This is a genomic window from Streptomyces sp. NPDC007917 (assembly GCF_042959105.1).
Classification (GTDB): domain Bacteria; phylum Actinomycetota; class Actinomycetes; order Streptomycetales; family Streptomycetaceae; genus Streptomyces.
This window is the reverse complement of the sequence record NZ_JBIBKK010000013.1, coordinates 111,688-167,970: the sequence shown is the minus strand read 5'-3', so window position 1 is coordinate 167,970 and position 56,283 is coordinate 111,688. Positions and strand designations below refer to the sequence as shown.

The following is a 56,283-nucleotide window of genomic DNA, read 5'->3' as shown; positions in this document are numbered from 1 at the left end:
CCCCTCCCCCACAACGCAGGCCGACACGCCCGCCGCGCGAGAAGCCGCCGGCGCGGGCGGTGCCCCCGCGCGGCGGTGGGGCGCGGTCCGGGGCGCATGCGCGTGGACGGTGTGGGCCGCGGGGCCCGCGCTGCGCGGGCCCTGGCTGGTCGCGCTGCTCGTGACGGGCTTGATCGCGGCCGGGGCCGCGCGGGCCGCGGGGGTCTCCGGAGTGCGGCCGCTGTTGCTGGCGCTCGCGCCCGTACTGCCGTCCGCCGGGGTGGCGGTCTCGTATGGGCGGCACGCCGACCCGATGCATGAGCTGGCCGCGTCCACGCCGTCCGGCGGGCTGCGGCTGCTGCTGACCCGTACGGCGGCCGTGCTCGCCGCGTCCGTGCCGCTGCTGACCCTCGCCGGGCAACTGCTGCCCGCGGCCGCCGGGGCGCCCGCCGCGTCCGCCTGGCTGTTGCCGGGGCTCGCGCTCACGCTCGCCGCGCTCGCCCTCGCCTCGTACGTCGGCTGCCGGATCGCCACCGGGGCGGTCGGCGCGGGCTGGCTGCTGGCGGTGGGCGCCCCGGCGCTCCTCGCGGCCCCGGGCCAGGGCGAGCACGGCTCGCTCGCCGACGCCCTGACCGACTCCCTCACCGCCGTCCTGTCCGGCCCCGCCGCCCAGAGCTGCTGGGCCGCGGCGGCGGCCGTCTGCGCGGGGCTGCTGGCCCTGCGCCGTACCTCCTTCGACCACCTGGAGCGCATTTGAACAGCGCCGTCTCCGTCTCTGTCCCTGTCGCTGTCCATGGATTGACGGTCCGGCACCGCAGGACCACCGCCCTGAACGCCGTCGACCTCGCCTTCGGCACCGGCGTCCACGGTCTGCTCGGCCCCAACGGCGCGGGCAAGACCTCCCTGATCCGCGTGCTCGCGACGGTCGCGCCGCCGACCGCCGGGCGGGTGGAACTGCTCGGCGGCGATGTCTCGGCGCCCGCGCACCGCACCGCCGTGCGCCGCCGGCTCGGCTATCTGCCGCAGGAGTTCGGCTACTACCCGGGCTTCACGGTGCGCGAGTTCGTCGCCTACATGGCCTGGCTGAAGGAGACACCGCGCGCCGCCGCCCCCGCCGCGGTCGAGCGCGCCGTCGCGCGGGTGGGCCTCGCCGACCGCATCGACGCGAAGGTCCGTACGCTCTCGGGGGGCATGGTGCGGCGCGTCGGCATCGCGCAGGCGATCGTCAACGACCCGGACCTGCTGCTCCTCGACGAGCCGACGGCCGGTCTCGACCCGGAGCAGCGGGTGGACTTCCGGGCGCTGCTGCGGGAGCTGGGCCGCGACGCGACAGTGATCGTCTCCACCCATCTGGTCGAGGACGTCGCCGCGGCGTGCACGGAGGTCACGCTCATCGGCGCGGGCCGGGTCGCCTACCGCGGCACGCCGCGCGCCCTGGCCGCACTCGGCGCGGAGGCGGGGGCGGAGGACTTCGGCGACAATCCGATCGAGCGTGGCTACGCCGTGGCGCTGCGCCGCCAGCGGTCCGGTGCGGGCGCCACCGCCGGATGGGGGACGACCCGATGAGCCGGGCCCCGGCACACGCCCCGCGTACCGCGCGCGCCGCGCACCCCCTGCGCGCCGAGCTCCGCCGCGGCATCGGGCTGCCCGCCGGCGCCGCCGTGCTGGCCGCCCTGTTGCTCGCCATGTACAACAAGTCCGACGCCTGGCTGGTCGGCTGGCCGGACACCACCAACATGCTGCGCACGGCGGGGCTGCTGGTCGGCGCCCCGCTCGCGGCCGCGGCCGCGTGCTGGCAGGGCGGGCGGGAGCGCCGACGGGGTACGGAGGAGCTTCTGGCCACGGCCGCGCGCCCCCACCTCCGGCGGACCCTGCTGGCCGCAGCGCCCGCCATCCTGTGGCCGGTGGCCGGATATCTGCTCACGGCCGCCGTGTGCCTGTCGGTGACCTGGCAGTACGCAAGCTACGGCAGCCCGTACGTTTCGCTGATCGCGGCCGACGCGACGGCGATCGCCGCGATCGCCGCGCTGGGGTTCCTCGCCGGCCGGCTCGTCCCGTGGCGGCTGGCCCCGCCCGTCGTGGCGCTGATCGTCTACGGCGCCGAGCTCTATATCGACATTCAGGACTCGCCCGTGGCCTGGCTCAGCCCTGGTAAGGAGCACATCAACTCCTGGGACCGGCCGGTGTGGTGGTTCGGCCCCGCCTCGATGGTGTGGATGGCCGGGCTGGCGGCGGCCGGACTGCTGGCCTACGCCACCCGCCGCCGCGCCCGCGCGCTGGCGCTCGCGCCGCTCGCCGCCGCGGCCACCGCGGCCGTCCTGCTCGTGCAGACGGGCGAGGGCGTATGGCGCCCGGACCCGGCGAGCACAGCGCTGGTCTGCGACGACGGCGCGCCCCGCGTCTGCGTGACGCGGGCGCACAGCAGGATGCTGCCGGACGCGTCCGCGGCGCTGGCCGGGCTGACGGCGAAGCTGCGCACCGTACCGAACGCGCCCACCCGCATCGTCGAGGCCTTGGACGACAGCGAGGTGCGGCGCACCGACGCCGCGCTGTCCAGCTTGGAGTACTACTTCCGGCGCAACCGGATCGTCGATCCGGAGATGTTCGCGGCCAACGCCGCCCTCGGCGCCACGGCGCCGTCCTGCCCGGGCGTCTCGGACGAGGACCGCTACAACGACCTCAGCGAGGCCGTGGCCGAGTGGCTGGCGCCCATGCCCCGGCCCGAGCCGCCCATCGGCCAGGACGCGCCGGGCTTCACCCGCGATCTGGAGCGGCTGAAGGCCATGCCCGACCGCGAGCGCACGCGCTGGCTCGGCAGCTACTTCGCCGCCGTGCGCTCCTGCCGGCTGGAGCAGGTGACTGCCCCGTGAGCCCCGTGAACTCGAACCTGCTGCTGTACGCGCGCTCGCGCGCCCTGCCCATGACCATCGCCGTCCTGATCGCCGCCGCGCCCGCCACCGCCTGGCTCGCGGATTGGACCGTGGCCCACTCCGACCTCGGCCCGCGGGCCCGGCTGCCCGTCGTCGTCCTCGCGCCGATGCTGGTCTCGGCCGCGATCGGGGCGAGCCTGTACACCCACAGCGAAGAGCTGGACCGGACCGCCGTACGCCCCTGGTGGCCGCGGCGCGCCTGTCAGCTGCTGCTGCTCACGGCGGTGGCGGCGGCGCTGCTCGGGCTGGCCGTCCCGGGCGAGGCGCGGGGGTACGGGGCGTACGCCATGACCCGCAACGTCCTGGGCGCCGTAGGGGTCTCCGCCCTGGCCGCCGCGCTCATCGGCGCCCGGCTGAGCTGGCTGCCGATGCTGGTGCACACCGGCGCGGTCTACTTCACCGCGCCGGCCGAGGAGGGTGGTCCCGGCGCGGTCTGGGCCTGGTCTGTCCAGCCGGGGCCGCAGCCGGCGGCGTGGTGGACGGCCGTGGCGCTGTTCGCCGCGGGCACCTGCCTCTACGCGCTGCGCGGCGCCCGCCCGGAGGGCACCGGCTCACGCCGCTGAGCGACCCGCCGCACGTACGGCCGGCACAGGACGCCGATCGCCAGGGCGAGCAGGTGGCCCCAGTCGGTGAGCGGATCGGCGAACTCCACGAGGTCCAGGACGAGCACCAGCGTGATCCCGCCGAGCAGCGTCCAGCGCAGCCGGGGCCCCAGCAGCCCGGCGAGCGCGCCGGTGCACGCGAGCAGCCCGTAGCTGATGCCGTAGTCGAGCCGCCGCAGCGAGCTGTCCGGCAGGTGCCCGACGGCGACCGCGGCGGCCACGGGCAGCTCGGTCATCAGCGTCGCCAGCACGTGCCCGAGCAGGAACACCCCGGCGGTCCGCAGGCCGCCCAGCCGCCGCTCCAGCGCGCCGACCACGACGAGGAAGGCGAGGAGGTACGGCGTCAGCACCCCGCCCGCGACCCACCCCGCGCTGGCGACCAGCACCAGCACCGGCCGATCGGCGAGGTTCACGACGTCGGTGCTGGAGTGGGTCAGGACGTCGTGCACGAGGTCCGGGTCCGCGAGCCGGGCGAACAGCCCGGTGACGACCAGGACCAGGGCGTAACCGACCGTGAACGGTGCCCGCCCCGGACCGGACACCACCCGCGCCGCCCGCACGGCACGCCCGGCCCACCCGAGCCGGGCGCCGGCGGCGGGGCGACTGGCGGGTAGGGCTCGTACGGCCCGGCCCTCACGCACGGCGGTGCTCGCAGGCCCGCCGCCGTCCGCCACGGCGGCGCCGGGCGCCACCCGCACGGCACGAGCCACGGAGTCGGCCCCGCCGGCGTCTTCGACCGATCCGGCGGGACCGGCGGCCGGACCGGCGGCCAGGCCGGTGCACCCGGGTGGGGCCTTCGCCGGGGAGACGTGGGCGCGGGGGCGGGGGGACAGCTGTGGCGTGGCGGCGTCCGGGGCCGAGGGGCCCGAGTGGGAGGCCGTCGCCGCGCGGCGCGCGGCGGCGCGGCAACGCTTCGCCGGGCGCGCGGCCCGGCGTGGTTCACCGGCCGCCGTACCGGCCGCTCGCGTCTCCGTCACGCCGGGGCTCCTTCCTCGTGCCGCCCCCGCCGCTCCCCTGGCCTTTTCATCACAACAACGGACGGGCCGCACGTCATCTCGCCTGCCCCGCGGTTGTGAACGCCGCCACAGGGCCCGGCCCCAGTGGGTAGATTCGGGCACGGGCGGGCGGCGGAAAGCCCCGCCCCGAAGACCGAGCCCCCGGAAGGACCTCGCCCCGTGCACCCGCCGTACGACAGCGCAGCCGACCTCGACCGCCCCGTGACCCTCGACCGTCGCGAAGGGCCGTACGGCGAGGTGGTGCTACGGCGGCGCGGCGGAGGCGGGCGCGGGGGCGCGACCGACCCGGCAGGCGACCCGACCGCAGGCGGCCCGGCCGCCGAAGACCCGGCCGCCACATCACCCGTCTTCGAGATCATCGCCAACGGGTGCTTTCTGATGGACACCTCCGACGGCCGCTCCGAGCGCCTTCTGATCCGCGCCGCGCTGAGCGCGCTGCCCGCCGGCCGGCAGGCGCCCGCGCTGCTGATCGGCGGCCTGGGCGTCGGGTTCTCGCTGGCCGAGGCAGCGGCCGAGCCGCGGTGGGGCCGGATCGTGGTGGTGGAGCGCGAGGAGGCGGTCGTCGACTGGCACCGCCGCGGCCCGCTGCGGCGGATCTCCGCAGCGGCGCTCGCCGATCCGCGTACCGAGGTCATCAGGGCCGATCTGGTCGCCCACCTCCACTCGGGCGCGGCATCCGGGCAGCCCTACGACGCGCTCTGCCTGGACATCGACAACGGCCCCGACTGGACGGTCACCGAGGACAACGACAGCCTCTACTCCCCCTCCGGCCTCGCCGCCTGCCGGGCCCGTCTCACCCCGGGCGGGGTGCTCGCCGTGTGGTCCGCCCAGCCCTCGTCCGCCTTCGAGGAGGCTCTCCGGAATGCCGGTTTCACGGGGGTGCGAACCGAAGAGATCAGTGTTGCCCGAGGTGTCCCGGACGTGGTTCACCTCGCGATTCGAGGCGCGTAGCCGAGCCGCGTAGGCTGCCTTTACGCTGCTTGCCAGCGCGCGCGGCCGGGCAATTGACCAGCCGGGAGCCGCGGTTTCACGGAACAAAGCAGGGGCGGGCGCATGGAGCAGACTCACAGCAGCCACAACGGGGCCGCCACGACCACCCCGGGAGCACAGCGCCGGGTCCTGGTCGTCGAGGACGATCCGACCATAGTGGACGCCATCGCGGCCCGGCTGCGTGCCGAGGGGTTCCAGGTGCAGACGGCCGGGGACGGGCCGGCGGCCGTCGACACGGCCGAGGCGTGGCAGCCGGACCTGTTGGTGCTCGACGTGATGCTGCCGGGGTTCGACGGCCTGGAGGTCTGCCGCCGGGTGCAGGCCAGGCGCCCGGTGCCGGTGCTGATGCTGACCGCGCGCGACGACGAGACCGACATGCTGGTGGGGCTGGGCGTCGGCGCCGACGACTACATGACCAAGCCGTTCTCCATGCGCGAACTGGCCGCCCGGGTGCATGTGCTGCTCAGACGCGTCGAGCGGGCGGCGCTGGCCGCGCACACCCCGCGCAGCGGCATTCTGCGCCTGGGTGAGCTGGAGATCGACCACGCGCAGCGCCGGGTGCGGGTGCGCGGCGCGGATGTGCACCTCACCCCGACCGAGTTCGATCTGCTGGTCTGTCTGGCCAACACGCCGCGCGCGGTGCTCTCCCGGGAGCAGCTGCTGGCGGAGGTCTGGGACTGGGCGGACGCCTCGGGCACCCGGACCGTGGACAGCCACATCAAGGCGTTGCGCCGGAAGATCGGCGCGGAGCGGATCCGTACGGTGCACGGCGTGGGCTACGCCCTGGAGACCCCGGCGGCATGAGGCCTTCGGGCCGCCGGACGGCCGTCTGGAGCCGCGAGGTCTGGCGTCGCGAGGTCTGGCGCCGCGAGGCCTGGCGCCGCACCTGGCACGAGACCTGGCGCGCCGCCTGGGGCCGCCAGTGGGACCGGCTGTGGGAGGCCCTGAAGCCCTTCGATCCGTACCGGTCGGTGAAGGCCGCGCTCGGCGCGCTGGTCATCGGCTCGGTCATCATCACCACGCTGCTGGTCTTCGCGGCGATGCACTCGGACACCGAGCTGCGCGTCATCACCATCTTCTCGATCATCGCCTCCCTGCTGATCACCCAGTTCGTGGCGCACGGCCTGACCGCCCCGCTGGACGAGATGACCGAGGTCACCCGGGCGATGGCGCACGGCGACTACACCCGACGGGTGAGCGCCGCCCAGCGGGGGGACGAGTTCGGCGCCCTGGCCACCTCCTTCAACCGGATGGCCGCCGACCTGGAGGCGGTGGACACCCAGCGCAAGGAGATGGTCGCGAACGTCTCCCATGAGCTGCGCACCCCGATCGCGGCGCTACGCGCGGTCCTGGAGAACGTCGTGGACGGGGTCTCGGAGGCCGACCCGGAGACGATGCGCGTCGCGCTGCGCCAGACCGAGCGGCTGGGCCGGCTGGTCGAGCAGCTGCTCGACCTGTCCCGGCTGGACAAGGGCGTGGTGCCGCTGTACGCGCGGCGCTTCGAGGTCTGGCCGTATCTGGCCGGGATCCTCAAGGAGGCCAGCATGGCCAAGAGCGCGTACGCGGACGGCAGCTCGGGCTCGCACGCCCGCAAGGACGTCCATCTCAACCTGGACGTCTTCCCGTCCGATCTGGCCGCGCACGCCGATGTGGAGCGGCTTCACCAGGTCGTGGCGAATCTGATCGACAACGCCGTGAAGCACTCCCCCGCGCACGGCCGGGTCACCGTACGGGCGCGGCGCGGCGAGGGCCCGGAGAGCCTGGAGCTGGAGGTCCTGGACGAGGGCCCGGGAATCCCGGAGGCCGAGCGCCACCGGGTCTTCGAGCGTTTCAACCGGGGCGGCCCGTCCGCGCAGGGCGGAAAGCCGGGGGCGCCGCTCGGGCCGGGGCAGGGCAGCGACGGCGGTACGGGGCTGGGGCTCGCCATCGCGCGGTGGGCGGTGGATCTGCACGGGGGGCGGATCGGCGTGGCCGAGTCCCCCCGGGGCTGCCGGATCAAGGTCAGCCTGCCGGGGAACCACTCCAAAGAGCAGCGGGACCACTGACTGATCAGCTCCACAGGTCTCCGGCAGGTCTCCAGCAGGTCTCTGGCGGATCTCCGGCCGATCTCTGGCAGATCTCCTAGACGAACCCGGACCCCACAGAGATCAAAATTGACGTAAAGTCGTCAGCGAAGGCGCACAGACGTCGTCGGTCGCGCACATCCGAGCGGGTGTGGGCGCGTTTTTGCGTTCCCATCGCACGCCAGAACCAGCGGTGATTCCCGCCACCTCAGGCCCCGAAACCAGCCGATCAATGTGACTTGCGCGACGATGACCAGTGCGGCCTGCACGTAAGGGGCCGAGAGGCGTAGCCTTTATTCCCGCTGTCCACCACCTTAGGAAGCGGAAGAGGGCGGTTGCCGCCGTGTCGCCACAGTCCCCCAACAGTTCGAGCGTCTCGACCGACCAGCAGGACGGTCAGGGGAGTAACCCTGCCGCCGCGTTCGGCCCCAACGAGTGGCTCGTCGACGAGATCTACCAGCAGTACCTCCAGGACCCGAACTCGGTCGACCGAGCCTGGTGGGACTTCTTCGCCGACTACAAGCCGGGCCAGGACACCGGCTCCGCGGTGGCCGAGTCCGCGACGGCCCCACCGGCCCCGGCCGCTGCGGGGGCGGCCGGTACCGGAGCCGCCGCGCCGGCCCCGGTGAGCAACGGCGCCGCGCCGGCCCCGGCGAAGCCCGCCGCCCCGGCCGCGCCGCCCGCCGCCCAGCAGGCCGCCCCGGCCCCGGCGAAGCCCGCGGCCCCGGCCGCCGCCGCTCCGGCCAAGGCCACGCCCGCCGCGAAGGCGGCGCCGGCCAAGGCCGCCGAGCCGGCCGCCCCGGGCGCCGGTCCCGAGTACGTCACGCTGCGCGGCCCCTCCGCCGCCGTCGCGAAGAACATGAACGCCAGCCTCGAGCTGCCGACGGCCACCTCCGTGCGCGCCGTCCCGGTCAAGCTGCTGTTCGACAACCGCATCGTCATCAACAACCACCTCAAGCGCGCCCGCGGCGGCAAGGTGTCCTTCACGCACCTGATCGGCTACGCCATGGTGCAGGCGCTGAAGGCGATGCCCTCGATGAACTACTCGTTCACCGAGAAGGACGGCAAGCCGACCCTGGTCAAGCCCGAGCACGTCAACCTCGGCCTCGCCATCGACCTGGTCAAGCCCAACGGCGACCGCCAGCTCGTCGTCGCGGCGATCAAGAAGGCCGAGACGCTGAACTTCTTCGAGTTCTGGCAGGCCTACGAGGACATCGTCCGCCGCGCCCGCGCGAACAAGCTGACGATGGAGGACTTCACCGGCGTCACGGCCTCCCTCACCAACCCGGGCGGCATCGGCACCGTGCACTCCGTGCCGCGGCTGATGCCCGGACAGGGTCTGATCATCGGCGTCGGCGCCATGGAGTACCCGGCCGAGTTCCAGGGCACGTCTCAGGACACCCTGAACAAGCTGGGCATCTCCAAGATCATGACGCTGACCAGCACCTATGACCACCGGGTGATCCAGGGCGCCGCCTCCGGCGAGTTCCTGCGGATCATGAGCCAGCTGCTGCTCGGCGAGAACGACTTCTACGACGAGATCTTCAAGGCGCTGCGGATCCCGTACGAGCCGGTCCGCTGGCTGCGCGACATCGACGTCTCCCACGACGACGACGTCACCAAGGCCGCGCGCGTCTTCGACCTGATCCACTCCTACCGGGTCCGCGGCCACGTCATGGCCGACACCGACCCGCTGGAGTACCGCCAGCGCAAGCACCCCGACCTGGACATCATCGAGCACGGCCTCACCCTGTGGGACCTGGAGCGCGAGTTCGCGGTCGGCGGCTTCGCCGGCAAGACGATGATGAACCTGCGCGACATCCTGGGCGTGCTGCGCGACTCGTACTGCCGCACCACCGGCATCGAGTTCATGCACATCCAGGACCCGAAGCAGCGCAAGTGGATCCAGGACCGCGTGGAGCGCCCGCACGCCAAGCCGGAGCGCGAGGAGCAGCTGCGGATCCTGCGCCGGCTCAACGCGGCCGAGGCGTTCGAGACCTTCCTGCAGACGAAGTACGTCGGTCAGAAGCGCTTCTCGCTGGAGGGCGGCGAGTCCGTCATCCCGCTGCTCGACGCGGTGCTGGACGCGGCCGCCGAGTCGCGCCTGGACGAGGTCGTCATCGGCATGGCCCACCGCGGCCGCCTCAACGTCCTCGCCAACATCGTCGGCAAGTCGTACGCGCAGATCTTCCGCGAGTTCGAGGGCAACCTCGACCCGAAGTCGATGCACGGCTCCGGTGACGTGAAGTACCACCTGGGCGCCGACGGCACCTTCACCGGCCTGGACGGCGAGCAGATCAAGGTCTCGCTGACCGCCAACCCCTCCCACCTGGAGGCGGTGGACCCGGTCCTGGAGGGCGTGGTCCGCGCCAAGCAGGACATCATCGGCAAGGCCGGCACCGACTTCACCGTCCTGCCCGTCGCCCTGCACGGCGACGCCGCCTTCGCGGGCCAGGGCGTCGTGGCCGAGACCCTGAACATGTCGCAGCTGCGCGGCTACCGCACCGGCGGCACCGTGCACATCGTCATCAACAACCAGGTCGGCTTCACCGCCGCCCCGGCCGCGTCCCGCTCCTCGATGTACGCCACGGACGTCGCGCGCATGATCGAGGCGCCGATCTTCCACGTCAACGGCGACGACCCGGAGGCCGTGGTGCGCGTCGCGCGCCTCGCCTTCGAGTTCCGCCAGGCGTTCAACAAGGACGTGGTCATCGACCTCATCTGCTACCGCCGCCGCGGTCACAACGAGACCGACAACCCCGGCTTCACCCAGCCGCTGATGTACGACCTGATCGACAAGAAGCGCTCGGTGCGCAAGCTCTACACCGAGTCGCTGATCGGTCGCGGCGACATCACCCTGGAAGAGGCCGAGCAGGCGCTGCAGGACTTCCAGGGCCAGCTGGAGAAGGTCTTCACCGAGGTCCGCGACGCCACCTCGCACCCGGCCCCGACCGAGGTCCCCGAGCCCCAGGCGGAGTTCCCGGTGGCGGTCTCCACGGCCGTCAGCCAGGAGGTCGTCAAGCGGATCGCCGAGTCCCAGGTCAACATCCCCGACCGGATCACCGTCCACCCGCGGCTGTACCCGCAGCTCCAGCGGCGCGCGGCGATGATCGAGGACGACACGATCGACTGGGGCATGGGCGAGACCCTGGCCATCGGCTCGCTGCTGATGGAGGGCACCCCCGTCCGCCTGGCCGGCCAGGACTCCCGCCGCGGCACCTTCGGCCAGCGCCACGCGGTGCTGGTGGACCGGGAGACCGGCGAGGACTACACCCCGCTGCTCTACCTCAGCGAGGAGCAGGCCCGCTACAACGTCTACGACTCGCTGCTCAGCGAGTACGCGGCGATGGGCTTCGAGTACGGCTACTCGCTGGCCCGGCCGGACGCGCTGGTCATGTGGGAGGCCCAGTTCGGTGACTTCGTCAACGGCGCACAGACGATCGTCGACGAGTTCATCAGCTCGGCCGAGCAGAAGTGGGGCCAGACCTCCGGCGTCACGCTGCTGCTCCCGCACGGCTACGAGGGCCAGGGCCCGGACCACTCCTCGGCCCGTATCGAGCGCTTCCTCCAGCTGTGCGCGCAGAACAACATGACGGTCGCCGTGCCGACGCTGCCGTCGAACTACTTCCACCTGCTGCGCTGGCAGGTCCACAACCCGCACCACAAGCCGCTGGTCGTCTTCACCCCGAAGTCGATGCTGCGTCTGAAGGCGGCGGCCTCCAAGACCGAGGAGTTCCTGAACGGCTCCTTCCGCCCGGTCATCGGCGACGAGACGGTCGACCCGGCCGCCGTCCGCAAGGTCGTCTTCTGCTCCGGCAAGGTCTACTACGACCTGGCCGCCGAGCGGGACAAGCGCGGTGTGACGGACACGGCCATCATCCGGCTGGAGCGGCTGTACCCGCTGCCGGGCGCCGAGCTGCAGGCCGAGATCGCCAAGTACTCCGGCGTCCAGAAGTTCGTGTGGGCGCAGGAGGAGCCGGCGAACCAGGGTGCGTGGCCGTTCATCGCGCTCAACCTGATCGACCACCTGGAGCTCTCGGTGGGCGCGGACCTGCCGGCCTCCGAGCGGCTCGTCCGGGTGTCCCGGCCGCACTCCTCCTCGCCGGCGGTGGGGTCGAACAAGCGGCACCAGACGGAGCAGCAGGTGCTGGTCAACGAGGTCTTCGAGATCTGACCTGCCCTGAGGCCGTAGCTGTACGGAAGGCCCGGCTCCCGCGCGACGCGGGGGCCGGGCCTTCCGGCTGTTCAGACGAGCAACGGCTCGAAGTTCCACAAGACGCGGGCGGGTCCCAGGAGGCGGTGCTCCGTCCCGAAGACGTCCGCCAGGTCATCAACGGCCGCCCGCTCGATCGCCCACGCCTCTTCCCGTCCGCCCTTGATCTCCCTCAGGTCGGCGGCGAGCGCCAGCCGCGCCACCAGGGTCAGCGGATGCCGCTGCCCCAGCACCCGCTCGGCCCGCAGCGCGGCCTCCCGGCTCAGCGCACAGGCGTCCGTCCTGTCCCCCACGATCTGGTGGGCGGCGGCGGTGTTGACGGCGATGCCCAGCGTCCAGGGGTGGTCCTCGCCGAGTGCGGCGGTCATCTCGGTCAGGGCCTTCTCCAGCACCGTGCGCGCCGGTTCGTCCTCGCCCTGCTCCAGCAGCACGAGCCCGTTGTTCGCCGCTGCCCCGCTGGCGTACGGGTGCCGATCTCCCAGGGTCACCCGGTAGGCATCCGTGACGAAGTCCCCCACCTCCCTCGCCTGTTCGAGGCGACCCCTCCGCCTCAGCGCACACGAGTAGTGGGAGGCGATCATCAGGGACAGCGGTGCGGTCTCACCCAGCAGCCGTACCGCGCGATCCAGCGTCACGGCGGCAGGGAATCCCCGCCTTCAGGTGGGGAGGGAACTCGACCCTGAGACCGACGGCGCGAAGCGCCGCCGCATCGCAGCAAAAACGCCCATCGGGCAGGTGCATTTGCCTTGGAATTCCAGCGTAGCTATGTCAGCCAACTGTAGTATGGGAAAAGCAGACTTAGGCAGATAAAGGGGGTGGGCCAAATGATCCGCGCGTACAAGTTCCTGATGCGGCCCACCGCCCGGCAGGGCCAGGCGCTCACCGAGATGCTGCGGGATCACTGCTCGCTATACAACGGAGCGCTGGAGGAGCGCCGCACCGCATACAGACACTGCGGCGTGACCGTGAGATACGGGCAGCAGTCCGCGCAGCTCAAGGACATCCGTGCGTTCGACCCGGAGCGACAGGGCCGCTGGTCTTTCTCATCCCAGCAGGCGACGCTGCGCCGCCTCGACAAGGCGATGCAGGCATTCTTCCGCCGCGTCAAGGCCGGTGAGAAACCCGGATACCCACGCTTCAAGGGCGCAGGTCACTTCGACACGGTGGAGTTTCCCAGGGACGGGGACGGCTGCCGCTGGGACAGTACACCGCACGATCCGGTGACCCGCGTACGGTTCCAAGGCGTCGGACACGTACGGGTCCACCAGCACCGGCCGGTAGTGGGCAAGGTCAAAACGATCAGCATCAAGCGCGAAGGCAGCCGCTGGTATGTGGTTCTGACCGCCGAACACAACCAGCCCCAGCGGCTGCCCGCGACCGGATCCGTGGTCGGTATCGACATGGGCATCGCCCACTTCCTCGCCGACTCACATGGCGGGTTTGTTCCCAACCCCCGGCACGGCAGGAAGGCCACCGCGAAACTGGAAGCCGCGCAGCAGGCCCTCAGCCGGTGCAAGCGCGGCTCACAGCGCCGCCGCAAGGCCGTGCACAAGGTCGCCGCCCTCCACCGCACGACGCGACGGCAACGGCTCGACCACGCGCACAAAACGGCGCTCGGTCTGATCCGGCAGCACGACGTCATCGCCCACGAAGACCTCAAGATCCGCAACATGAGCAAAGCTCCTGCGCCGCGCCCGAACGGGGACGGCTCGTACGCTCCGAACGGGGCGGCGGCCAAGGCGCAGCTGAACCGTTCGATCGCTGACGCCGGTTGGGGGGTGTTCCTCGCGATCCTGAGCGCCAAGGCTGAGAGTGCCGGACGGGAAGTGTTAGCGGTGGACCCCCGCAACACCTCCCGGACGTGTCCCGAGTGCGGGCACGCCGCGAAGGAGAACCGGCCCACCCAGGAGAAGTTCCACTGCGTCGCCTGCGGCCACACCGCGCACGCCGACACAGTCGGGGCGCTCAACGTCTTACGGGCCGGGCTGGCCCGTCGCGAAGCCCAACCGGCATAGCGAGAAGCCGCCCCGTTTCAGGGGTGGAGGAGTCACCTCCGCGATCCGCTGTTTCCGCGCCTGCAACGCCTCCGCGCGCACCTCGGCCTGCTGGCGCCGGCGGTCGGCGTCGGCGAGCTGGTCACGCAGGTTCTGCAGCTCCCAGCCGGACCTGTTGGTGGCCTGCAACGCCCGCCGTTGCAGGCCGTGCACATGGGTGATGACCTCGGGCGAGGACGGCCGCCCGGTGGCCTTGGCGGCGTGGGTCAGCAGCGTGTCCACGAACTCGGCCGGGGCGACCACGGTCCCGTTCAGATACCTGGACACGGTGCCCGGGTCGAGGTGCATCCGCAGCGCGAACACCCGCAGGGAGAGCGTCCGCCACCCCGACCGCTCGCTCAGGCCGCGGCTCGTTGTCTCCTGCTCTTCCGGAACAGCAGCAGGCCCCAGACCACCAGGAGCACACCGCCGCCGACCGCGCCGAGGCCGATCGCCAGCATCTCCGTCTCCATCGGCGGATGGGCGATCTTGCTGGTGCCGGTGGGCGACGCGAAGTGCTTGTTGCTCCCCTTGTACGGCTTCGGCGCGGTGTCGATCTTCGGCGGGTTGGCCGCCGCGCGCACCGCGGCCGCGGCGTTGATCTGGCCGGCACCGACGAACGCGTTGTGCCCGCCTGCCGGATGGTCGGCCGTGCGCATCAGGATCGCGCGGGTCTGCGCCGGGGTCAGGTCCGGGTTCTTCGACAGCATCAGCGCGGTGACACCGGCGGCGAGCGCCGTGGCCGGGGAGGTGCCGTTGATCCGGCGGTAGCCGCCGTTCTTGTCGGCGCTGGTGATGTCGACGCCGGGGGCGGCGATGGTGTTGTGGGTGCGCACCGTGGAGAAGTCGGCGCGCTGCCCGCCGGGCTTGGTCGCGGCGACGGAGATCACCTCCGCGTATCCGGCGGGGAAATTGCCGTCGTTCAGCTCATCGCCGCTGTTGCCCGCGGCGGCCAGTACGGTGACGCCCTTTTGCACAGCGCGGGCTATGGCCGACACCTCGGTGCCGTCCAGGTCGCCGAAGAGGCCTCCGCCGAGGGACATCGAGATCACGTCGGCGTTGTTCTCCACCGCGAAATCGATGCCCTTCGCGAGCGGAGTGACGCCGTCCTTCAGGCGCTCGAACTTCACTTCATCACTGTCGTTGATCACCCGAGCGGTGATGATCTTGGCCTTCGGTGCGACCTTGAGAACGTCCGAGACCATGGCGGTGCCGTGCTCGCCGTATCCTTCGTCGCCCGACTTGAGGCCGTCGGAGTCGTAGAAATCGGGGCCGACCTTGGTCACCCGGCCCTTGAGCGCCGGGTGGTCGGGGTTGATGCCGCTGTCCAGCACCGCCACGGTCACCCCCTCGCCCTGGGTGGCCCGGTGCGCCGCGGGCAGGCCGAGGGCGGCCGACTCCCAGCCGGCCGGGGCGTTCTCAGCGGCTGCGGCGGGGACCGCGCCCCAGGAGAGAGCCGCGCCCATCAGGACCGTCAGGACGGCACCGGTGACGGCGGTGTTGCGTATGGATATGGATCGGGTGCTCACCGCGGGTCTCCCATCTGGATGCGGTCGATATGGGCGCGGAAGAGACCGACGAGGTCTTCGGCGTTGGCATGCCAGGACTCGAGATCGGTGTCGTTGCCGCCGTAATCACCCCACTCGCCGGGCAGAACACCCGCGACGTGGCCGTCCACGGAGCCGATACTGGCAGCCAGGACGTACGGCAGGTTCTCGCCGTACGCCGCGGTGACGTAGGCGCCGTTGCGGTCCTTCCACTTGGCGGCCAGGGTGCCGGGCACCGCGTACGGGGCGACCGCGCCCTCGGTTTCCCGCTTGTCCTCGTAGGCCGTGACGACCTTCTCCTTCGGTCCCCCCTCGCCCGAGCCCTCGGGCAGCACCACGAGCGCGACCGTGGCGACCATGTTCCCGGTGGTGTCGACATACGTGGCGCGCAGGACCGCCTTGCAGCCGTTGTCCTTGGCAGCCTTCAGCGTGACGCGCGTGAGGCCCTTGTCGCAGTCGGTCTCCGGTGAGATCCCCACGCGGTTCCACAACGCTTGCTTACGGTCGTAGAGCCCACCGTTGTAGCCACCACGGCCGCCGAGCGTGGCCGGGAAGACCTTGTCCACCGGTTCGTCACGCCACAGCACGTTGCCGTATGCGTAGTTCGGCAGCTCCTGCTGGTAGTTGCTGTACGTGTGCGCGGTGAGCGCGCCGCCGCCGATGATCAGCAGCACTCCGAAGACAGCGAGGAACGAACCCAGCACCTTTCGGCCCCCGCCACCTCCGGAAGCCCCGCTCGGTGGGGGCTGCGGCGGCCAGGGAGCCTGCCCGGGAGGCGGGACAGCGACGCCAGGGGGCGGCACGGCCGCACCCGGTGGCGGCACCGGTGCACCCGGGGGCGGGACGGCTGCGCCCGGGGGCGGTGTGGGCGGCATCGGCGGCTGCTGAGGATACGGATACGGACTCGGGTACGGATTCGCATTTGGATTCGGATTCGGACTGCCCGGGGTGACGGGCGGCGGGTAGGACATCTGGACTCCCAATCCCCCCATAAAGACTTTCTGATGGGAGCGGCCGCCCTCCCCTAGCTGCGGAAATGCTCAGCTCACCAGCCCGGCCGCGACGTTCCCGGCGAGGATACGTCAGCCGGTTGCGGCCGGGGGCGTTGCCCCTGGCCCTCGCCGGACAGAGGACCGTTCAACCGCTTCGCGTGGGCACCCCCGGCAGCTCGCGATGTGAGCGGCTGGATCGCTGGATCCCTGAATCAATTCGACCGGGCTGTGACATGCTGCGCCGCCTTCCGCAAGGCTGCGACCACGGGCTTGTCACGGTCTTCTGCGCGCCAGACGAGCGCTGTCCAGCAGGGGGTCAGGTCGGTCACCTCGGCGTAGGCGACGCCGTGCCGCTGATAGAGCCATCGGGACGGCTCAGGGGGGAACATGACCCCCTCGCCGAAGGCGATGGCGGTCAGGGCGGGCTCCCACTCGGTGGTCTCATGGGCGGTGAAGCGCACCGCGGTTCCGTCGGGGCGGGGGTCGACAGACCAGAAATCCCGCCAGGCCTTGGGAATCCTGGGCGACCAGCCGATAACGGGCCGATCGGACAACTGGTGGAGGCTCAGCGGTCCCTGGCCGGCGAGGGGATCGCGGTCGGGCATGCACACGATGCGGGGCATGGTGGCCAGACGGTGGCTCTGCACTCCCGCCGGTACGGGCGGGAAGACGAAGGCCGCGTCCACGACGCCTTTGAGGAGGGCCTCGGCCCAGTCGCCGAACCCCATGCGGAGCACTTCGATCGCGAGGTCGGGCCACGCGGCTTGCAACTCGTCAAAGATGGCGGGAATCGGCGGGATGGACGTGGTGGCCTCCAAGGAGCCGATCACCACCCGGCCGGCGACGGCACGCTTCTGCTCGTCGGCCGCCTGCCGCAGCCGGTCCGCCGCCTCCACCACGGCCCGAATCTCCGCCACCAGGGCCTGCCCCGCCGGCGTCAGGCCGGCCGTCCGGGTGCCGCGATCGACCAGCGTCAACCCCAAGCGGCGCTCCAACGCCCGGATCTGCTGCGAGAACGCCGGCTGCGTCATGAACGCCCGCTGCGCGGCCCGGCCGAAGTGCAACTCCTCGGCCACCAGGAGGAACAAGCGCAGCTGATGCGTGCTCGGATCCCCCGGTCGACCCGTCCCTCGATCGCCTTGTACCCCTGCCCCCGTCATACGGGAAAGTGTATCAACGAACGCGAAAGTCATATCACAATTCGCTTTGCCGTGAACTGATAATCGAGCAACATGGTTTTCAGGAACGACCGGAAAGCGCGCGCTCCTCATGCGCACTCAAAAGCAGAGCCACACGATGGGGGAATATTGATGGGCAAGGGAATGAAGTTAGCCGCCATGGCCGCCTTGGTAACGGGCCTCGCCGCGGTGACCACACCGGTGCAGGCAAACCCGAAGCCGACCGAGAAGCACTGTGTGATCGTGGTCGGCAAGGCCCCGAAGGGCAAGATGTCGCCGATCGAGGCCAAGGCCTGCGGCGACAGCCGGAGCGCGGCGATGAAAGCCCTGGGCACGAAGGCAGCCGCCCGCACACTCCTGATGGACTGGTTCGAGCACGCCAACAACCAGCCCAACTCGGCCACCAGCGTCTACGGCTCCGCCGGGAACTGCGACAGCGACGGTTACCGACTGCGCGCCGAGGGATTCTGGGCGAACAGGATCTCCGGGTTCGCGTCCTACAGCAATTGCAACGTCGTCACCGGTTACGACCTCGCCAATGTTTCAGGGGACCGAGCGACCTGGGGGTGGAACACCCCCTGGGTGGGAAGCTTCATGAACGACAGGATCGAATCATTCTGGATCCGCGCTTGATACGACGGCCATAAAAACCCAGCCGCGCGGCCTCCCGGATCATTGCGGAGAATGGCGCTGACGCGGTGACCGAACGCCGTCGGCCGGAGCGGGGGGAATCCGGCCGACGGCCGCTTGGCGCGGAGGCCACTCCCTCGGCTCCGTCGGGGGCGCCAAGAGGCCAGAACGCATCAGGCCCGCCCGGGACAACGGCGGCGCCCGCCACCCGGCGCGGGTGGCGGGCGCCGCCGTATCGACAGCTTTCGGCGCGTCAGACATGGGCGGCGGCGGGCCGGGAGTCGAGAGCCTCGGTGGCGCACCCGGCCACTGGCTCAGCCACTGCCCCAGTCACTGGTTCAACCACCGCCCCGGCCGCCCGCCCGGTCGCGGACCGGCGCAGCCCCAGCGCGACCAGAGCGGTGACCACGATCCCCGCCGCCGCGACGAAGACCGCCGTACGCAGCCCGTCCGTGGTGGCCGCGCGCAGCGCCTCGCCACGCTGCCCGTCGAGGCCCGCACCCGCGACCCCGACCAGCACCGTGCCCACCGCGCCGGCCACCAGCCCCGCGATCAGCACCGCACGGATGCCGTACCGGGTCGCCAGGCGCCCGGCCATCTGAGAGCCGACCGCGATCGCGACCATGGGGACCAGGCACGCCAGCCCGGCGGTCAGCGCGTGGTAGCCGTGGACGCCCTGGAAGTAGCCGGTCAGGAAGTACATCAGCGTGCCGAACGACCGAACGTACCCATGTACAAGAAGGGGACCACCGCCCCGACGCTCAGATTGCGGTTGGCGAACAGCCGCAGCGGCAGCAGCGGATCCGCGCTGCGCCGCTCCACCACGACGAACGCCGCCAGCAGCACCGCGCCCGTGGCCGCCGAGCCCAGCACAGCCGGCGAGGTCCAGCCCGACTCGGGGCCCTGCACCAGCGCGAACACGACGGCGGCGACCGCGACCGTCGAGGTCAGCGCCCCGGCGATGTCGAACGAACGGCCAGCGGCGCGCGGGGCGTCCGGGGCGGTCAGTACGTACGTCAGCCCGGCCGCGAGCCCCGCGAGCGGCACGTTCACGAAGAACACCGACGCCCAGCCGAACGCGTCGGTGAGCACACCGCCCAGCAGCAGAAAGCCACCGAAGGCGACCGCGTACGCGCTGATCACTCACTGGAGGTCGGCGGCCGAGAAGCCGAGGCCGGAGCCGATCTCGGGGAGGGCGACGTACACGATGTTGTAGTCGATGGAAATGATCAGCTGGGCGAAGGCCAGCAGAGCGAGGGTGAGGCCGAGCCACCGGGGCGGCGACGGCACGGGGTACTGGTGGAGGGCATGGCAAAGCCTGCTTTCGGGGCGTGGGAACGGGGGTGTGGTGAAGGGGTGGTGGGGCCGTGTCTCCCGGCCATGGCTCAGCTGGCCGTACGGCGCCCGGCGAGCTCGTCCCGCCACACGGGGCTCTCGAAGTAGTGGTTGTCGTACGTCTCGGAGCTCTCGCGAATCTCCCCCACACTCGCCTCACCCCGGTACACGCGCTCCAACAGCCGGTAGTAGTCAAAGCGGTGCAGCCCCGGCGTAAACACCACCAGCAGCTCCGCGGTGCTGTCCGGCGCCGGCGCGAAGGCGTGCGGGACGGTCGGCGGCACGGTTAGGAAGTCGCCCTTGCCGAGGATGTGCACCTCGTCGCCGACCAGGATGCGCATCGCGCCGTCGAGTACGAAGAACACCTCGCTCGCCTTGGTGTGGAAGTGCGCCGGAGCCCCGGGCGACCCCTTCTCGAAGGTCGCCTTGTTCGCGGTGAGCGCCCCGCCGGTCACACCCGCGTCGGCGAGCAACGTGATCAGGCTGGTCGCACCGTCCTGAAGCGTCTCGGCCTGCTCGGCGCGGACCAGGACGGGGGCGGGGGTGCTGTTGACGTTCACGGTGGCTCCTAGCTGTTTGTGGCGGTTGTCCCCTTGACACCAACAAAACTAGGTCGCCGAAAGACCCATAGGATGGTTCATTCGGGCGTCGATTTCATGGGTCAATCTGGCGGGAGTCAGCAGCTCCCCGGCCGTCGCACGGGCCTCACCGTTGGATGCTTCCGTCGCACATCTATTACGAGATGAGCACCAGCAGACCTACCATTCGTACGGGCGCACGACCGTCATCCAAAGAATCGACGAGGCTGATCCAAGCCGCCATGGAGGTCTGCGACTCATGCCAATCACCCCGGACCTGAGCACGGCTGCGTGGCGCAAGTCCAGCTACAGCAACACCCAGGCGGGGTCATGCGTTGAGGTCGTCGACGGCATACCGGGCATAGTCCCGCTCCCCGACAGCAAGAACCCCGAGGGCCCGACCCTGGTCTTCGAATCTGCAACCTGGACCTCGTTCGTGCAGGCCGTCAAGCGCGGGGAGTTCCACGCCGCCTGAGCCCTGGATACGAGACACGGACGCGCCGCGGCTCGGCGTGTCCGTGCCCCGGTCGGGCCACCGCCACTTCAGACGGGCAGCTCCCACCGACGGCCACGTTCCGGGTCCCCGTGCCATACGACCTGCCGGTCAGAGGACACCGTGAGCCCGAACTCGTAAAGCTCCGGCTCCCCGGCCGCCCGCCACCACCGATACGCGCCCGCCACCTCCGCGAACAAGTCACGCGGTCCCCACTGTTGAACGCTTTCGTCGCGTACGTACGCCCACGAGTCGGCCGTGGCGAACCACCACGCGTCGCCCTCCCGGTCGGCATGCACACCGGGCAGCCGGAGGCCCAACGCGAACCGTGCGTGAAAGTTGTCGTCCAGGAACGACAGGTCGAGGTTGGTACGGCTGTCGCGGCTCTCCTCCCAGGACTCGGCGGTGTACACGTCCTTGAGCGGGAACTCCGGCCGCCGCTGACCCCGCAGGTCCATGAACGACATCGGGCGCCCGAAGTGTCCGCTCGCGGAACCGCCGTCCTCCGACACCCGCAAGCAGACCATCCCGTGAGGCTGCAGCGTCGTCTTCCATGGGGTGACGATCAGGCCACCGGGCCGGGTCTGCTCTACCCACGCGAAGGGAACTCGGTGCAGCGACGCCGTGCACAACACCCGGTCGTACGGTGCGCAGCCCGCCCAACCGCGCTCCCCGTCGCCCGCCACCACGCGCGGCAGATACCCGGCTGCGGCCAGCCGTCGAACGGCCTCCCCCGCCAGCCCAGCGTCCACCTCGACCGACACGACGTTCGCCTCCCCGGCCCGCTCGCAGAGCAGCGCGGCGTTGTAGCCGGTACCGGTGCCGATTTCGAGCACTTTCAGGCCGGGGCGCACATCGGCGGCTGCGAGCATGGTGAACACCGCGTTCGGGGCGCTGATCGAGCTGGTGGGCAGGGCCCCTCGCCCGTCCGCGTCTCCGCCGTCGACCTGCCCGTCGTCCACCTGTGTGACCAGGGGGTGCTGCGGGTCGTACACCAACGCGGCCCACCTGTCCGGTTCGTCGGAAGCGCAAACCGGCCGGTAAGCGTCCTCCCGCCAGACCCATACGGTGTCGGGCACGAACGCATGGCGCGGCACCTTGAGGAAGGTCTCGCGCATCCAGGGCGCGGGAAACCCGTTCAGGCCGCCGATGATCTCGGCGGCCTGAACTCGCAGTTCATCGAGGGTCATTTGCGGTGCGTCCCGCCGCCCGGCTTCGAGACATCCGGGTGCTGACTGTCGCTGTCACTCGGCGACGGCTCCTTCGGCTGGGCGTTCGGGGCTGGTGGCTTTCCATGGCTACCCATCGGCTTTCCTTCCTTTCATCGACTCCAGCACACGGCTCAAGGCGCCTCCCCTGCCCCGCAGTCGGCAGCGCGGGCACTCGCACGGCGGCCAGACGGACGACAGGCTGAAGGGATCGCCATAGGCCATTGGCGGGCACGACCACGAGCAGACACTCGTCCGCTTCCCCGTCTCGGGATTGACCTTGTACACCTTGATCGTCATCGCGGACATGAGATGGCGGCTCCGGGCTGGTTCGGTTGAATTGCGTCCGGTCCACCTTTTCGAGGGGTAACCATCGCCGACCAGCCCAGATCCCTATAGGACCGCCCTATAGTCGAATCCATGGTGAACCAGTCGGCACCAGAACCGGCACCGAACCTGTGGACGCACCCCCGGCTGGCCGCCGCAGCCAGCGACGAGAACTGGCAGCAGCTCTTCCGCGTGTGGCGTCAACTGACCGGCACCAGCCAGACCCGACTCGGCGCGCTCGTGGGACTGGCACAATCCGACGTCTCCGAGATCGAACGCGGGCGGCGGCGGGTGACCTCTTCGGAGGTGCGGCAACGCATCATCGACGGGTTGGGCGTTCCAGCCGAGCTTCTTACCGGCGCTCCGCGACCGATTCCGACGCCCATCAGCTCGCTCGGACTGAGTTCCCTCGCTCCGGACCCCGATCTGCTCGACCGGCTGACGAAAGTCGTGGCGTCCCCGGCGAGGGTCGACCACGCGACCTTGGACTGGCTCGACCGGCTGCTCGCCGAGCATCGCCGGGCAGAGGACGACCTCGGTTCGAGGCCACTCGTCGACATCATGCGACGGCAGTTGAGCACCGTTGCCGATCTGTACACAGGCGCATCTGGCATGTTGACGACCCGGGTTGTACGGCTCGCTTCCGAACACGCGCAGTTCCTCGCCTGGATGGCGCAGGACCAGGGCGACTCAGCCGCCGCCCTCGCCTGGTACGACCGCTCCCACGAATGGGCTTTGGAAGCCGACGAGCCCGATATGGCGGCCACGACTCTCAGCATGAAGGCGCATCTGGCCTGGTCAGCGGGGCACGGTCAGCGCTGTGCCCGTCTCGCTCAGGCCGCGCGCAGGGCCTCTCCGGGCGTCTCTCTGGGTGTTCAAGGCATGGCGGCGCAAATGGAGGCCCGTGGCCACGCGTTGGCGGGCGAGGCCGACGCGACCCATCGACTCCTCGACGAGGCAGAACGACTCATCCACCGCGCCGCAGAAAGGCCCGAGGACGAGCCACCGTGGATGTATTTCTACGGCGAGAACTGGTTCACGCTGCAACGAGGCATGGCTGAGATGCATCTGCGCCACTGGGACGGCGCTGTCGACTTGCTCCGTACGGGAATCAGCGTCCTGCCCGTCCAGTACCGCCGCGACCGCGCCTGGTACGGCGCTTGCTTGGCCCATGCGCTCGCCGCAGCCGGTCACGTCGACTTCGCGGTACAGACCGCAGTCGACTGTGCCGCTGACGCGGCCGATGTCGGGCGCCCCCACGCCTGGAACGAGCTGCACACCACCGCAGCGCTGCTCCTGCGGCGCGGCGCACCTCAAGCGCGCACCCTGGTCGATGCCTTGCGCGGCTACTGATCCCCTGAGCGGGCCCAGATCTAGTGCGTTTGCCCAGCTCGCTGGCTAGGCTGGGGCGACGGATAGTGGCTGGTCGGAGGGGGCGAGTTCGTGGATCCGGAGATGGTCGCGCTGGCGAGTGCGGCAGGGACAACCCTGGTCACGACGCTGACAACCGAGGCGTGGCAGAGCGTCAGGGAAGGGTTCGCCTCGTTATGGCGTCGTGCTCAGCCGGACCGGGCCGACGCAATTTCCGCCGAGCTCGACGCGACGCGCAACGACCTGCTCACTGCGCAGGCCAATGGTGACCTCGACTCCCCTGGCGAGCTGGGCGCAGAGTGGCAGGGGCGCGTCCGGCGGCTGCTTGTGACCCATCCCGAGGAGATGGAGGCGTTGCGGACACTGTTGAACGAACTGTCCCCGCACACACCCACACCCGAAGTCCCATCGGTGACTCAGCACGCCACCGCCTCCGGCCAAGCCCGGGTCTACCAGGCCGGCCGCGACCAGAACTTCGGCCAGCGGTGAGCGCCCGCAATGACGCCCAGGCCGAGGGCCAAGGCCGCGTCTACCAAGCCTCCGGTGACCAGCACATCATCGAGCACCACCATCACTCCCCCGACTGGTCGGGGCCCGACTCCGTACGCCGCCCGGCGGTCGGCCGTGCTCCCGTGGTGCTTCGCGACCGGGCCGGGGAGATGGACCGGCTGCGGGCCGCCGTGGAACCTGGCGTCGGTAACCGCGTCTACGTTCTCCACGGCTTGGGCGGATGCGGCAAGACCGCTGTCGCCTATGCGCTCTTCCATCACGCCACTGGCGAGGCCGGTCGACTCGGGCTGTGGGTCAACGCATCCGACCCCGCCTCCCTACGCTCCGGCATGCTCGCCGTCGCAGCGGACCGCGGAGCTACGGACGGCGAACTGACGGGGGCACGCAGCGGACTGCGCCCGGCTGCCGACCTCGTATGGCACTACCTCGACCACTCCGACCAGCCCTGGCTGCTGGTCCTCGACAATGCCGATACCCCCGCCATCCTCCGCGACGGCGGATGGCTGCGCACCAGCCCGGTCGGCACTGTCGTCGTCACAACCCGGCAAGCGGCAGCTCACTGGTGGCCTGGTGCCGAACTCCTTCAATTCGGCGTACTTCCACGTGAGGACGCCGCTCTCGTTCTCCGCGACCTTGCGCCCCATGCCGGGTCGGTCGAAGACGCCGGGGAGGTCGCAGACCGCCTCGGACGACTGCCCCTGGCACTCACCCTGGCCGGCGGATTCCTTGCCCACCAGGTGATCGACCCATGGACTCTCGCGGACTACAGTCGCCGACTGGACGGCGACGGCTCCGGTCTCAGCCCCACCGATCCCATCGAGCTCATCGACCAGGGCGCCGCAGCCGTCGGCGGTGACTCGCGTCATCTTCTCAGTCACACCTGGCAGCTGTCCCTCGATGCCCTCGCCGCCCAAGGCCTGCCTGAAGCGAGCCACCTTCTGAGCCTCCTCGCTTGCTGGTCCAGTGATCCGTTGCCACTGTCGGTCCTCTCCGGAGCCGAGCTCGAACCGACACTCCCGGCTTTTCGCGTTGAATCAGCCCTGCGCGGACTTCTTGATCACTCCCTGACCGAGCTCGTACCTGGGGAGATGCGCTGCCTGCGCACCCACGGCGTACTCCTCGACAGCGTGGCCCGAACCACGCCTGCTGACCAGCGCGAGCAACTCACGGCCACAGCCGCACGCCTACTTCTCGCTGTCTTGCCTGAGATACCTGACCGAGGTGCGCAGGAACCCCAGGTGAACCTGCTTGCGCCACATGTGATCCCGCTACTGCGGAGAATAGCGAATTGGGCATCCAGCCAATCGACGGTGGAAGCTGCGGCGGAGTGCGCTCTTCGGCTCGTCACTGCTGTCCACAGGGCTGGCGACTACGCCTCAGCGCTCGCGTTGGCCAGCGAGGCTGTGGAACTGGTGACTCCCCGGCTGAACGAAGACCACGTTTCGGTTATCAGGTTGCGTCAGCGCGTGGCGCGTGCTCTGTTTCGGCTTGGCCGATTCGAGGAATCCGAGGCCATGTACCTGCACCTGCTGGAAGACTCCGAACGGGTGCTGGGTCCAGAGGCATCAGAAACTCTTGGAACTTGCTTGAAGCTAGCCAGTCCAATGATCAACCTTGACCGTGAAACGGATGGCATCGCGCTGATTCGGCGCGCAGCAGAGGGGTACACCCAACTATACGGATCTGTACATCCCTTGACACTTATCGCTCGGTCATCCCTGCTGGATCAAACCACACAGTCGACCGAGGCCAACGCAGGTTCGACCGTGGTCACGGATTGCCGTCGCGAGCTAGGAGAAGACCACACCATCACGCTGGGCGCGGAGCTCGACTATGCGTGCGCGCTCCATCACGGCGAGCGAAATACCGAGGCTCTACCATACGCCCGCTCGGCCTTTGCGAAGTACGTACAACGCTTTGGCTCTGATTACCCAATCGCTTTGAACGCCAGATCAACGCTAAGCATGATTCTGGGCGCACTCGGCCAATACACAGAGGCGATCGAGCACGGCGAAAAACTTGTAGAAGGCCGGACCAGGGTACTCGGCCCGAGTCATCCATGGACACTTTTCGCCAAGGATCTCTTGGAAGAGTATCGACGCTCGCAAAGAAATGTCTGAGGGCGGCAAACCGCCGTTCCCCATTCATCTCCCCCGAGTCACGCGAGCTGCCGCGGCTTTGCGGTGGATATGGGACACGGACACGCCGTGGCGTCGGCGTGTCGCCGTCTCATATCCACCGCAAACTCATGTGTGCCGCTGATGGCGCCGGGCCGTGGCGCGCGTATGCACGACGTCCCGCTACCCGCCCACCACCGCCCGCACCTCATCCACCAGCCACCCGCGCCGCCAGCTCCCCCGGCCCACCGCCCAACTCCCCCAGCAGGGACTCGGCCCGCCCCACGAACCCGGCAGGCGCGTCCGGCTTCCCCACCACCGCCGCCCCGCCTCGGCCCGCAACCTGATCAGTTCCCCGCCCAGCTCGCCGCCCTCGTACGCGCGCCCTGGCGGCGGCTGCGCGGCACTAATGTGCTGTCTCGGCAGATTGATTACGGGTCGGTGTCGGGTGGTCTCGGCACTGGCGGTACAGGTTCGTCCTCGAAGCCCGCCTGGTGCCGTCGTCACGGGATGGCCCAAGCTGGCCCGCATGGATTGGTTGCCACTGCTCTCCACCCTGGCCGGGGCCGCGATCGGCATCGTCGCCACTCTCATCGCCGATCGGAATCGGTGGAAGCACGAGGATGTCAAAGAGGGTCGTCGGCTGCGGCTCGAGATCTACACGCAGTACGCCACCACCGTGAAGGTCCTCGGTGAGACCCTGCGGGCCGTGGCCAGGCGAGAGCACCCTTCCGACGACGAACGAGCGCTTGTGCTGCGCGAAGCCTTTCGGGATTCAGGCATAGCCATCGCATCGGAACGGATGTGGCTCATCGCGCCCGAACCCGTCGTCAAGGCCTCCAACAGCGTGTTCCACTGCCTGCGACGCATCTGCGACGGCTACGTCGACGGCACTGCTGTCAGCAGTCCAGAGGATCGCGCCCGCTGGGAGGCGCGCGGCACAGCGGCCGCCAAGATGCGCAAGCTCATGCGTGAAGATCTCGGCGTTGGCCCACTCACCGAACGCCACAGCCCCCTTCTCAACGACTACGACGACCCCGCCGCGCAGTGATGGTGACCGTGGCACCGACTCATGGGATGGCCCGGCTAGACCTCCCCCAGGTCGGCCGCCAGGTCCGCCGCGCGAGAGAGCTCGTCCGCCAGTGCCGTCCGTTCCGCTTCGGTAAGGGTGAGGGCGGCGGCCTCGGCGAGACGGGTGCGGGCCGTGGTGGGGTCGTCGAGTTGGGCGGCGAGGTCGGCGCGGAGGGTCAGGGCGCGGTAGTGCTCGGCGGGGGTGGCGGGGGTTTCCTTCGCGAGGGCGTGGTCGAGGATGCGGGCGGCCTGGGCGGGGTCTCCCTTGGAGAGGCCGATCAGCCAGGCGTTGTGCACCGCGCGGGCGAAGGGCTCTTGTGGTGCGGGGGCGTGCTCGAGGGAGGCGCCGGTGGGCCGGCCGATGCGGACGCAGTTGCCGCCGGGGTCGGTCATCAGGAACTGCCTCATGCCGTATGAGGTGTCTTTCAGCTGCCCGATGCGCGGGAGGCCACGGGTCGGGACGCGGCCGAGGGAGGCCTTGAGCCGGGCCCGGAAGGTCTCGTACAGCTCGTCGACCCGATCGGTGACGATGTAGCAGGTGGACCAGGACTCGGCCGGGACAACCGACTTGTTGCCGAAGAACTGCAGCTCGATGTCGTCGCCGTAGCTGAGTGCCGCATACGGGTTGGGGCGGGTCTGCAGGTGGTCCACGGTGAAGCCGAGGCACTTGTAGAACTCCACCAGTTCGGGGATCGACGGGCAGGGGAGGATGGGGATCACCTTCTCGACCATGCTCCGGACGGTAGGCCGCGGACCCCCACTAGTCAAACTTGACTAATGGCCCGCCGGGTCGTCGCCGGCGGGTATACGGCCCGCCCGGGCGCGACGCGGCAGCCCGCTGCTACCCGGCCAGCACCACCCGTACCTCGTCCACCAGCCCACCCGCCCGGGCCACCCGCGCCTCCAACTCCCCCGGCCCGGCGCCCAACTCCCCCAGCAGCGACTGGGCCCGCCCGACGAACCCGGCAGGCGTGTCCGGCATCCCCGCCACCGCCGCCATCGCCCCCTTCTCGTTGAGGCACCAGCGGCGGTGATGCGCGAACAGCGCCTGGACGAGCAGCCCAACAGCCCGGGACAGGCTCAGCGAGACGTGCAGTACGTCACCGCGCCGGGCCGACTTGGCCGCGTTCGCGACCAGGAACCCCGCCTCCCACACCGCCCCCGCCGTCAGAGCCTCCCGCAACGGCTCCGGGTAGCGCCCCGCCTCGGCCCGCAGCCCGCCCAACTCCCCGCCCGGATCGGCCAGCACCCGCCCCAGGGCCACCTCGCCCACGTAGCAGGGCGACCAGAAGCCCAGCGGATGCCCGATCTGGGTCCCCACCTCGTACCGCCCGGCGCGGCAGTCCTCCCACACCGCCCGTACGCGGTCCAGGTCCCGCAGGATCCAGTCCACGGCCTGCCCGTCCACGTCCAGCCATGCCCCGCCGTTCACCCACGGCCCCCACTCGCCCGGCCCCGCGACCTCCACCGGCCCGCCGGCCACCTCGGCCGCCAGCCCCCGCATCCGCTCCACATCCAGCGGGCCCCGGTAGTACACGCCCAGGTCCCAGTCCGAGTCCGGCGTGTGCTCGCCCCGGGCGCGGCTTCCGCCGAGCATGACGCCGACCACGCCCGGGACCTCCACCAGCCGCGCCGCCATGTCCTCAATCCCGATACTCCCGATCGTCATCGGCCCATCCTCCGCCGCGAAAACTCGGTGGAGCCACACCGATCCCGCTGCATAGGCTCGCGGGATGGCCACTCGTACGTTCCGTATCACCGTCCGCGGTGTGTTCGACGGATTGAGCAATGACCAGCGGTCCGAACTCCTGGCCCGCGCCGCCGAGCATGATGTGCTGCGCGCGGGGTTCACCCCGGAGGGGCATCTCAGCTACGACATCGCGGCTCGGCCCGCCTTCACCTTCCGCTTCCAGGACTCGGGGGAAGCCGAGGAGGACATCCTGGACGCGACGGAGCGTGCCGAGGAGGCGGCGAAGGCGTGGCTGACGGAGCGCGGGTACGGCTACAAGAACCTCAAGTCCAGCGCGGAGGACCTGTCCCAGGCGCCGCTGGGCAAGCGGCAGCGCCGCGAAGCCGCTCGCGCCGCCGTCCAGAAGGAGGCGCGGTGAGTGGTCTGGGGACGGTAGCGGTCACGGGGGCCGCGGGGAACATCGGGTCCGTGGTGCGGGAGGCGCTGCGGGGCGAGGCGGAGCGGCTGGTTCTGCTCGACCGGGTGCCGCTTCGGCCGGAGGCCGGGAACGAGGAGGTGCACACCGTCGATCTGCGGGACGCGGCTGCCGTGGAGGCGGCGCTCGCGGGGGCCGACCGTGTGCTCCATCTCGGCGGGGTGGCGGATGAGGCGCCGCTTCCGGCTCTGCTCGAAGCCAATGTGCTCGGCACGCACCACGTCCTGGAAGCGGCGCGGCGCACCGGGATCGAGCGGGTCGTGCTGGCGAGCAGTAACCGGGCGACGGGCTTCTACCCGGCCGGGCATCTCACCGGGCCGCGGGAGCCGGCCCGCCCCGACGGTCTTTACGGGGTGAGCAAGGTGGCCGTCGAGGCTCTGGGACAGCTGTACGCGGACAAGTTCGGGCTGTCCGTGGTGTGCCTGCGTATCGGCAGTTTCGAGGCTGCGCCCACCGAGCCCCGGCATCTGGCGACCTGGCTGAGCCCGCGCGATGCCATCGGCTTCGTCCGGGCCGCGCTGACCGCCCCGGCGTCGACGCGTTTCGCCACGGTGTACGCGGTCTCCGGCAACACCCGCCGCTTCTGGGAGCTCCCCGACCCGGCGGTGCTGGACTACGTCCCCGTCGACGACGCGGAACGCCACGCCGACGACATCCCCGGCTCGGACCGCCCGGCCGACCCCACCGCGCCCCAGGCCGGTTCGTACGCACTGCCGGAGTTCACCCTCGAACACCTCCGGCCCTGACCGAGACCATTCACTTGCCAGGAGTGACGGCATGCCGGAAACACCCGGGACAACACCCGTGACCAGCCATGTCGCGATCGTGACGGGTGCGAATCAGGGAATCGGGGCCGCGACGGCAAAGGAGCTCGCCGCCCGCGGCATCGCGGTGCTCTGCACCTGTCTGCGGCTGCGTGACGCCGATACGGCGGACCGCTACCACCGTGAGCGGGCCGCCGACTGCACGGAAGTGGTGGAGGAAATCCGCCGGGCCGGGGGCCGGGCCGAGGCGTTCGAGGCGGACCTCGGCGACCCTGACACCCCCGGGACGCTTTTCGACGTCGCCGAGGAGCGCTTGGGGCCCGTCGACATCCTGATCAACAACGCGTCCGGGTGGATCCAGGACACCTTCACCCCGGATCCGGCCGACCAGTTCGGCCGACCGCTGCGTCCGGTCACCGCGCGGACCTGGTCCCAACAGTTCTCGGTGGACGCGATGGCACCCGCGTTGCTGATCGGCGAGATGGCCCGTCGCCATCGGGCCCGCGGCGCCGACTGGGGACGTATCGTGGGGCTGACCTCCGGTGGCGACCTCGGCTTTCCGGGAGAGGTGTCCTACGGGGCCGCGAAGGCGGCCCAGACCAACTACACCTTGTCCGCCGCCGTGGAACTGGCCCCTCTCGGCATCACCGCCAACGTCGTGCACCCGCCCGTGACCGACACCGGCTGGGTCACGGACGAGGTGCGCCAGTTCGTCGCGTCGAGCGCCACGCACTTCCATGTCGCCGATCCGGCGGATGTCGCGAAGACCATCGTGTTCCTCACCTCCGACGATGCGGCGCTGGTCACCGGCAATGTGATCACCCTTCGCTGAAGGCCACGGCACTTGCTCACGCCGCTGCGACGAGGACGGCCGCGAGGGCCAGCAGTCCGAGCCCGGCGAGCAGGCAGTCGACCGCGGCCCGGATGAGACGGAACTTGTGCGTGGCGAGTTCGGCCATGAACCTCACCTGCCCCACCTGATAGCCGGAGGACAGACGCTCGCCCAGTTGGTCATCGCTCAACGCGGGCCAGCCGGTCCAGTCGTCGCCTCCGACGTGCGGACGGACCGCGAGCAGCAGGATCACGGTCGTGGCCAGCAGCGCGGCGGTGCCGAGGGCGCCGGTCACTGCGGCCGGGGTGGTCGGGTGGAGGTCGGGCGCCATGGAGCCCAGCGCCACGAGCGCGGCTCCGGCCAGGGCCAGTAACAGGCTCGCTTTCGATTCGGAGCGCGCCAAGTCGGCTTGCAGGGCCGCCACCGTCGCGGCGATACGGTCTTGCGCGTGGTCCAGTCGCGGGTCAGGTGCGGTGGTTGCCATGGGTGTGCCCACTCCCGTCGCGTCGGCAGGTTGGTCTGGCGCGGTCTGTTGAGGACTGAGACGCCGCGCTCCGCCACTCCGTTTCCTGTCGGCTCGGTTACGGCCTTCCGCATCACGCCTGTTGTGCGTAGAGGGTGGCGGTCTCGGCCGCCTTACGGGCCAGGGCCTGGCGGAGTTCTTCGGGAGCGAGGACTTCCGCGTCGGCGCCGAACACGAGCAGCGCTTCGGCGGCCCCCAGCGACCGGAAGCGCAGCTCGACCAGTTGCCGTTCCGTACCGCCGCCGTCCTCTTCGGCGGCGTGCCGCGGGGTGCCGGGCGCCAGGTCGGCCTCGTGGATGCGCAGGAACCTGCCCAGGACCTCCCGCCGGACGCCGACCGTGACGGAGACGGGGGCGGGGACCTCGTCGATGCGGCGGCGGAGGGTGTCCCATACGTCGGTCAGCTCCAGGCCGTCGCGCCGCTGGGCGGGCTGGGCGAGGACGGTGGCGGACACGGTGCGGTCGGCGCGGAAGAGCCGGGGCTCGCCGCGGTGGTCGGCGACGAGGTACCAGACACCGGCCTTGCTGACCAGCCCGTACGGATCGAGGGTGTACGAGCGGACGCGGCTGTCGCGGCCGTGCCGGTAGCGCAGCCGCAGGCGCCGGTCGGTGAACACGGCCTGCTGGAGGACGGCCAGGTCGGCGCCGGGGCGCGAGGGGCGGCCGCGCCAGCGGGCGGGGTCGATCAGGATGCGGCGGCTGGCCAGGTCGGCGTCCGGCCGGTGCGGGGCGGGCAGGGCCGCCATGATCTTGCGCAGCGCGGACCCTATGGCCTGCCCCAGGCCCAGGTCGGCGTGGGTGCGGCCGGCCAGCAGCACGAACAGGGCGCGGGCCTCGTCGGCGGTCAGCCCGGTGACGTCGGTGCGGAAGCCGGGCATCAGGGCGATGCCGCCGTGCGGCCCGCGCGTGGTGTAGACGGGCACGCCGGCCGCGGACAGCGCCTCGACGTCCCGCATGATCGTGCGGACCGACACCTCCAGGCGCTCGGCCAGCGTGCCGGCGGGCAGCTGCCCGTGGGTCTGCAGCAACAGCATGATCGAGAGCAGCCGGTCGGATCTCATGGCTCCAAGGATGCCTGCGGTATATGACGCGACCTGTCATGTACGGCGCGCGGCATCCGGCTCCCCCGCCTCCGCCACCACCACATAGAGGGTCACCGCCGCGAAGAAGGGCCCCGCGGCGAGGTGGTCGAGAAACCGGCGCGCCGCCTCCTCGCTGAGGTACCCGGCCGCCGCCGCGCGCTCCGCGTTGCGCTGGAAGCCGAGGATCCGGTCGGCCGACCTGACGTCGCGGAAGACGGAGGTGACCGGGACGACCGACGGCACCGCGAAGCCGGCCTCCGTCGCGAGCCGGGGCAGCTGACGGCCGATCACGGCGTTGCGGACGATCCGGTCGGCGATGTGGCGGGTGTACGCGCGGGAGATCTCGGGGTCGGGGTGGTCGACGGCCAGCGAGTCCCAGTCCGGCTCGGCCATGACCAGCCGCCCGCCCGGCCGCAGCACGCGCCGCGCCTCGGCCAGGACCTGGGCCGGGTCCGTGACGTGCTGGAGGGTGCGGTCGGTGCGGGCGCGGTCGACGCTCGCGTCCGCCAGGGGGAGGGCGTGGGCGTCGCCGAGCCGTACGTCCACGGCGGGGAGGTCCGCCGTACGCTCACGGGCCCGGTCCACCATCGCGGGGTCGGTGTCGACGCCGATCACCGTCCCGGAGGGGGCGACCGCCTCGGCGAGGGCGGCCAGATCGGTGCCGGGGCCGCAGCCCAGGTCGAGCGCGGTGTGGCCGGGGCGGGCGTCCAGCGCGTCGAGCACGAGCTGCTTGTACGAGCGGCCGACGTCGGTCCCGGCCAGCCGGTCGAGATAGCCGATCCGGTCGGGCACCGCCGCCTCGAACATCCGGTCCGTGACCTCGGCCATGGACCGCAGCTCCCGCTCCAGCACCTCGCGCCCCCTGGCCGTGAGCCGCACCGGGCGCTGGCGGCCCTCCCCGGCCAGGGGCTCGATCAGCTCCTTGTCCTCCAGGCGTGAGAGGGCTCCGTAGAGGCTGCCGGGGCCGAGGCGTTCGCCCGACAGCTTCTCGATGGCCGCGTTGATGGCGTAGCCGTGCAGGGGCCCGTCGGCGAGGGTGCAGAGCACCAGCATCTGGGCGTCGTTGGTGCGCATGGGGCTCCTCGTCTCCGGCGAACAGGGCACGCTTCGCACCCCATACTACGCATCGCGTACTACGCGGTGCGTAGCAATCGCCGGAACCGGGCCCGGGCCGCTCTATCCTGGGCCCGTACGCACCGCCCGTACGCACCAGCCGTACGCACCACGTACGCATCCGCACACCCTTCGACCCGACCCGGAGCGCCCCCTTGTACTTCACCGACCGCGGCATCGAGGAGCTGGAGAAGCGGCGCGGCGAGGAGGAGTTCACCTTCGAGTGGCTCGCCGAGCAGCTGCGCACGTTCGTGGACCTGAACCCGGACTTCGAGGTCCCGGTGGAGCGGCTCGCGACCTGGCTGGCCCGGCTCGATGACGAGGACGACGAGGAGTAGCCGAGTGGTCGGGCAGCCCCGCCTCCTCCGACGGCTCAGACCGTGTAACCGCCGTCGACGTTGATCGTGGCGCCCGTGATGTAACCGGCCTCCGGCCCCGCCAGATAGGCGACGAGGCCGGCCACCTCGTCGGCCGTGCCGTACCGGCCCACCGCGAGGTGCGGGAGGGCGAGATCCGCCCACGGCCCGTCGGCCGGGTTCATGTCGGTGTCCACCGGGCCGGGCTGGACGTTGTTGACGGTGATGCCGCGGGCGCCGACCTCGCGGGCCAGACCGCGGGTGAAGCCCGCCACCCCGGCCTTGGTCAGCGCGTAGAGGCTGCCGCCGGTGAAGGGGACGCGGTCGGCGTTGACGCTGCCGATCGTGATGACGCGGCCGCCGTCGCCGATGTGGCGCAGCGCCTCCTGGGTGGCGGCGAAGACGGCGCGCAGGTTCACGGCGGCGACGTGGTCAAAGTCCGCGTCGGTCATCTCCTCGATCGGCCGCATGAGGCCCACCCCGGCGTTGTTGACCAGGATGTCCAGCCGCCCGAACCTCTCGACGGCCTCGGCGATGGCGGACCGCAGCGCCGCGCGGTCCGCGACGTCGGCCCGCACCGCCATCGCCTGCCCGCCGTCCGCGATCACCGACTTGACCACGGCCTCCGCCCGATCCGCCGCGGCGACGTAGGTCACCGCGACCGCGGCGCCCTCCTCCGCGAGCCGGCGCGCGATGCCCGCGCCGATCCCCCGTGAGCCGCCGGTGACGATCGCCACCTTGCCGCTCAGCCTCCGCGCATCCGAAGCCCGGCCCTCCGGCGCCCGCACGCCCGAAGCCCGCTCGTTCACGCCCTGTGCCGCCTGTGCCATCGCAGCCACTCCCCAACGTATTTATTGAATGGACGTTCAAGATGTCAGGCACACGGGCACCGCGCAACTGATATCTTGAACGGGCGCTTAAAAAGTGAGGAGGGTCACCGCCATGGCGAAGGGACGCCCCCGCGAGTTCGACATCGACGACGCGCTGTCAGCGGCGGTCGCCGTCTTCTGGGCCAAGGGCTACGAGGGCACCACGATGGCGGACCTGTCCGCCGCCACCGGCCTCAAGGCGGGCAGCATCTACGCCGCCTTCGGCTCGAAGGCGGACCTGTTCAAGCGAGTGCTCGACACTTACGCCGACACGGTCTTCTCATACGGCCCCAAGGCCCTGGAGGCCGAGACCGTCCGCGAGGTCGTCAGCCGGTGGCTCAGGGGCGCGGCCGAGGCCATGACCGGGCCGGCCACCCCGGCCGGCTGCCTCCTCGTCCACGGCGCGCTGGTCACCGGGGACGCCGCGAGCGAGGTGAAGGCCGACGTGTGCACCCGGCGCCGGGCGGGCGAGGCCATGCTGACCGAGCGCTTCGAGCAGGCCCGGCTGTCCGGTGACCTCCCCGCCGGCGCCGATCCGCAGGACGCCGCGCGGTATGTCCTCGCCCTCACCGAGGGCATGGCCGTCCAGGCCGCGTACGGCGTCGACCGCGCCGGCCTGGGGCGCCTGGTCGACCTGGCCCTCGTCCGGCTGCCGTGGGAGCGCGCCGATGCCGGGGCCGGGCCGACCGGGCTCCCGGCTCAGCCGTCCAGGTAGAGGAGCGCTTCCGACCGCGCGCTGTCGTAGCGCTCCTGGCCGGAGCCGACGAGGTGCCGCGACAGCCCGCTCTCGGGGCCGTAGCCGTTCTCCTGGGCCCAGCCGGAGACGAGATGGTTCACCTGCTTCTGGCCGGTGGTGAAGTGGTACTCCGTCTCCTGCGCCGCCGCCTGCCCGGCCTGGGCGACCTGGTCTTCTTTCCAGTCGTAGACGCCCGCGTACAGAACGCGGTAGACGGCGTCCGTGACGAATCCGGTGGCCGGGCCCTTGCCCGCGAGCGAGGCACCGGCGCTGGCGCCGGCCTGCATACCGCCGGTGGCGACGAATTCGGCCGTCTGGGCGTGGTTGGCCCAGGAAACGGCGTCGTCCTTCTTGTCGCGGGCGATGTCGGAGCTGATCCCGTCGTAGAAACCGAAGACGGAGGACGCCCCTTCGATGGCCGAGGCGCGTTCGCCCGGGCTGTTGAAGTCCGTCTTGGTCAGCGTCCCGGCGGAGTAGAAGCGCTCGGCGTCGTACATCTCGCCGAACGCCTTACCGTCCTCCGCCACACCGCGCATGATGCGGGTCAGGGTCTCCTTGGGGACGGACATGTGGGCGTTCTTGGGGTCGTCCGTGCCGTCGCTCCACACCCCGTCCTTGTCCGCGTACGTACCCGTACGGGTCAGGATCTCGTGGGTTTCGGGCGTGTAGTCGACGAGCATGCGGCCCATGTTGTCCCGCAGGTTCGGATGCAGACCGGCCCCCTTCCGGCCGTCGTCCAGGAGCGTGAGGGTGTCGTGCATGACGCGGGCCTCGGCGTCGGTGTGATATCCGAGAACGTGGTCCGTGCCGGGGACGTTTCCGGTGGCCGCCGCCTCGAGCGCGGGCCCCAGACCCGTACGGCTGTCGGGGTCGTCCCGGTAGTAGATGTCGCCGTCCGGGGTCTGCATCACGATCTTGGGCCAGTTGCGGTCCTGCAGCAGATACTTCAAGTGGTCGTTGTCGCCGTTCACGCCCGGGTCGAGGAACGCCGTGGCCACGTCGGGCTGCTTGCCCATGATGCCGAGCAGGTCATCGAGCGGGTCGGTGGATTTCAGGCTGTGCCCCTCGCCCTTCTGCCACTTGTCCGTTCCGTCTTTCTTCTCCAGGGCGACGAGATCGTTTCCGACGTCGAGCAGGAACCGCTTCCCGTAGTTCTTTCCGTGCGTCATGAGGTTGACGAACGACTGGTAGCCGTAAAGGCTCTCCCCCGGGCGCCCGAAGTTCTCGGTGCCCACCTTGCGCAGCCCCTCCTGCCACTTCTTGTAGAAGGGGTCGGAGGGCGACTTGGTCGCGGTGGCCAGGGAGGTGGCCACGCCTTCCTGGAGGGCGCTGAATTCCTTCTTGTCGTCGTCCTTGGCGAGGCTGTTGAACTTGTTGTTCAGCTGGATGGTGGCCTTGGGGCCGAGGCCGTCCAGAAATGTCTGGCTGAACGCCTTGTCGTGCTTGTTGTCCCGGAACAGCCGCTGGAGCTCGGCCATCTCCTTGTCGCTGAGATCGTCGCCGGAGTTGAGCTTGGTCGCGAGCTCCTTGGCCTCCTTGCCCTCGACCTTCTCGATATCGCCTTCCGCCGCGCCGTTGAATCCGTTGACCACGCCGTCGAAGGGGTCGGGGTCCGTCACGGCCGCCTTGAGGGCGAGCTTCACGCCCCGGTCGGCGTCGTCGACCGCCTTGACCGCGGCCTCGATGTGCCGGGTCCATGTCTGCTCGACGTCGCGTATCCCGGGGTCGTGCCGCGCGGCATTGGCGTCGGCCTCACTGGCCTTCGAGTAGTCGTAACTGGCGATGCCGGCGTCCGAGACCTTCATCCCCGCCTTCACGGCGTCCGCGACCGCCGACTTCACCTTCCCGCGCAGCTCCACGAACTGGCTGTGCGCATCGCGCAGGATCGAGGCGACGGCGCGGGCCTCCTTGGGCGCCGCGGTGAACTGCTCGTCGGTCAGCCGCATGTTGGGGCGGGCGACCATGTTCGACTGACCGGTCCAGGTCCCGTCGAGCCCGACCGACTTGACCTTGCTGTCGTAGATCTTCTGGACCGCTTCGAATTTCTTGGCGGCCTCGTCCCATTTGGTGGCGGCCGACTCGAGGAGCGACAGGTCGATGGTCATGACCTGGTGGTACGTGAGCACGAGTTCCCCTTCAGCGGTTCTTCTCAGCGGTTCTCAGAGGCTCGAGACGGGGACGGCGTGTCGTGCGGATGCGGAGCGAGCGGGACGAACGGCATGATTCCCCCGTGACCAGTCATCAAGTGGAACGCCACATTCGGCGATTGCACCCTACGAAGCTAGCAGCGCCGCGTACATACTTGGTTCAAAGATCAAAAGCTTGAGGACGATCTGAGGCGGCCAAAGGCAGCGGCCACCGCGTCGGCGACCTCCTCGACGGTGCGCCCGTCGGTGGCGACGCTCAGGTCCCCCAGGGCGGCGCGTTCCAGCGCCTCGGCGTCGGCCGCCGCCGCGTCGGCGACCTCGAGCAGCCGAGCGGTGGGCCGCCCCCTCAGCGGGTCGCCGGGCTGCGGCCAGCTGCCGCCCTGTCCGCGGCTGAGAATCCGCCGCACCAGCTGCTCACGTCCGGCGTGGAGCCGGCAGAACGTCACGGTGGCCGGGGCCAGCGCGTCGGTGTACGTCCTGACCACGGACTCGTCCTCGGCCTGGCCGACGACCGTGAGGCGCCGCGCCCCCGCCGCCCGGTACGTCTGCCATACGGCGGCCAGGTTGCGGGCCTTCACCCGGTGGTTGCCGGGGTCGTCGGCCGGGGCCGGGGCACAGAAACCGATCTGGTCGAGGTCGAGGTAGGCCGCCGTGTGTCCGGCGCTCAGGGCCCTTTGGAAGAGCGTGAAGCCGACCGTCGACTTCCCGACGCCCGTCGCCCCGCACAGCCACAGGACCGAACCCCCGGCGGGCGCGGGAGCCGGGGAGGCGTCCGGAACCCCCGGCGCCGGGGGCTGCCGTTCAACGAGGGCGGGGGCAGGGGCGGGAGCGGGGGCGGCCGGGTCCGGCCATCCGCCGACGCGCTCCCGCACCCGCCGCGCCACCTCGGTCACCGACAGCCCGCTGGTGTCCACGCAGACGTCCGGGACGCCGCTCGCGTCCAAGGCCTCCGCGTCCCGCAGCGCGTCCGCCACGGCCACGGTCGACCCCGTACGCCCCACGAGCCGCCGCCTCAGCTCGTCATGGCCGGCCCTCAGCCGGCACACGGTCAGCGCGGCGCCCGTGATCCGGTCGGCGTCGACACCGCGAGCGGTGTCCACGACACCGGACACGACGACGCACCGCGCGCCCGCCGCCCGGAAACCGGCCACCACCGCGCCGACGTTCCGCGCCTGCATCAGATGGCGGCCCGGGTCCGACGGCGGTTCGGGGTAGCAGATGCCCAGCTGGTCGACGTCCACATAGCCGGCCGCGATCCCGGCCCGCCTGAGCCCGGTGAAGATCTCCCAGCCGACCTCGGTCTTACCCACCCCCGGCGGCCCGTACAGCCACAGCACGGGGATCGGACCGCCGCTCACCACCGCGCCACCACCTGTGACGGCACCACCTGTGCCGCAACCACCCGTCACGCCACCGCCGGGCCGCGCCCCGGCGCCCCCGCCTCGTAGTCGAGCCGGGGGTCGGAGGCCAGCACCGCCCGCTGGAGGCGCTGCAGCTTCGCCGACGGCTCGATGCCCAGCTCCTCCGTCATGGCCAGGCGCAGCCGCTGGTACACCGCGAGGGCGCGGGTGCGCTGGCCGGAGCGGTGGAGGGCGAGCATGTAGTGGCCGTGCATGCCCTCGTGGAAGCGGTGCTCGACGACGAGCGAGGCCAGGTCGCTCAGCGCCTCCTGGTGGCCGCCGAGCCGCAGCCGGGTCTCGATGCCGCGCTCGGTGACGGTGAGCCGGGACTGCTCGAGCCGGGCGACCTCGGCCTGCAGGGGGCGGCCGTGCGGCGCGACGTCGACCAGGGCCGGGCCCTGCCAGACCGCCAGGGCCTGCCGGAAGGCCGTGTCGGCGGCCCGCTCGTCACCGGCCTCCAGCGCGTGTTCGCCCTCGGCGACGCGGTCGCGGTAGCGGTGGACGTCGAGCTGGCCGTAGCGCAGCTCCAGGGCGTAGCCGCCGGGCCTGGTCTGCAGCACGTCCCGGGCGACCGCGGCCGACGGGACGCCGAGCGCCTGGGCGAGCAGTTTGCGCAGGTGCAGGACGTACGTCTGGAGCGTGGTCAGCCCGGTGCGCGGCGGCCGCTCGCCCCACAGCTCGGTCATCAGGGTCTGTACGGGCACCATCCGGCCGTCGTTGAGCAGCAGCAGGGACAGGACCTTGCGCGGCTTCATCGCGCTGGGCACCGCCGACTGGTCGCCGTGGCGCAGCGTCAGCGGTCCGAGGACGCTCACATGCATGGGTGGAGCCACCTCCTCACACATCACCTGCGGTACGCGCGTAGGAACAGGTCGGCGGCCTTCTCGCAGATGGCCGCGGCTTCGTGCCCGGGCAGCGGGCGGGTGCCGTACATCGACTGGTGCAGGCCCTGCTGGACGAGCAGGGCGACGAACTGCCGGGCGGCGGTGGCCGGTTCGTCGACGCACAGCTCGCCGCGCTCGGTGCGGCGGGTGAGCAGGTCGACGAGGTACGTGACGAGCTGCTGGGGCTCGCCGTCCGCGCAGGCCGGGCGCAGCGAGGGATGGCGGGCCACCTCGGAGATGACCAGGCGGCGCAGCGCGGAGGCGCGCTCGTCGAGCAGCACCTGGAGCACCCGGTGGCCGAAGGAGACCAGGGCCGTCCCGACCTCCGCGGCGCCCTCGTCCCCGGCTTCGCCGGCGGGACGGAGGCCGGGGGCGGCCTCGGGGTCGGAGACGGAGTCGGGGCCGGAGTCGGCGTCGGGGCCGGAGTCGGGGTCGGGCGTGAAGCGGGCGGCCACCCGCTCCCGTTCGCCCTCGACGGCCGCGAGGAACAGCCGCTCCTTGTCCCCGAAGTGGTTGTAGACGGTCTGCTTGGACACACGGGCCTCGTCGGCTATGACGTCCACGCTGGCCCGGGTGTATCCCTCGCGCAGGAAGACGGCGACGGCCGCTTCCAATATGGCCTGCCGCTTGGCGGGCTGAGGGCCCGCCGGCCGGCCCACGGCACCGCGCGACCGCGGCGCGCTGTCCGTCCGCAAGGCTCCGTCCTCCTGACTCGCCGGCGCCGATGCGCTCTTGCCCTCGATGGACTTGCGAGTCTAGCCTTCCATCACTTCACTGGACTAGTCGGTCCAGTCCAATTAATTAGGTCCACCGCCCCACGAGGAGAGAGCTCCATGAGCGCACCGGAGAACAGCGATGCCCTGCGCCACCTCACCCTGGCGCCCGAGGCGCAGAACCAGCTGTTCCTGGAGGCCCGTACGGCCAACACGTTCACCGACGAGCCGGTCACGGACGAACAGGTCCGCGCCATCTACGAACTGGTCAAGTACGCGCCCACCTCGATGAACCAGCAGCCGCTGCGCGTGGTCCTGGTGCGCTCGGCGGAGGCCCGCGCCCGCCTCGTGTCCCATATGACGGGGCGCAACCAGGAGAAGACGGCCAAGGCCCCGCTGGTGGCGGTCCTCGCGGCGGACCTGGACTTCCACGAGGAGCTGCCCAAGCTGGTGCCGTTCATGGAGAACCCGCAGGACATCTTCGCGGAGCCGGGCGTCCGCGAGGCCTCAGCGCGCTTCAACACCGCGCTGCAGGTGGGCTACTTCATCCTGGGGGTGCGCGCGGCGGGTCTGGCCGCCGGGCCGATGATCGGTTTCGACGCCGAGGCCGTGTCGAAGGAGTTCTTCGAGGACGGCCGGCACCGCGCGGTGTGCGTCGTCAACATCGGCAAGCCGGGGCCCGACGCCTGGATGGGCCGGCTGCCGCGCCTGGAGTACGACGAGGTCGTCACCACGGTGTGAGCGAGCCCGGGATACGGACCGCCTGTGCCCCGACGGCGGGGCACAGGCGGTCGCCTTTCCGGATGTCAGCTCTCGCTGTCTCAGCTCTCGCTGTCTCAGCTCTCGATCAGCTCATGGAACGCGACGGTGTCGAAGATGTCCTCCATCCTCATCGCCTTTCCGTCCCGCATCGTCCAGGAGTGCAGGAAGTCCAAGGTCGCGGTGGTGCCGGTGCGCGAGGTCACCTCGCGGGTGCCCAGGACGATGACCCGGTCCCCCTGCTCGATGAACTCCTGGGGGTTGAGCTTCATCCCGCCGAGCACGGTCGGGACATGGGCGAGGAATTCCTTGATCCCCGCGTGGCCCAGCTTGGTGCCGCCGAGGCCGTACTTGGCCATCCCGTCCGGGTGGACCCACTCCACGTCCGGGTGCATCCCCGCGAGGATCCCCTCGATGTCCCGGTCGCGGAAGCCCGCGTAGCACGCCTGGATGGCCTCGATGTTCTGTGACGCCACGGTTGTTCGCATCTCCTCGGTGTCTTCTCGGTTCAGGTGGCGGAAGCGTCCGGGCGCGGCTTGACGTGGTCGGGGTACAGCGCCTCGAGGGTCTGCCGTACGCCCTCGCGCCACGGCACCCGGCAGGGGCCGGTGAGCTCCCGTCGGCGCGCCGGGTCGAACTGGTAAGTCTCCCGGGTGACCTCACTGGGCACCAGCTTGGCCTCGACGCCGGTGAGCTCTTCGAGGTAGCGCACGCAGTCCGTCATGCCGACCGGCTCGTCACCGCCCCAGTTGACCAGCGTGGCGGGCACGGACGCGGCCGCCCACAGGGCCGGCACCTGGCTGACCAGGTCGTCGGTGTGCAGCAGCGAGCACCAGTTCTGGCCCTCCAGCGGCACCGGTATCGGCTCGCCGGCCAGCATCCGCTTGAAGTAGAGCATCGGCACCCCGCCGTAGCCTCCGGGCCCGTACGCGATGTTGAGCCGGGCGATGGTGGTCGGCAGGTTCAGCACGCTCGCGAAGGCCCGTACGGCGCCCTCGGCGGCGATCTTGCCCACGGGGTAGGCGGGCAGCCAGTCGGCGACCCCGTCGACGGGGTCGTCCTCGGAGTACGGGTGGTCCAGGGTCTGCCGCTTGTAGAGCGCGCCCGTGGAGACGTACAGGAACGCCTCCGCGCCGCGGCAGTGGGTCATCAGCCGGCCGCAGGCGACGGAGTTGACCTCCATCGCGGCGTTGAAGTCACCGTCCTCGCCGCGCCGCACCGCCGAGTGGATGACGTGGGTGAAGTCGTCGGGGAGCCCGTCGTACGCGGCGCCGCCGAGGTCGTTCATGTCCCAGTGGTACGTCCTGATCCCGCGGGCGCGCAGCTCGTCCTCGACGCCCGGGGTGGCGAACCGGCCCAGGCACCACACCTCGTTGCGGGTGGCCAGTGCCTCGGCCACCGGGCGGCCGACCTGTCCGCTGCCGCCCGTGACCAGGATCTTCTTGCCTTTCAACGTGCTCTTCTCCTCTTGCTCGCGCTGCTCGCGCCGCTCGTCACTCGCCGTCGCCCAGCGCGCGGTCGAGCTCCCTGCGCAGGATGGCCTGGAAGGTCGCGACGTGCTGGGGCCCCATCAGGGTGTAGTGCTCGCCGGGCACGTCGACATAGCGGTTGGCCTCGGTGGTGTGCTCGTCCCACCTGCGCAGCTCATGGTTGAGCCAGTCCTCCTTGGTGCCGCGCAGCGGGATGGCGTAGAAGACCGTCATCGACCGGGTGGTGCCGGTGGGTGTGTAGCTGCGGCCGAGGTCGGTGAGCCCGTTGGCGAGCTCGGCCCAGGCGGTGAACTTGTCGAGGTCCAGGTCGAGTTCGGCCAGCCGGTCCGGCGGGGCGATGGTGAGGAAGTGCGCCAGCTGCTCCTCCTTGGGCAGCCCGCGCAGCTGCCCGGGGAGGTCGAGGGACTGCTTCTTGTTGATCAGGTCGAGGAAGAAGGCCAGGTTGGCCGCGGTCTCGACGAAGTCCAGCTCGTCCATGCGGTACTTGATGTGCGGGGGCAGGTTGAAGCTCCCGACGAAGTCGACGCGCTCGCCCTGGGCCTCCAGCTCCTTGGCGATCTCGAAGGCCACGGCGCCGCCGTACGAGTAGCCGGCGACGGCGTACGGGCCGTGGGGCTGGGTGGCGCGGATGGCCTCGACATAGGTGGTGACCATCTCCTCGAAGCTCTCGAAGGGCCGCTCGCCCTCGTTGAACCCCCGGGCGCGCAGGGCGTAGAAGGGCCGGTCGCCGACGAAGTACTTGGCGAGGTTGACGAAGACCAGGACCTCGCCGACGCCCGGGTGCACACAGAACAGCGGCGTCTTGTCGCCACTGGGCTGCAGCGGGACGACCGGGTCGTACGCCCGGGCGGCGGGCGCGCCGCCCTCGTCGAGCCTGGCGGCGAGCTGCCGCACCGAGGGGGCGGTGAGCACGGTGATGATCGGCAGGTCCGCGACGCCGAGGCGGCGGGCCACCTGGCGCCGCAGCCGCAGGATGTCCAGCGAGGTCCCGCCCAGGTCGAAGAAGCTCGCGGTGACGCTGACCTCGTCGGGGGCCAGCTCGAACATCTCGGCGTAGATCTCGGCGAGCACCCGCTCGGTCTCGCCGTCGGGCGCGGTGTACCCGCCGAGCCTGCGGGTGGTCAGCTCGGCGACGCGCGCGATGACGTCGTCGAAGCCGCCGGACTCCAGGCGCGTACGCATCCGCCGGCGCAGCGTCTTGCCCAGGCTGGTCTTGGGGAACGCCTCCTTGGGCAGCGGCAGGATGAGGGAGGGCCTGAACCCCCAGTGCATCACCACGGTGGAGCGCACGGCGGTCAGCAGCCGGTACAGGCCCGCCTCGTCGTCCTCCGCCGCCTCGGGGCTGACCGCGATCACCAGCTGCTCGGTGTCGCTGCCCGGCCGCCGGGTCGGGAAGGCCGCGACATAGCCGCCGGCCACGCCGTCCAGCTGCTCGAGCGCGGCCTCCATCTCATGGCTGAAGTAGTTGACGCCATTGACGATGATGCTGTCCTTGCTGCGCCCGACGAGGGTGAGCCGGCCGTCGTCGATACGGCCCAGGTCGCCGCTGCGGAACCAGCCGTCGGGGGTGAAGGCCTCCCGGGTGGCCTCCTTGTCGTTGTAGTAGCCCGTCGTGATCATCGGGCCGCTGAGCTGCAGCTCCCCCACCTCGCCCGCGGGCAGGGCGCGATGCTCGTCGTCGGCCACCCGGATGGTCAGCGCCTTGACGGGCGTGCCGAGGTTGGCGAACTCCTGGCCCGCGTCGGCGACCGGGAAGTCGCGGTTGTAGATGCTGCCGGCGCAGGTCTCGGTCATCCCGAAGGCGGGCCACAGCGCGGACCGCCGCAGGCCATACGGGGCGTAGTTGGCGAGAAACGCCTCTCCGGTGGCCACCACGTTGGCCTCGCCGCCGCTCACGATGTGGCGCAGCCCGCTCAGGTCAAGGCCTTCCCCGCCCGACGCGGCCTCCTCGGCGAATTCATGTGCCGCTGAGTTGAGCGGCCCGAGGAGGAAATTCGGGGTGAAGGTCATCGTCACCTTGTGGCGGGAGATGATGCGCAGGAACCGCTGCGGCTCCTCGAGGATGACCGAGGCCGGGGCGTGCAATTGGTTCGCCCCCACGTAAAGCGGCAGCATATGTGCTTCGAGAAGCGCCGCTACATGGTCGTAGGAAATCCAGTTGAAGGTGGTGTCGGCAGCGGTGAGCCGCTGCTTGTCCGCTTTCCCCGCCATGGATGCCAGAAGGTTTCCATGGGAGAGCATCACGGCTTTGGAATTTCCGGTGGAACCGGAAGTGAGCACCAGCAGGGCGAGGTCTTCCGGAGCGGCCTGGTGGATGTCCGGCGCCGGCTCACCGCCGCCGAGCCCTTCCACGGGCGCCACGGCGAGCCCGGGCACCTCGGGCAGCTCGGCGCGCATCGTCTCGGTGGTGACCAGCAGCGGGCGGTCGAGCAGCCGGTCGACATGGGCGAGTTGCGCTGCCCAGCGGGCGGGGTCGCCCGGCACCGGCACCATGGGGCAGGGGACGAACCCGCCCAGCAGAGCGGCCCAGAAAACGGAGAGGAATTCCCGCTGGTCATCCAGCAGCAGCGCGACTTTGTCGCCGATCCTCAGCCCGCGGGACCGCAGGCCGGTGAGCAATCGGAGCGCGGAATCCAGAAGTTCGGAATAGGGCTGGCGTATGGATTCGCCCTCCGCGCCGCCGGGCAAGTAACCTACCCCCGAACAGGGGTACTCCGCCGCTGCCCTGACCAGCAGCTGGGCCACAGAACGCAGTTCCTGGGCGTCTTTGGGCGTTGAGTATTTCAAGGACTGTGTCGGCATGACCCATTTGACCCTTCCCCCCCGATTCCGAGGCCCTGAAGGTAACAGCCTCGAACATTCGCACTCCATGACTCTCCAGTCAGGCTCTAGCGGGGCTCTAGCGAATCCCGGCCGGCCCGCCGCCCGCCTCGAATCGGCCACCCCGCCACCAGCCACCCCGCCCCCGGCCACCCCGACCCCGGCCACCCCGCCACCGGCCGCCCCGACCCCGGCCGCCCCACCCCCCGGCGCGCTCGGGGTCACCGCTTGACTCCGCCAATCCGCGATATATCGTGTCTAGCAGAAGACGCGATATGTTGCGGTCGCGTCCTGCACGGGATCCGGCCAGGGGTCCCGCCAGCGCCCAGCCAGGGGAGGCCAGGGATGTCAGCCCAGTCGAAGTGGTCGTTGACCGAACCGCAGAAGCTCACCTTCGACGACCTCGTGTCCACCCTCCAGGTGCGCGTCCTGGGCGGCACCGTCAACGTCGTCGGGACCGACACCGGCCCCACCCGCCTGGAGCTCGCGGAGCTCGACGGCCCGCCGCTGACCGTCACCCACGAGGACGGCGCGCTGCTGGTCGGCTACGACGACGTCACATGGAAGGGCTGGCGCAAGTGGGCCGCCCTCAAGGTCTGGAACCGCACCGTCCATCTCACCCTCGCCGTGCCCACCGGCACCAGCGCCTCGGTCGTCGCGGTCGGCGCCGGAGCCGTCGTCTCGGGGCTCACCGGCCGCACCGACGTCCACGGCGTCTCCGGCGACATCACCCTGCTCGGGCTGACCGGCCCGGTCCACGCCGACACCGTCTCGGGGCGGGTCGAGGCCCAGGCCGTCACCGGGCGGCTGCGCTTCAGCTCCGTCAACGGCGACCTGACCGTCATCGAGGGCTCCGGCGAGTCCGTCCGCGCGGACACCGTCAGCGGCGACATCGTGCTCGACCTCGCCCCCACGGCCACCCCGGGCGGCGCGGACATCGCCCTCAACACCGTGTCCGGCGAGATCGCGATCCGGCTGCCGCACCCCGCCGACGCCGAGGTCGAGGCACACACCGCGAGCGGGGCCGTCTCCAACGCCTTCGAGGATCTGCGGGTCACCGGCCAGTGGGGGGCCAAGCGGGTCTCCGGCCGGCTCGGCGGGGGCAGGGGCCGGCTCAAGGCCACCACCGTCTCGGGCGCGATAGCGCTGCTGCGCCGCCCGCCCACCGAGGAGGACGCGCCCATGGACGCCCCCGTGGGCCCGCCCGCCGACGCCCCCGCCGACGCCCCCGCGGACCCGCCGACGCCCCCGTCACCCGGCCCGGCGCAAGGCCCTGACCGCCCCGAAGGAAAGGTCCTCTGATGCCCCCCGTATTCGCCCACGGCCGGCTGCGGCTCTACCTCCTCAAGCTGCTCGACGAGGCGCCGCGCCACGGCTACGAGGTCATCCGGCTGCTGGAGGAGCGCTTCCAGGGCCTGTACGCGCCCTCCGCCGGCACCGTGTACCCGCGCCTGGCCAAGCTGGAGGCCGAGGGGCTGGTCACCCACGCCACCGAGGGGGGCCGCAAGGTCTACTCCATCACCGACGCGGGCCGTGCCGAACTGGCCGACCGCGGCGGCGAGCTGGCCGACCTGGAGGTCGAGATCCGCGAGTCCGTCGCCGAGCTCGCCGCCGAGATCCGGGAGGACGTACGCGGCTCCGCCAGCGATCTGCGGCGCGAGATGCGGGAGGCGGCCCAGCAGGCCCGTACATCGGACACGAAGAGTGGGAAGCGCGGGTCGTGGGAGGGCCCGTGGGGGGACAAGGAGGCGTGGCGGCTGGCGAAGGAGGAGATGCGGCGCGCCAAGGACGAGTGGAAGGAGCAGGCGCGCCGGGCCAAGGAGGAGAGCCGCCGCGCCCGGCAGGACGCCCAGCGCGCCCGGCAGCAGGCGAAGGACGCCCAGGACTTCGCGCGCGAGGAGGTCCAGCGGATGGCCCGGCGGCTCCAGGAGCAAACCCAGGAACACCTGAGGACGGGCGACTGGCAGAGCGCCATGCGCGAGGGGCTGGCCGAGGTGTCGCGCGGCATAGGGCGTATCTCACGGCAGGGCGCGGGGGCCGCGGTCCACGCCGAACCGGAGTTCGTCGTCGAGCGCGCGGACGCGCCCGAGGCGGCGGGGCACAAGCCCAAGGAGGGCGCACCCAAGGCGGCGGCCGAGCACAAGCCGGAAGCGGCCGGGCACGAGCCGGAGTGGGCCCGGGACTTCACCCCGTCCGGCGACCCCGCCCGCGATCTGGACCGGCTCCTGGACCGCTTCCGCGACGACATCCGCGACACGGCCCGCGACCACGGCGTGAGCGCCGCCCACGCAACCGAGGCCCGGCGGCGGCTCGCGGCGACCGCGGCGCAGATCACGGCACTGCTGCGGGGGCAGGTGAAGGAATAGGCCCCGCCCTCCCCATGCGCTGGCTATCCTTCGCCCTCGGCTTCCCCCCACTTCCGCCGCCTCGCCAGGTTCTCGCCCGAGTCCCATCCGAAGCATCCGAAGAGGTAAAAGTGACGCAGTACCAAGCCCTCGCCCGCCGCATGTGGCACCAACTGGAACCGGTGCACGCCAGCCTCTACTTCGCCCCGCAGGCGTACGAGGAGGCCGCGGCGCTCGGCTATGACGTCAAGTCCCGCTGGCCCAGCTACTTCGCCTGGCGGGCCGCCCCGCTGGGCGCGGTGGGCCCCGAGCTGGTGACGGCCACCTTCTACAGCTTCAGCCCGCGCACGATAGCCGAGTACGTCCCCGCCGTCTGGTCGACCGCGACCCCCGAGGCGGTGGTGGCGGCGCGGCTGCGCGCGGTCGACCGTACGTTCCGCGCGCTGCTCGGCGACCGGGTTGGCGGGCAGGACATCGCCGAGGCCGCGGCGCTGGCCAAGGGGGCGGCCGAGGCCGCGCCCCTGGCCGCCCGCCCCCTCGCCGCCGCCAACCGCGACCTCGGCTGGTCCGACGAGCCGCATCTGGCCCTGTGGCAGGCCATCACCGTGCTCCGGGAGCACCGCGGTGACGGCCACCTGGCCGCGCTGCTCACCGCCGGTCTCGACCCGTGCGAGGCGCTGGTGTCCTTCGCGGGGGTCGGTGCCGCCCCGAAGGAGAACTTCGACGGCCGCGGCTGGACCGCGGCGGAGTGGAGCGCCGCGGCCGGCCGGCTGGCCGAGCGCGGCTGGCTCGACGCGGACGGGAACGCCACCGAGCGCGGCCGTCAGGGCCGCGACGCGATCGAGCGGCAGACGGACGAACTGGCCGCGGCGCCCTGGCGCGCGCTGGGCGCCGAGCGGGCCGAGCGCCTGGCGGAACTGGTGCATCCGCTGCTCGCGGCGGTGTTCGAGACGGGCATGCTGCCCGCCCAGAGCACGCTGGGCATCGCCTCGGTCCAGGTCGCGTACGCGTAGCGGTACGCCTGGTGAACGCCCTTGACCTCAACCGCGGTTGAGGTATCAGGATCGCGGGCGGGGGCTGACGGAGGCGAAGCAGCCCCCGTCAGCCCCGTCCGCGACCCTGAAGGAGCCCCCATGTCCGGCGCCCCCAACCCCCTCCCCGACCTCACGCGCCCCGACGTCGGCGCCGCCCTGTTCTCCACCTGGAGCGTCGGCACGCCCGAGCGGCAGCGGGCGACAGCGGACGCCTTCGCCGCCGCCTGGGACTCCCGCCCCTGGCCGAGCCCGGAGCTGCTGTCGCAGAACGTCTATGTGGGAATGGACGGCGAGACGCTGATGCACCACGCCCAGTGGACGAGCGAGGAGGCGTACCACGCGTTCGTCCGCACCCAGCGCCAGGAGCGGGTCGACCAGATCGACGCCGCCGTTCCGGGGATCAAGCGCAACGGCATCGCCAACTACCGCCGCTACCGCGGCTTCGACACCCGAACGGAGAACGATCCGCGAGTGCCCGGGTGCATCGCCGTCATCGAGCTCGACTTCGACCACCCGGACCTGCGGCAGCAGTGGATCGACCTGGTCATCGAGGCGCTGGAGACGGACCCCGACCCGAGCCCCGACCTCATCTCCGCCGACTTCCACCTGATCGTCGACGGCGCCCGCCATCTGGCCGGCGACCGCACCCGGGCGCTCAACTACGCCCAGTGGACCAGCGAGGAGGCGTACGACGCGGCCATCGCGTCAGCCGCCCCGGGCGTCGGCTCGGTGACCCCTCAGTGGGAGCGGATCCGTCAGTTCCCGGGTTTCAGGGGCAGCACGATCAAGCGCTACCGCTTCGAGCGAAGCTTCGTACGGCCGTAAAGCGGTCCGCGGCGGCCGTCAGACCGTCAACACGACCTTGCCGAAGAGATCCCCGCCCGCCATCTTCTCGAACCCCTCGCGGGCCCGGTCCAGCGGCAGCACCGAGTCGATGACCGGCCGCACGCCGCGCGCCGCGCAGAAGCTCAGCAGGTCCTCCAGCTCCTCCTTGCTGCCCATCGTGGAGCCGACGACCTTCAGCTCCAGGAAGAAGATCCGGTTGAGCTCCGCGGACTTGGGGCTGGGCCCGCTGGTCGCGCCCGAGATGACGAGCGTGCCACCGGGCTTGAGGGACTTGACCGAATGCGACCAGGTGGCCGCGCCCACCGTCTCGATCACCGCGTCCACGCGCCGCGGCAGCCGCTCCCCCGGCTCGTACGCGCCCTCGGCCCCCAGGTCGACCGCGCGCTTGCGCTTGGCCTCGTCCCGGCTGGTGGCCAGGACCCGCAGCCCGGCCGCCGCGCCCAGCACGATCGCCGCGGTGGCCACGCCGCCGCCCGCGCCCTGGACCAGGACGCTGTCGCCGGGGCGCACGCCCGCGTTGGTGAAGAGCATGCGGTAGGCGGTCAGCCAGGCCGTCGGCAGGCAGGCGGCCTCCTCGAAGGAGAGCTCCTGGGGCTTGGGCAGCAGATTCCAGGTGGGGACGGTGACCTTCTCCGCGAAAGTGCCCTGGTAGCGCTCGGTGAGGATGGAGCGGGGCTCGCGGGGGCCGACGCCGTGCCCGCTCTGGCCGATGACCGAGTGGAGGACGACCTCGTTGCCGTCCTCGTCGATCCCGGCCGCGTCACAGCCGAGGATCATCGGGAGCGATTCCTCGCCGAGGCCGACGCCGCGCAGCGACCACAGGTCATGGTGGTTGAGCGAGGCCGCCTTGACGGTGACGGTGGACCATCCGGGGCGCGCCTCGGGCTCGGGGCGCTCGCCCAGTTCGAGGCCGTTCAGCGGCTGGTCGCGGTCGATACGTGCGGCGTAGGCAGCGAACATGATCCCGACGATAGGCCCGGCGGCCCGGCGGCGGAACCACGCCCCGATGTGACACGCGCCGCGCGGCCCCGCGAGGGGCCGTACGACGGCCGGGCCGCCCGCCAGCCGGCCCTGTACTTCGCGGCCGGCCGCATCGCGACCGCTACGAGCCGGGCGCCGCCGGCCGGCACGGCTGCCCGCGCGGCCGGCTTGGGCGACGGCGGTCGTCGAGATCCGCCCGCAGCGGCCCCGCGCCGACCGCGCGCGCTGACGCGACGAGCCGCCGCGCGCGTGCTGGAGCACCGTGCTCGACCCCCGCGCCCCCGCAGCGGGCGAGTGGCGGGGGCCGCCCGCCACCCAGGGCCGCGGGGCCCCGGGGCCGTACGACGGCCGGGCCGCCGCCTCGCGTGGAGGCGGCGGCCCGGCCGCGTCATACGGTGCGCGCCCCGCGGGGCGTCAGCGGCGCGCCACGCCCTCCGCGCGCGCCGCCGCCGCGACGGCGGAGGTCACGGCCGGGGCGACCCGCTCGTCGAACGGCGAGGGGATGACCTTGTCGGCGCTCAGCTCGTCGGCCACCACGGCGGCCAGCGCCTCGGCCGCGGCGAGCTTCATGCCCTCGGTGATCCGGGAGGCCCGGACCTGCAGCGCGCCGGCGAAGATGCCGGGGAAGGCCAGCACGTTGTTGATCTGGTTGGGGAAGTCGCTGCGGCCGGTGGCGACCACGGCGGCGTACTTGTGGGCGACGTCCGGGTGGATCTCCGGGGTCGGGTTGGCCATCGCGAAGATGAAGCAGCCGGGCGCCATCTTCGCGACCGCCTGCTCGGGGACCGTGCCGCCGCTGACCCCGATGAAGACGTCCGCGCCGTCCAGCGCGGCCTCCATGGGGCCGGTCAGCCCGGCCTTGTTGGTGAAGCCGGCCAGCTCCCGCTTGACGTCGGTCAGGTCCTCGCGGTCGGCGGACACGATGCCCTTGCGGTCACAGACCGCGACATCGCCGATCCCCGCCTCGACCAGGATCCTGGCGATGGCGACCCCGGCGGCGCCCGCGCCGGAGATCACGGCGCGCAGCTGGCCGAGGGAGCGGTCGGTCAGCTTGGCCGCGTTGCGCAGCGCGGCGAGGGTGACGACGGCGGTGCCGTGCTGGTCGTCGTGGAAGATCGGGATGTCGACGCGCTCCTGGAGCTTGCGCTCGATCTCGAAGCAGCGCGGGGCGGAGATGTCCTCCAGGTTCACGCCGCCGAAGGAGGGGGCGAACCGGGCGACGGTCTCCACGATCTCGTCCACCTCCCGGCAGTCGAGGGCGATCGGCACCGCGTCGACGCCGCCGAACTGCTTGAAGAGGATGGCCTTGCCCTCCATCACCGGCAGGGAGGCCTCCGGGCCGATGTCGCCGAGCCCGAGCACCGCGCTGCCGTCCGTGACGACCGCGACGACCTGGGACTTCCAGGTGTACTCATGCACCAGTTCGGGCTTTTCGGCGATGGCGCTGCAGACCTTCGCGACGCCCGGCGTGTAGGCGAGGGACAGGTCTTCCTTGTTCCGCACCGGCACCGTCGCCTCGACGGCCATCTTGCCGCCCCGGTGGAGCGCGAAAGCCGGATCGAAGGGCTCGCCGTCCGCGACACCCTCCGCGTCTCCGGCGCTTCCGTTCGTGCTGTCGCTGCGAGGATTCGCGATCTCCGCTGCCACTATTTGACCCCTTTGTCGTATTTCTAGTGAGGGTAGCCGCCCCTGGTTGAGGAGCGGGCGGGCACCGCGTCCGGGCTCCACCGGGCGGATGTCCGCCACTTGGAGCCAGATACGAACGCCGGGCGCGCCGCACACGCGCCCTGAGCCCCGGGTAGGGGTGTAGCCGCCCGTTCTACCGGAAGGACTCTTCCGGGGACGAGCGATTTCCTGCCGCGGCCGTGTGTGTGGTGTTCGATTACCTCGCGTTACCCGCGAAAGCGATTGAATCACTCTCGAACGTCCAACACTCGAGACGTTTCCCTATGTGATGAAACGTGATAAACGTCTCGTTCCGCTCATTGGCCGCGGTCTTGCGGCCCGGCGTTTCCGCCCCTGTGCACCACGGGGGTCGCCCGTTACCCGATTTTGACATGGCTGGACGTCTGATCGAGCCAGTCCGGTGGCAAGATGCCCCAATCACACAGGGTCGCGACACCCACAAACGTGTTCCGCCCCATTCGGAGACCCTCTCACCCCGCAGGAGGAGCGAGCATGACCGCCAGCATCACGCGCCGACGGACCGGCAGGAAGCCCAAGGCGGCCGTCGTCGGCGCGATAGCGGTCACCGGTGCCCTGCTCCTGACGGGCTGCGGCGACCAGAGGGACAAGACGAACACCACCAGAGGGGCCAACACGGCGCCGCTCTACAGCCTGCTGCCGAAGAAGATCCAGAGCGCGGGTGTGATCAAGGTCGGCTCGGACACCAACTACCCGCCGGTGGAGTTCAAGAAAAACGGCCAGGTCATCGGCCTGGACCCGGACCTCGCCGCCGCGATGGGCAAGGTCCTCGGCGTGAAGTTCGAGTTCAACACCGCCGGGTTCGACACCCTGCTGACCGGTCTGCGCGCCAAGCGGTACGACATCGCCATGTCGGCCATGACCGACAACAAGGGACGCCAGGACGGCATCAACCCGGACAACGGCAAGAAGGTCGGTCCGGGCGTCGACTTCGTCGACTACTTCACGGCGGGCGTGTCGATCTACACCAGGAAGGGCGACGACCAGGGGATCAAGACCTGGGACGACCTGTGCGGCAAGCAGATCGTCGTCCAGCGCGCCACCGTCTCGCACGACCTGGCCAAGGCCCAGTCCAAGACCTGCCAGGAGAAGAAGAAGGGCAAGATCTCCATCGAGGCCTTCGGCAACGACACCGAGGCCCAGACCCGGCTGCGCGGCGGCGGGGGCGACGCCGGTGCCAGCGACTTCCCGGTCGCCGCCTACGCCGTGAAGACCTCCGGCGGCGGCAATGACTTCCAGATCGTCGGCGAGCAGGTGGAAGCCGCCCCGTACGGCATCGCCGTCTCCAAGGACAACACCGAGCTGCGCGACGCGCTCCGGCAGGCGCTCGCCTTCATCATCGCGAACGGCGAATACGACAAGATCATCGCCAAGTGGGGCGTCCAGGACGGCGCGGTCCTCAAGGCCATCGTCAACGGCGGCAAGTGATCCGGCCTCCCCTCGTTCACTCGTCCCCGCTGAAAGGCTCTTTCCGTGACTGTTGAGATCGACAAGGTGGGTCCTCAGGACGCCCCACCGCCCCCACCCGCTCCGGAGACCATCAAAGCCGTCCCGGTGCGCCACTACGGGCGCTGGGTCACCGCGGTCGTCGTCATCGCCTTCCTGGCGTCGATTGTGTACGCCTTCTCCCAGGGCAAGGTGAACTGGGGCGCCATCCCGGACAACTTCTTCGACGACCAGATCCTCACGGGCGTCGGCAAGACCGCCTGGATCACGATCGCGGCCATGGCGCTCGGCGTGGTCCTCGGCATCATCCTCGCGGTGATGCGGCTGTCCAAGAACCCGGTGACCGCCGCCATCGCCTGGGGCTACATCTGGTTCTTCCGCGGCACCCCGGTCTATGTGCAACTGCTGCTCTGGTTCAACCTCGGGCTGATCTTCGACTACATCAACCTCGGTCCGATCTATCAGGACGAGTGGTCGGACTTCATGACCCCGTTCCTGGCGGCCCTGCTCGGGCTCGGCCTGAACGAGGCCGCGTACATGGCGGAGATCTGCCGCGCGGGCATCCAGGCGGTCGACGAGGGCCAGACCGAGGCGGCCCACGCGCTGGGCATGAGCCACGCCAAGACGCTGCGCCGGATCGTGCTGCCGCAGGCGATGCGGGTGATCGTGCCGCCGACCGGCAACGAGTTCATCAACATGCTCAAGACCACCTCGCTGGTCATCGCGGTGCAGTACTTCGACCTGCTGCAGGCCGCACAGGAGATCGGCCAGACTTCCGGCGCCGCCGCGGAGATGCTGTTCCTGGCCGCCGCCTGGTATCTCATCCTCACCTCCGTCCTGAGCGTGGGCCAGTACTACCTGGAGCGGTACTACGCCCGCGGCTCGAGCCGGAGCCTGCCCATGACCCCGCTGCAGCGCATCCGGGTCAATCTCCTCTCCTTCTCCAACCGCTCCGCAGGAGGTGTGGGCACGTCATGACCGCCATGGTGAAGGCCGAGGGCGTCCACAAGTCCTTCGGCGCCGTACAGGTCCTCAAGGGCATCGACCTGGAGGTCGCGCCCCGCGAGGTCTTCTGTCTGATCGGCCCGTCCGGCTCCGGGAAGTCCACTTTCCTGCGCTGTATCAACCACCTGGAGAAGATCAACTCCGGTCGGCTGTACGTGGACGGCGAGTTGGTCGGCTACCGGCAGAAGGGCGACAAGCTCTACGAGCTCAAGGACCGTGAGGTCGCCGAGAAGCGCCGGGACATCGGCATGGTCTTCCAGCGCTTCAACCTCTTCCCGCACATGACCGCGGTGGAGAACGTCATGGAGGCGCCGGTCCAGGTCAAGCGCGAGACGAAGGCGGTCGCGCGGGAGCGCGCGCTGAAGCTGCTGGACCGGGTGGGGCTCTCCGACAAGGCGGGCAACTACCCCTCCCAGCTCTCCGGCGGCCAGCAGCAGCGCGTGGCCATCGCCCGGGCGCTGGCCATGGAGCCGAAGCTGATGCTCTTCGACGAGCCCACCTCCGCGCTCGACCCCGAGCTGGTCGGCGATGTGCTGGACGTGATGCGCGGGCTGGCGGAGGACGGCATGACCATGGTCGTGGTGACCCACGAGATGGGCTTCGCCCGCGAGGTCGGGGACTCGATCGTGTTCATGGACGACGGGGTGGTCGTGGAGTCCGGGCACCCGCGCGAGGTGCTCACCAACCCGCGGCACGAGCGGACGAAGTCGTTCCTGTCCAAGGTCCTGTAGAGAAGGTCCCGCGAAGCTGTCTCGCGGCGCACGACGGGCGGGACGGGCCCGCTCCGGCCCGTACCGCCCGTCGTGCGCCTGTGCCCCGCCGCGCCTACTTCAGCGCGAGCACCATCGCGTCCGAGGGGGAGCACCACACGGTCCGCGCCTCGCCGAACCCCACCTCACGCAGCGTCTTGGCATGCCAGCCGGCGGACTGGAACGCCTCGGCCACGCCGCTCGCGTGGTCGGGTCCGTCGGCCGGGTTGCCGAAGATCTTGAACCGCTCGGCCGTGGGCGCGCCGAGCACCGCGTCCGCGGCCGCCTCCTGCCACCAGTCGGCCCAGTCCTGCGCGCCCTCGGTCCTGGCCCGCTCC

At 70.9% G+C, this 56,283-nt stretch carries 55 protein-coding genes (2 of these 55 cut by a window edge); 28 read left to right on the top strand and 27 right to left on the bottom strand.

Annotated features, from left to right (window positions below; translation table 11 throughout):
• The 4 genes in view from ACFZDL_RS26085 to ACFZDL_RS26070 are tightly spaced (at most 41 nt apart) and all read left to right on the top strand, a layout consistent with a single transcriptional unit that may run on beyond the window.
• On the top strand, positions 1–736 hold the 3' portion of the coding sequence (locus ACFZDL_RS26085) for a zf-HC2 domain-containing protein (protein WP_353592572.1). It extends 512 nt beyond the left edge of the window; 736 of the gene's 1,248 nt are visible here — the last part of the coding sequence; the start codon falls outside the window, past its left edge; its stop codon occupies positions 734–736.
• A gap of 41 nt (positions 737–777) precedes the next feature.
• A complete protein-coding gene (locus tag ACFZDL_RS26080; protein WP_353592571.1) occupies positions 778–1,545 on the top strand; it encodes an ATP-binding cassette domain-containing protein in 768 nt (255 codons plus the stop codon).
• Positions 1,542–2,849, top strand: a complete 1,308-nt coding sequence (locus tag ACFZDL_RS26075) for a hypothetical protein (protein ID WP_353592570.1) — start codon at positions 1,542–1,544, stop codon at positions 2,847–2,849. Before ACFZDL_RS26080 ends, ACFZDL_RS26075 begins: the two co-directional genes overlap by 4 nt.
• A gap of 5 nt (positions 2,850–2,854) precedes the next feature.
• A complete protein-coding gene (locus ACFZDL_RS26070; protein ID WP_353592672.1) occupies positions 2,855–3,472 on the top strand; it encodes a hypothetical protein in 618 nt (205 codons plus the stop codon).
• Here ACFZDL_RS26070 and ACFZDL_RS26065 read toward each other — a convergent pair.
• The gene (locus ACFZDL_RS26065) at positions 3,424–4,488 is read right to left on the bottom strand and encodes a rhomboid-like protein (protein ID WP_353592569.1); all 1,065 of its coding nucleotides are present in this window, start codon (positions 4,486–4,488) and stop codon (positions 3,424–3,426) included. The two genes, ACFZDL_RS26070 and ACFZDL_RS26065, sit on opposite strands and share 49 nt — an antisense overlap.
• Positions 4,489–4,686: 198 nt before the next feature.
• Between ACFZDL_RS26065 and ACFZDL_RS26060 the strand changes: the two genes are divergently transcribed.
• The 4 genes from ACFZDL_RS26060 (at position 4,687) to ACFZDL_RS26045 (ending at position 11,754) form a co-directional block, all read left to right on the top strand.
• Positions 4,687–5,478, top strand: coding sequence for a spermidine synthase (locus ACFZDL_RS26060; RefSeq protein WP_353592568.1), 792 nt, complete (start codon positions 4,687–4,689; stop codon positions 5,476–5,478).
• 102 nt (positions 5,479–5,580) lie between these two features.
• Entirely contained in the window at positions 5,581–6,321 is a 741-nt protein-coding gene (locus tag ACFZDL_RS26055) for a response regulator transcription factor (RefSeq protein ID WP_353592567.1), read from the top strand.
• Positions 6,318–7,562 (top strand): HAMP domain-containing sensor histidine kinase, encoded by a 1,245-nt coding sequence (locus ACFZDL_RS26050; protein WP_353592566.1) that lies wholly within the window; start codon positions 6,318–6,320, stop codon positions 7,560–7,562. The genes ACFZDL_RS26055 and ACFZDL_RS26050 overlap by 4 nt, the downstream gene beginning before the upstream one ends.
• A 361-nt stretch (positions 7,563–7,923) precedes the next feature.
• Entirely contained in the window at positions 7,924–11,754 is a 3,831-nt protein-coding gene (locus ACFZDL_RS26045; RefSeq protein ID WP_353592565.1) for a multifunctional oxoglutarate decarboxylase/oxoglutarate dehydrogenase thiamine pyrophosphate-binding subunit/dihydrolipoyllysine-residue succinyltransferase subunit, read from the top strand.
• A gap of 71 nt (positions 11,755–11,825) precedes the next feature.
• On the opposite strand, the gene ACFZDL_RS26040 is transcribed toward ACFZDL_RS26045, so the two are convergent.
• Positions 11,826–12,428 (bottom strand): tetratricopeptide repeat protein, encoded by a 603-nt coding sequence (locus ACFZDL_RS26040; protein WP_353592564.1) that lies wholly within the window; start codon positions 12,426–12,428, stop codon positions 11,826–11,828.
• 189 nt (positions 12,429–12,617) lie between these two features.
• Between ACFZDL_RS26040 and ACFZDL_RS26035 the strand changes: the two genes are divergently transcribed.
• Positions 12,618–13,808 (top strand): transposase, encoded by a 1,191-nt coding sequence (locus ACFZDL_RS26035; RefSeq protein ID WP_353592563.1) that lies wholly within the window; start codon positions 12,618–12,620, stop codon positions 13,806–13,808.
• Here ACFZDL_RS26035 and ACFZDL_RS26030 read toward each other — a convergent pair.
• From ACFZDL_RS26030 to ACFZDL_RS26015, 4 genes are all read right to left on the bottom strand, one after another.
• A complete protein-coding gene (locus tag ACFZDL_RS26030) occupies positions 13,767–14,114 on the bottom strand; it encodes a hypothetical protein (RefSeq protein ID WP_391192469.1) in 348 nt (115 codons plus the stop codon). The two genes, ACFZDL_RS26035 and ACFZDL_RS26030, sit on opposite strands and share 42 nt — an antisense overlap.
• Before the next feature lie 71 nt (positions 14,115–14,185).
• Entirely contained in the window at positions 14,186–15,355 is a 1,170-nt protein-coding gene (locus ACFZDL_RS26025; protein ID WP_353592561.1) for a S8 family serine peptidase, read from the bottom strand.
• Positions 15,352–16,077: a hypothetical protein gene (locus ACFZDL_RS26020; protein ID WP_353592560.1), complete on the bottom strand. Its 726-nt coding sequence runs from the start codon at positions 16,075–16,077 to the stop codon at positions 15,352–15,354. Before ACFZDL_RS26020 ends, ACFZDL_RS26025 begins: the two co-directional genes overlap by 4 nt.
• Before the next feature lie 500 nt (positions 16,078–16,577).
• The gene (locus tag ACFZDL_RS26015) at positions 16,578–17,453 is read right to left on the bottom strand and encodes a LysR family transcriptional regulator (RefSeq protein WP_353592559.1); all 876 of its coding nucleotides are present in this window, start codon (positions 17,451–17,453) and stop codon (positions 16,578–16,580) included.
• A gap of 222 nt (positions 17,454–17,675) precedes the next feature.
• On the opposite strand from ACFZDL_RS26015, the gene ACFZDL_RS26010 reads away from it, so the two are divergent.
• Positions 17,676–18,176, top strand: a complete 501-nt coding sequence (locus ACFZDL_RS26010; protein WP_353592558.1) for a hypothetical protein — start codon at positions 17,676–17,678, stop codon at positions 18,174–18,176.
• A 250-nt stretch (positions 18,177–18,426) separates the two neighbouring features.
• On the opposite strand, the gene ACFZDL_RS26005 is transcribed toward ACFZDL_RS26010, so the two are convergent.
• The 4 genes from ACFZDL_RS26005 to ACFZDL_RS25990 all read right to left on the bottom strand — a co-directional run bounded on the left by ACFZDL_RS26005 (position 18,427) and on the right by ACFZDL_RS25990 (position 20,068).
• Positions 18,427–18,876, bottom strand: a complete 450-nt coding sequence (locus ACFZDL_RS26005; RefSeq protein ID WP_353592557.1) for a hypothetical protein — start codon at positions 18,874–18,876, stop codon at positions 18,427–18,429.
• Positions 18,876–19,316 carry a hypothetical protein gene (locus ACFZDL_RS26000; RefSeq protein ID WP_353592556.1) on the bottom strand — a complete coding sequence of 147 codons (441 nt, stop codon included), beginning with the start codon at positions 19,314–19,316 and terminating at the stop codon, positions 18,876–18,878. The genes ACFZDL_RS26005 and ACFZDL_RS26000 overlap by 1 nt, the downstream gene beginning before the upstream one ends.
• Positions 19,317–19,463: a hypothetical protein gene (locus tag ACFZDL_RS25995; protein ID WP_353592555.1), complete on the bottom strand. Its 147-nt coding sequence runs from the start codon at positions 19,461–19,463 to the stop codon at positions 19,317–19,319.
• Positions 19,464–19,558: 95 nt separating this feature from the next.
• Positions 19,559–20,068, bottom strand: a complete 510-nt coding sequence (locus ACFZDL_RS25990) for a cupin domain-containing protein (RefSeq protein WP_353592554.1) — start codon at positions 20,066–20,068, stop codon at positions 19,559–19,561.
• Positions 20,069–20,345: 277 nt separating this feature from the next.
• On the opposite strand from ACFZDL_RS25990, the gene ACFZDL_RS25985 reads away from it, so the two are divergent.
• On the top strand, positions 20,346–20,561 hold the full coding sequence (locus ACFZDL_RS25985) for a DUF397 domain-containing protein (protein ID WP_353592553.1): 216 nt from the start codon (positions 20,346–20,348) through the stop codon (positions 20,559–20,561).
• A 68-nt stretch (positions 20,562–20,629) separates the two neighbouring features.
• Here the strand turns inward: ACFZDL_RS25985 and ACFZDL_RS25980 are convergent, their stop codons facing one another.
• Complete coding sequence (locus tag ACFZDL_RS25980) at positions 20,630–21,769, bottom strand: methyltransferase domain-containing protein (protein ID WP_353592552.1); 1,140 nt, start codon at positions 21,767–21,769, stop codon at positions 20,630–20,632.
• A 438-nt stretch (positions 21,770–22,207) separates the two neighbouring features.
• On the opposite strand from ACFZDL_RS25980, the gene ACFZDL_RS25975 reads away from it, so the two are divergent.
• From ACFZDL_RS25975 to ACFZDL_RS25960, 4 genes are all read left to right on the top strand, one after another.
• On the top strand, positions 22,208–23,467 hold the full coding sequence (locus ACFZDL_RS25975) for a helix-turn-helix transcriptional regulator (protein WP_353592551.1): 1,260 nt from the start codon (positions 22,208–22,210) through the stop codon (positions 23,465–23,467).
• A gap of 90 nt (positions 23,468–23,557) precedes the next feature.
• Positions 23,558–23,974, top strand: coding sequence for a hypothetical protein (locus tag ACFZDL_RS25970; protein WP_353592550.1), 417 nt, complete (start codon positions 23,558–23,560; stop codon positions 23,972–23,974).
• Complete coding sequence (locus ACFZDL_RS25965; protein ID WP_353592549.1) at positions 23,971–26,115, top strand: tetratricopeptide repeat protein; 2,145 nt, start codon at positions 23,971–23,973, stop codon at positions 26,113–26,115. The genes ACFZDL_RS25970 and ACFZDL_RS25965 overlap by 4 nt, the downstream gene beginning before the upstream one ends.
• A gap of 526 nt (positions 26,116–26,641) precedes the next feature.
• Positions 26,642–27,163: a hypothetical protein gene (locus ACFZDL_RS25960; RefSeq protein WP_353592548.1), complete on the top strand. Its 522-nt coding sequence runs from the start codon at positions 26,642–26,644 to the stop codon at positions 27,161–27,163.
• A 35-nt stretch (positions 27,164–27,198) separates the two neighbouring features.
• On the opposite strand, the gene ACFZDL_RS25955 is transcribed toward ACFZDL_RS25960, so the two are convergent.
• On the bottom strand, positions 27,199–27,915 hold the full coding sequence (locus ACFZDL_RS25955; protein ID WP_353592547.1) for a VOC family protein: 717 nt from the start codon (positions 27,913–27,915) through the stop codon (positions 27,199–27,201).
• Positions 27,916–28,024: 109 nt separating this feature from the next.
• Positions 28,025–28,852 (bottom strand): nucleotidyltransferase domain-containing protein, encoded by an 828-nt coding sequence (locus ACFZDL_RS25950; protein WP_353592546.1) that lies wholly within the window; start codon positions 28,850–28,852, stop codon positions 28,025–28,027.
• A gap of 64 nt (positions 28,853–28,916) precedes the next feature.
• Here ACFZDL_RS25950 and ACFZDL_RS25945 point away from each other — a divergent pair, with 64 nt between their 5' ends.
• From ACFZDL_RS25945 to ACFZDL_RS25935, 3 genes are read left to right on the top strand one after another with little or no spacing between them, the layout of a single operon-like run.
• Entirely contained in the window at positions 28,917–29,291 is a 375-nt protein-coding gene (locus ACFZDL_RS25945; RefSeq protein ID WP_353592545.1) for a DUF6204 family protein, read from the top strand.
• Positions 29,288–30,094 carry an NAD(P)-dependent oxidoreductase gene (locus ACFZDL_RS25940; protein WP_353592544.1) on the top strand — a complete coding sequence of 269 codons (807 nt, stop codon included), beginning with the start codon at positions 29,288–29,290 and terminating at the stop codon, positions 30,092–30,094. Before ACFZDL_RS25945 ends, ACFZDL_RS25940 begins: the two co-directional genes overlap by 4 nt.
• A gap of 31 nt (positions 30,095–30,125) precedes the next feature.
• Positions 30,126–30,944 (top strand): SDR family oxidoreductase, encoded by an 819-nt coding sequence (locus tag ACFZDL_RS25935; protein ID WP_353592543.1) that lies wholly within the window; start codon positions 30,126–30,128, stop codon positions 30,942–30,944.
• A gap of 16 nt (positions 30,945–30,960) precedes the next feature.
• Here the strand turns inward: ACFZDL_RS25935 and ACFZDL_RS25930 are convergent, their stop codons facing one another.
• The 3 genes from ACFZDL_RS25930 to ACFZDL_RS25920 all read right to left on the bottom strand — a co-directional run bounded on the left by ACFZDL_RS25930 (position 30,961) and on the right by ACFZDL_RS25920 (position 33,622).
• A complete protein-coding gene (locus tag ACFZDL_RS25930; protein WP_353592542.1) occupies positions 30,961–31,428 on the bottom strand; it encodes a Pycsar system effector family protein in 468 nt (155 codons plus the stop codon).
• Positions 31,429–31,540: 112 nt separating this feature from the next.
• Complete coding sequence (locus ACFZDL_RS25925; protein ID WP_353592541.1) at positions 31,541–32,527, bottom strand: YafY family protein; 987 nt, start codon at positions 32,525–32,527, stop codon at positions 31,541–31,543.
• A 36-nt stretch (positions 32,528–32,563) separates the two neighbouring features.
• The gene (locus ACFZDL_RS25920) at positions 32,564–33,622 is read right to left on the bottom strand and encodes a methyltransferase domain-containing protein (RefSeq protein ID WP_353592540.1); all 1,059 of its coding nucleotides are present in this window, start codon (positions 33,620–33,622) and stop codon (positions 32,564–32,566) included.
• A 194-nt stretch (positions 33,623–33,816) separates the two neighbouring features.
• On the opposite strand from ACFZDL_RS25920, the gene ACFZDL_RS25915 reads away from it, so the two are divergent.
• Entirely contained in the window at positions 33,817–33,999 is a 183-nt protein-coding gene (locus ACFZDL_RS25915; RefSeq protein WP_353592539.1) for a DUF6104 family protein, read from the top strand.
• Positions 34,000–34,034: 35 nt separating this feature from the next.
• On the opposite strand, the gene ACFZDL_RS25910 is transcribed toward ACFZDL_RS25915, so the two are convergent.
• A complete protein-coding gene (locus ACFZDL_RS25910) occupies positions 34,035–34,847 on the bottom strand; it encodes a 3-oxoacyl-ACP reductase family protein (RefSeq protein ID WP_353592538.1) in 813 nt (270 codons plus the stop codon).
• A gap of 112 nt (positions 34,848–34,959) precedes the next feature.
• Here ACFZDL_RS25910 and ACFZDL_RS25905 point away from each other — a divergent pair, with 112 nt between their 5' ends.
• Positions 34,960–35,601 carry a TetR/AcrR family transcriptional regulator gene (locus ACFZDL_RS25905; RefSeq protein ID WP_353592537.1) on the top strand — a complete coding sequence of 214 codons (642 nt, stop codon included), beginning with the start codon at positions 34,960–34,962 and terminating at the stop codon, positions 35,599–35,601.
• Here the strand turns inward: ACFZDL_RS25905 and ACFZDL_RS25900 are convergent.
• The 4 genes from ACFZDL_RS25900 to ACFZDL_RS25885 all read right to left on the bottom strand — a co-directional run bounded on the left by ACFZDL_RS25900 (position 35,586) and on the right by ACFZDL_RS25885 (position 40,748).
• Positions 35,586–37,748, bottom strand: a complete 2,163-nt coding sequence (locus ACFZDL_RS25900) for a hypothetical protein (RefSeq protein WP_353592536.1) — start codon at positions 37,746–37,748, stop codon at positions 35,586–35,588. The two genes, ACFZDL_RS25905 and ACFZDL_RS25900, sit on opposite strands and share 16 nt — an antisense overlap.
• A gap of 188 nt (positions 37,749–37,936) precedes the next feature.
• Positions 37,937–39,127: a hypothetical protein gene (locus ACFZDL_RS25895; protein ID WP_353592535.1), complete on the bottom strand. Its 1,191-nt coding sequence runs from the start codon at positions 39,125–39,127 to the stop codon at positions 37,937–37,939.
• A gap of 47 nt (positions 39,128–39,174) precedes the next feature.
• A complete protein-coding gene (locus ACFZDL_RS25890) occupies positions 39,175–39,990 on the bottom strand; it encodes an AfsR/SARP family transcriptional regulator (RefSeq protein WP_353592534.1) in 816 nt (271 codons plus the stop codon).
• A 23-nt stretch (positions 39,991–40,013) separates the two neighbouring features.
• The gene (locus tag ACFZDL_RS25885) at positions 40,014–40,748 is read right to left on the bottom strand and encodes a TetR/AcrR family transcriptional regulator (protein ID WP_353592533.1); all 735 of its coding nucleotides are present in this window, start codon (positions 40,746–40,748) and stop codon (positions 40,014–40,016) included.
• 138 nt (positions 40,749–40,886) lie between these two features.
• Here ACFZDL_RS25885 and ACFZDL_RS25880 point away from each other — a divergent pair, with 138 nt between their 5' ends.
• Positions 40,887–41,507, top strand: coding sequence for a malonic semialdehyde reductase (locus ACFZDL_RS25880; protein WP_353592532.1), 621 nt, complete (start codon positions 40,887–40,889; stop codon positions 41,505–41,507).
• A 95-nt stretch (positions 41,508–41,602) separates the two neighbouring features.
• Here the strand turns inward: ACFZDL_RS25880 and ACFZDL_RS25875 are convergent, their stop codons facing one another.
• From ACFZDL_RS25875 to ACFZDL_RS25865, 3 genes are read right to left on the bottom strand one after another with little or no spacing between them, the layout of a single operon-like run.
• Entirely contained in the window at positions 41,603–42,001 is a 399-nt protein-coding gene (locus tag ACFZDL_RS25875; RefSeq protein WP_353592531.1) for a nuclear transport factor 2 family protein, read from the bottom strand.
• 32 nt (positions 42,002–42,033) lie between these two features.
• Positions 42,034–42,978 (bottom strand): NAD(P)-dependent oxidoreductase, encoded by a 945-nt coding sequence (locus ACFZDL_RS25870; RefSeq protein ID WP_353592530.1) that lies wholly within the window; start codon positions 42,976–42,978, stop codon positions 42,034–42,036.
• Between the two features lie 40 nt (positions 42,979–43,018).
• The gene (locus tag ACFZDL_RS25865) at positions 43,019–45,817 is read right to left on the bottom strand and encodes a non-ribosomal peptide synthetase (protein ID WP_353592529.1); all 2,799 of its coding nucleotides are present in this window, start codon (positions 45,815–45,817) and stop codon (positions 43,019–43,021) included.
• 363 nt (positions 45,818–46,180) lie between these two features.
• Between ACFZDL_RS25865 and ACFZDL_RS25860 the strand changes: the two genes are divergently transcribed.
• The 4 genes from ACFZDL_RS25860 to ACFZDL_RS25845 all read left to right on the top strand — a co-directional run bounded on the left by ACFZDL_RS25860 (position 46,181) and on the right by ACFZDL_RS25845 (position 50,039).
• Entirely contained in the window at positions 46,181–47,137 is a 957-nt protein-coding gene (locus tag ACFZDL_RS25860) for a DUF4097 family beta strand repeat-containing protein (RefSeq protein WP_353592528.1), read from the top strand.
• Positions 47,137–48,201 (top strand): helix-turn-helix transcriptional regulator, encoded by a 1,065-nt coding sequence (locus ACFZDL_RS25855; RefSeq protein ID WP_353592527.1) that lies wholly within the window; start codon positions 47,137–47,139, stop codon positions 48,199–48,201. The genes ACFZDL_RS25860 and ACFZDL_RS25855 overlap by 1 nt, the downstream gene beginning before the upstream one ends.
• Before the next feature lie 110 nt (positions 48,202–48,311).
• Entirely contained in the window at positions 48,312–49,193 is an 882-nt protein-coding gene (locus ACFZDL_RS25850; protein WP_353592526.1) for a hypothetical protein, read from the top strand.
• 120 nt (positions 49,194–49,313) lie between these two features.
• A complete protein-coding gene (locus tag ACFZDL_RS25845) occupies positions 49,314–50,039 on the top strand; it encodes an antibiotic biosynthesis monooxygenase (protein WP_353592525.1) in 726 nt (241 codons plus the stop codon).
• Positions 50,040–50,057: 18 nt separating this feature from the next.
• On the opposite strand, the gene ACFZDL_RS25840 is transcribed toward ACFZDL_RS25845, so the two are convergent.
• Positions 50,058–51,020 carry a zinc-binding dehydrogenase gene (locus tag ACFZDL_RS25840; RefSeq protein ID WP_353592524.1) on the bottom strand — a complete coding sequence of 321 codons (963 nt, stop codon included), beginning with the start codon at positions 51,018–51,020 and terminating at the stop codon, positions 50,058–50,060.
• A 435-nt stretch (positions 51,021–51,455) separates the two neighbouring features.
• Positions 51,456–52,688: an NADP-dependent malic enzyme gene (locus tag ACFZDL_RS25835; RefSeq protein ID WP_353592523.1), complete on the bottom strand. Its 1,233-nt coding sequence runs from the start codon at positions 52,686–52,688 to the stop codon at positions 51,456–51,458.
• A gap of 531 nt (positions 52,689–53,219) precedes the next feature.
• Here ACFZDL_RS25835 and ACFZDL_RS25830 point away from each other — a divergent pair.
• The 3 genes from ACFZDL_RS25830 to ACFZDL_RS25820 are packed head-to-tail and all read left to right on the top strand — an operon-like array spanning position 53,220 to position 55,927.
• Positions 53,220–54,173, top strand: coding sequence for an ABC transporter substrate-binding protein (locus tag ACFZDL_RS25830; protein WP_353592522.1), 954 nt, complete (start codon positions 53,220–53,222; stop codon positions 54,171–54,173).
• A gap of 45 nt (positions 54,174–54,218) precedes the next feature.
• Positions 54,219–55,169 (top strand): amino acid ABC transporter permease, encoded by a 951-nt coding sequence (locus ACFZDL_RS25825; RefSeq protein WP_353592521.1) that lies wholly within the window; start codon positions 54,219–54,221, stop codon positions 55,167–55,169.
• Positions 55,170–55,174: 5 nt separating this feature from the next.
• Positions 55,175–55,927: an amino acid ABC transporter ATP-binding protein gene (locus tag ACFZDL_RS25820; protein WP_353592671.1), complete on the top strand. Its 753-nt coding sequence runs from the start codon at positions 55,175–55,177 to the stop codon at positions 55,925–55,927.
• A gap of 94 nt (positions 55,928–56,021) precedes the next feature.
• On the opposite strand, the gene ACFZDL_RS25815 is transcribed toward ACFZDL_RS25820, so the two are convergent.
• Positions 56,022–56,283 carry the final stretch of a class I SAM-dependent methyltransferase gene (locus ACFZDL_RS25815; protein WP_353592520.1) on the bottom strand. Its footprint extends 527 nt past the window's final position, so 262 of the gene's 789 nt are visible here — the last part of the coding sequence; its start codon lies beyond the right edge, outside the window; the stop codon is at positions 56,022–56,024.

Coding starts and splice junctions, on each gene's coding strand:
- ACFZDL_RS26075 (WP_353592570.1), top strand. CDS start 1,542: ATGAGCCGGGCCCCGGCACACGCCCCGCGTACCGCGCGCGCCGCGCAC.
- ACFZDL_RS26055 (WP_353592567.1), top strand. CDS start 5,581: ATGGAGCAGACTCACAGCAGCCACAACGGGGCCGCCACGACCACCCCG.
- ACFZDL_RS26050 (WP_353592566.1), top strand. CDS start 6,318: ATGAGGCCTTCGGGCCGCCGGACGGCCGTCTGGAGCCGCGAGGTCTGG.
- ACFZDL_RS26035 (WP_353592563.1), top strand. CDS start 12,618: ATGATCCGCGCGTACAAGTTCCTGATGCGGCCCACCGCCCGGCAGGGC.
- ACFZDL_RS26010 (WP_353592558.1), top strand. CDS start 17,676: ATGGGCAAGGGAATGAAGTTAGCCGCCATGGCCGCCTTGGTAACGGGC.
- ACFZDL_RS26005 (WP_353592557.1), bottom strand. CDS start 18,876: ATGTACTTCCTGACCGGCTACTTCCAGGGCGTCCACGGCTACCACGCG.
- ACFZDL_RS25985 (WP_353592553.1), top strand. CDS start 20,346: ATGCCAATCACCCCGGACCTGAGCACGGCTGCGTGGCGCAAGTCCAGC.
- ACFZDL_RS25980 (WP_353592552.1), bottom strand. CDS start 21,769: ATGACCCTCGATGAACTGCGAGTTCAGGCCGCCGAGATCATCGGCGGC.
- ACFZDL_RS25975 (WP_353592551.1), top strand. CDS start 22,208: ATGGTGAACCAGTCGGCACCAGAACCGGCACCGAACCTGTGGACGCAC.
- ACFZDL_RS25960 (WP_353592548.1), top strand. CDS start 26,642: ATGGATTGGTTGCCACTGCTCTCCACCCTGGCCGGGGCCGCGATCGGC.
- ACFZDL_RS25955 (WP_353592547.1), bottom strand. CDS start 27,915: ATGGTCGAGAAGGTGATCCCCATCCTCCCCTGCCCGTCGATCCCCGAA.
- ACFZDL_RS25950 (WP_353592546.1), bottom strand. CDS start 28,852: ATGACGATCGGGAGTATCGGGATTGAGGACATGGCGGCGCGGCTGGTG.
- ACFZDL_RS25945 (WP_353592545.1), top strand. CDS start 28,917: ATGGCCACTCGTACGTTCCGTATCACCGTCCGCGGTGTGTTCGACGGA.
- ACFZDL_RS25935 (WP_353592543.1), top strand. CDS start 30,126: ATGCCGGAAACACCCGGGACAACACCCGTGACCAGCCATGTCGCGATC.
- ACFZDL_RS25930 (WP_353592542.1), bottom strand. CDS start 31,428: ATGGCAACCACCGCACCTGACCCGCGACTGGACCACGCGCAAGACCGT.
- ACFZDL_RS25925 (WP_353592541.1), bottom strand. CDS start 32,527: ATGAGATCCGACCGGCTGCTCTCGATCATGCTGTTGCTGCAGACCCAC.
- ACFZDL_RS25920 (WP_353592540.1), bottom strand. CDS start 33,622: ATGCGCACCAACGACGCCCAGATGCTGGTGCTCTGCACCCTCGCCGAC.
- ACFZDL_RS25910 (WP_353592538.1), bottom strand. CDS start 34,847: ATGGCACAGGCGGCACAGGGCGTGAACGAGCGGGCTTCGGGCGTGCGG.
- ACFZDL_RS25905 (WP_353592537.1), top strand. CDS start 34,960: ATGGCGAAGGGACGCCCCCGCGAGTTCGACATCGACGACGCGCTGTCA.
- ACFZDL_RS25890 (WP_353592534.1), bottom strand. CDS start 39,990: ATGCATGTGAGCGTCCTCGGACCGCTGACGCTGCGCCACGGCGACCAG.
- ACFZDL_RS25880 (WP_353592532.1), top strand. CDS start 40,887: ATGAGCGCACCGGAGAACAGCGATGCCCTGCGCCACCTCACCCTGGCG.
- ACFZDL_RS25865 (WP_353592529.1), bottom strand. CDS start 45,817: ATGCCGACACAGTCCTTGAAATACTCAACGCCCAAAGACGCCCAGGAA.
- ACFZDL_RS25860 (WP_353592528.1), top strand. CDS start 46,181: ATGTCAGCCCAGTCGAAGTGGTCGTTGACCGAACCGCAGAAGCTCACC.
- ACFZDL_RS25855 (WP_353592527.1), top strand. CDS start 47,137: ATGCCCCCCGTATTCGCCCACGGCCGGCTGCGGCTCTACCTCCTCAAG.
- ACFZDL_RS25845 (WP_353592525.1), top strand. CDS start 49,314: ATGTCCGGCGCCCCCAACCCCCTCCCCGACCTCACGCGCCCCGACGTC.
- ACFZDL_RS25840 (WP_353592524.1), bottom strand. CDS start 51,020: ATGTTCGCTGCCTACGCCGCACGTATCGACCGCGACCAGCCGCTGAAC.
- ACFZDL_RS25830 (WP_353592522.1), top strand. CDS start 53,220: ATGACCGCCAGCATCACGCGCCGACGGACCGGCAGGAAGCCCAAGGCG.
- ACFZDL_RS25820 (WP_353592671.1), top strand. CDS start 55,175: ATGGTGAAGGCCGAGGGCGTCCACAAGTCCTTCGGCGCCGTACAGGTC.